The 57,671-nt window shown below is 42.7% G+C and carries 53 protein-coding genes (2 of these 53 running past the window's edge); 12 read left to right on the top strand and 41 right to left on the bottom strand.

The features are described 5' to 3' along the window. The 7 genes from AC58UU_RS02145 to AC58UU_RS02115 all read right to left on the bottom strand — a co-directional run. On the bottom strand, positions 1 to 1,108 hold the 5' portion of the coding sequence (locus AC58UU_RS02145) for an efflux RND transporter permease subunit (protein WP_497312525.1). The gene continues 1,997 nt to the left of window position 1, outside the view; the window shows 1,108 of its 3,105 coding nt (coding positions 1-1,108); its start codon is at positions 1,106 to 1,108; its stop codon lies beyond the left edge, outside the window. A 110-nt stretch (positions 1,109 to 1,218) separates the two neighbouring features. Beyond that, positions 1,219 to 2,619, bottom strand: a complete 1,401-nt coding sequence (locus AC58UU_RS02140) for a sensor histidine kinase (protein WP_497312523.1) — start codon at positions 2,617 to 2,619, stop codon at positions 1,219 to 1,221. Continuing rightward, positions 2,616 to 3,293, bottom strand: coding sequence for a response regulator transcription factor (locus tag AC58UU_RS02135; protein ID WP_497312522.1), 678 nt, complete (start codon positions 3,291 to 3,293; stop codon positions 2,616 to 2,618). Before AC58UU_RS02135 ends, AC58UU_RS02140 begins: the two co-directional genes overlap by 4 nt. A gap of 28 nt (positions 3,294 to 3,321) precedes the next feature. Next, the gene (gene queC, locus AC58UU_RS02130) at positions 3,322 to 4,038 is read right to left on the bottom strand and encodes a 7-cyano-7-deazaguanine synthase QueC (RefSeq protein WP_497312520.1); all 717 of its coding nucleotides are present in this window, start codon (positions 4,036 to 4,038) and stop codon (positions 3,322 to 3,324) included. Between the two features lie 54 nt (positions 4,039 to 4,092). After that, on the bottom strand, positions 4,093 to 4,773 hold the full coding sequence (locus AC58UU_RS02125) for a 7-carboxy-7-deazaguanine synthase QueE (RefSeq protein ID WP_497312518.1): 681 nt from the start codon (positions 4,771 to 4,773) through the stop codon (positions 4,093 to 4,095). Further along, on the bottom strand, positions 4,773 to 5,246 hold the full coding sequence (gene queD / locus AC58UU_RS02120) for a 6-carboxytetrahydropterin synthase QueD (RefSeq protein WP_497312516.1): 474 nt from the start codon (positions 5,244 to 5,246) through the stop codon (positions 4,773 to 4,775). Before queD ends, AC58UU_RS02125 begins: the two co-directional genes overlap by 1 nt. 69 nt (positions 5,247 to 5,315) lie before the next feature. Next, positions 5,316 to 5,585 carry a hypothetical protein gene (locus AC58UU_RS02115; RefSeq protein ID WP_497313136.1) on the bottom strand — a complete coding sequence of 90 codons (270 nt, stop codon included), beginning with the start codon at positions 5,583 to 5,585 and terminating at the stop codon, positions 5,316 to 5,318. A gap of 191 nt (positions 5,586 to 5,776) precedes the next feature. Between AC58UU_RS02115 and AC58UU_RS02110 the strand changes: the two genes are divergently transcribed. Then, positions 5,777 to 6,406, top strand: coding sequence for a nitroreductase family protein (locus AC58UU_RS02110; protein ID WP_497312515.1), 630 nt, complete (start codon positions 5,777 to 5,779; stop codon positions 6,404 to 6,406). Between the two features lie 74 nt (positions 6,407 to 6,480). Here AC58UU_RS02110 and AC58UU_RS02105 read toward each other — a convergent pair whose 3' ends face one another. The 6 genes from AC58UU_RS02105 to AC58UU_RS02080 all read right to left on the bottom strand — a co-directional run bounded on the left by AC58UU_RS02105 (position 6,481) and on the right by AC58UU_RS02080 (position 19,811). Next, entirely contained in the window at positions 6,481 to 7,560 is a 1,080-nt protein-coding gene (locus AC58UU_RS02105) for a hypothetical protein (RefSeq protein ID WP_497312513.1), read from the bottom strand. 116 nt (positions 7,561 to 7,676) lie between these two features. Continuing rightward, complete coding sequence (locus AC58UU_RS02100; protein WP_497312512.1) at positions 7,677 to 9,107, bottom strand: glycosyltransferase; 1,431 nt, start codon at positions 9,105 to 9,107, stop codon at positions 7,677 to 7,679. 14 nt (positions 9,108 to 9,121) lie between these two features. Further along, positions 9,122 to 10,750: a hypothetical protein gene (locus AC58UU_RS02095; protein ID WP_497312510.1), complete on the bottom strand. Its 1,629-nt coding sequence runs from the start codon at positions 10,748 to 10,750 to the stop codon at positions 9,122 to 9,124. A 118-nt stretch (positions 10,751 to 10,868) separates the two neighbouring features. Beyond that, on the bottom strand, positions 10,869 to 11,666 hold the full coding sequence (locus tag AC58UU_RS02090) for a Cof-type HAD-IIB family hydrolase (protein WP_497312508.1): 798 nt from the start codon (positions 11,664 to 11,666) through the stop codon (positions 10,869 to 10,871). A gap of 115 nt (positions 11,667 to 11,781) precedes the next feature. Continuing rightward, entirely contained in the window at positions 11,782 to 18,753 is a 6,972-nt protein-coding gene (locus AC58UU_RS02085) for a glycoside hydrolase family 78 protein (protein WP_497312507.1), read from the bottom strand. An 11-nt stretch (positions 18,754 to 18,764) separates the two neighbouring features. Next, positions 18,765 to 19,811, bottom strand: a complete 1,047-nt coding sequence (locus tag AC58UU_RS02080) for an S-layer homology domain-containing protein (protein ID WP_497312505.1) — start codon at positions 19,809 to 19,811, stop codon at positions 18,765 to 18,767. Between the two features lie 506 nt (positions 19,812 to 20,317). Between AC58UU_RS02080 and AC58UU_RS02075 the strand changes: the two genes are divergently transcribed. From AC58UU_RS02075 to AC58UU_RS02050, 6 genes are all read left to right on the top strand, one after another. Next, entirely contained in the window at positions 20,318 to 20,764 is a 447-nt protein-coding gene (locus tag AC58UU_RS02075; protein WP_497312503.1) for a flavodoxin, read from the top strand. A 21-nt stretch (positions 20,765 to 20,785) separates the two neighbouring features. Then, on the top strand, positions 20,786 to 21,151 hold the full coding sequence (locus tag AC58UU_RS02070; protein ID WP_497312501.1) for a hypothetical protein: 366 nt from the start codon (positions 20,786 to 20,788) through the stop codon (positions 21,149 to 21,151). A gap of 35 nt (positions 21,152 to 21,186) precedes the next feature. Further along, a complete protein-coding gene (locus AC58UU_RS02065; protein ID WP_497312499.1) occupies positions 21,187 to 21,402 on the top strand; it encodes a hypothetical protein in 216 nt (71 codons plus the stop codon). Positions 21,403 to 21,419: 17 nt separating this feature from the next. Then, positions 21,420 to 21,761 carry a beta propeller repeat protein gene (locus AC58UU_RS02060; protein WP_497312497.1) on the top strand — a complete coding sequence of 114 codons (342 nt, stop codon included), beginning with the start codon at positions 21,420 to 21,422 and terminating at the stop codon, positions 21,759 to 21,761. A 57-nt stretch (positions 21,762 to 21,818) separates the two neighbouring features. Beyond that, positions 21,819 to 22,253 carry a hypothetical protein gene (locus AC58UU_RS02055; protein ID WP_497312495.1) on the top strand — a complete coding sequence of 145 codons (435 nt, stop codon included), beginning with the start codon at positions 21,819 to 21,821 and terminating at the stop codon, positions 22,251 to 22,253. 125 nt (positions 22,254 to 22,378) lie between these two features. Further along, positions 22,379 to 22,975 (top strand): hypothetical protein, encoded by a 597-nt coding sequence (locus AC58UU_RS02050; RefSeq protein ID WP_497312494.1) that lies wholly within the window; start codon positions 22,379 to 22,381, stop codon positions 22,973 to 22,975. Positions 22,976 to 23,046: 71 nt separating this feature from the next. Here AC58UU_RS02050 and AC58UU_RS02045 read toward each other — a convergent pair whose 3' ends face one another. Both AC58UU_RS02045 and AC58UU_RS02040 read right to left on the bottom strand, forming a co-directional pair. After that, positions 23,047 to 23,787: a pseudouridine synthase gene (locus AC58UU_RS02045; RefSeq protein ID WP_497312492.1), complete on the bottom strand. Its 741-nt coding sequence runs from the start codon at positions 23,785 to 23,787 to the stop codon at positions 23,047 to 23,049. A 6-nt stretch (positions 23,788 to 23,793) separates the two neighbouring features. After that, entirely contained in the window at positions 23,794 to 25,296 is a 1,503-nt protein-coding gene (locus AC58UU_RS02040; protein WP_497312490.1) for an RsmB/NOP family class I SAM-dependent RNA methyltransferase, read from the bottom strand. Positions 25,297 to 25,441: 145 nt separating this feature from the next. Between AC58UU_RS02040 and AC58UU_RS02035 the strand changes: the two genes are divergently transcribed. Continuing rightward, positions 25,442 to 25,951, top strand: coding sequence for a thioredoxin family protein (locus AC58UU_RS02035; protein WP_497312488.1), 510 nt, complete (start codon positions 25,442 to 25,444; stop codon positions 25,949 to 25,951). A gap of 46 nt (positions 25,952 to 25,997) precedes the next feature. On the opposite strand, the gene AC58UU_RS02030 is transcribed toward AC58UU_RS02035, so the two are convergent. From AC58UU_RS02030 to AC58UU_RS01960, 15 genes are all read right to left on the bottom strand, one after another. Continuing rightward, entirely contained in the window at positions 25,998 to 27,092 is a 1,095-nt protein-coding gene (locus AC58UU_RS02030) for a GerAB/ArcD/ProY family transporter (RefSeq protein WP_497312486.1), read from the bottom strand. 11 nt (positions 27,093 to 27,103) lie between these two features. After that, complete coding sequence (locus tag AC58UU_RS02025; protein ID WP_497313134.1) at positions 27,104 to 27,331, bottom strand: hypothetical protein; 228 nt, start codon at positions 27,329 to 27,331, stop codon at positions 27,104 to 27,106. An 11-nt stretch (positions 27,332 to 27,342) separates the two neighbouring features. Continuing rightward, the gene (locus AC58UU_RS02020; protein ID WP_497312484.1) at positions 27,343 to 28,542 is read right to left on the bottom strand and encodes a Ger(x)C family spore germination protein; all 1,200 of its coding nucleotides are present in this window, start codon (positions 28,540 to 28,542) and stop codon (positions 27,343 to 27,345) included. 21 nt (positions 28,543 to 28,563) lie between these two features. Beyond that, positions 28,564 to 30,174, bottom strand: coding sequence for a spore germination protein (locus AC58UU_RS02015; protein ID WP_497312483.1), 1,611 nt, complete (start codon positions 30,172 to 30,174; stop codon positions 28,564 to 28,566). A 163-nt stretch (positions 30,175 to 30,337) separates the two neighbouring features. Beyond that, on the bottom strand, positions 30,338 to 31,147 hold the full coding sequence (locus AC58UU_RS02010; RefSeq protein WP_497312481.1) for an ABC transporter permease: 810 nt from the start codon (positions 31,145 to 31,147) through the stop codon (positions 30,338 to 30,340). After that, positions 31,144 to 31,959: an ABC transporter permease gene (locus tag AC58UU_RS02005; protein WP_497312479.1), complete on the bottom strand. Its 816-nt coding sequence runs from the start codon at positions 31,957 to 31,959 to the stop codon at positions 31,144 to 31,146. The genes AC58UU_RS02010 and AC58UU_RS02005 overlap by 4 nt, the downstream gene beginning before the upstream one ends. A 5-nt stretch (positions 31,960 to 31,964) precedes the next feature. After that, positions 31,965 to 32,960, bottom strand: a complete 996-nt coding sequence (locus AC58UU_RS02000) for an ABC transporter ATP-binding protein (protein WP_497312477.1) — start codon at positions 32,958 to 32,960, stop codon at positions 31,965 to 31,967. After that, positions 32,953 to 33,381 (bottom strand): DUF309 domain-containing protein, encoded by a 429-nt coding sequence (locus AC58UU_RS01995; RefSeq protein ID WP_497312475.1) that lies wholly within the window; start codon positions 33,379 to 33,381, stop codon positions 32,953 to 32,955. The genes AC58UU_RS02000 and AC58UU_RS01995 overlap by 8 nt, the downstream gene beginning before the upstream one ends. Positions 33,382 to 33,384: 3 nt before the next feature. Continuing rightward, entirely contained in the window at positions 33,385 to 34,182 is a 798-nt protein-coding gene (gene yjbM / locus AC58UU_RS01990) for a GTP diphosphokinase (protein ID WP_497312473.1), read from the bottom strand. A gap of 26 nt (positions 34,183 to 34,208) precedes the next feature. Next, entirely contained in the window at positions 34,209 to 35,306 is a 1,098-nt protein-coding gene (locus AC58UU_RS01985) for a quinone-dependent dihydroorotate dehydrogenase (RefSeq protein WP_497312471.1), read from the bottom strand. Positions 35,307 to 35,461: 155 nt separating this feature from the next. Continuing rightward, positions 35,462 to 36,295: a PRD domain-containing protein gene (locus AC58UU_RS01980; RefSeq protein WP_171640358.1), complete on the bottom strand. Its 834-nt coding sequence runs from the start codon at positions 36,293 to 36,295 to the stop codon at positions 35,462 to 35,464. A 17-nt stretch (positions 36,296 to 36,312) separates the two neighbouring features. Continuing rightward, complete coding sequence (locus tag AC58UU_RS01975; protein ID WP_497312468.1) at positions 36,313 to 37,758, bottom strand: PTS transporter subunit EIIC; 1,446 nt, start codon at positions 37,756 to 37,758, stop codon at positions 36,313 to 36,315. 142 nt (positions 37,759 to 37,900) lie between these two features. Beyond that, positions 37,901 to 38,740 carry a carbohydrate ABC transporter permease gene (locus tag AC58UU_RS01970; protein ID WP_171640356.1) on the bottom strand — a complete coding sequence of 280 codons (840 nt, stop codon included), beginning with the start codon at positions 38,738 to 38,740 and terminating at the stop codon, positions 37,901 to 37,903. 41 nt (positions 38,741 to 38,781) lie between these two features. After that, positions 38,782 to 39,669, bottom strand: coding sequence for a carbohydrate ABC transporter permease (locus AC58UU_RS01965; protein ID WP_497312466.1), 888 nt, complete (start codon positions 39,667 to 39,669; stop codon positions 38,782 to 38,784). A 104-nt stretch (positions 39,670 to 39,773) separates the two neighbouring features. Next, positions 39,774 to 41,129, bottom strand: a complete 1,356-nt coding sequence (locus tag AC58UU_RS01960) for an ABC transporter substrate-binding protein (protein ID WP_497312464.1) — start codon at positions 41,127 to 41,129, stop codon at positions 39,774 to 39,776. A gap of 370 nt (positions 41,130 to 41,499) precedes the next feature. On the opposite strand from AC58UU_RS01960, the gene AC58UU_RS01955 reads away from it, so the two are divergent. After that, complete coding sequence (locus AC58UU_RS01955; RefSeq protein ID WP_497312462.1) at positions 41,500 to 41,634, top strand: hypothetical protein; 135 nt, start codon at positions 41,500 to 41,502, stop codon at positions 41,632 to 41,634. Between the two features lie 146 nt (positions 41,635 to 41,780). On the opposite strand, the gene AC58UU_RS01950 is transcribed toward AC58UU_RS01955, so the two are convergent. From AC58UU_RS01950 to AC58UU_RS01920, 7 genes are all read right to left on the bottom strand, one after another. Next, on the bottom strand, positions 41,781 to 43,217 hold the full coding sequence (locus tag AC58UU_RS01950; RefSeq protein WP_497313132.1) for a L,D-transpeptidase: 1,437 nt from the start codon (positions 43,215 to 43,217) through the stop codon (positions 41,781 to 41,783). A 239-nt stretch (positions 43,218 to 43,456) separates the two neighbouring features. Continuing rightward, the gene (locus AC58UU_RS01945; protein WP_497312461.1) at positions 43,457 to 45,079 is read right to left on the bottom strand and encodes an NHL domain-containing protein; all 1,623 of its coding nucleotides are present in this window, start codon (positions 45,077 to 45,079) and stop codon (positions 43,457 to 43,459) included. Between the two features lie 19 nt (positions 45,080 to 45,098). Next, the gene (locus tag AC58UU_RS01940; RefSeq protein WP_497312459.1) at positions 45,099 to 46,916 is read right to left on the bottom strand and encodes a FecR domain-containing protein; all 1,818 of its coding nucleotides are present in this window, start codon (positions 46,914 to 46,916) and stop codon (positions 45,099 to 45,101) included. 27 nt (positions 46,917 to 46,943) lie between these two features. Further along, entirely contained in the window at positions 46,944 to 48,791 is a 1,848-nt protein-coding gene (locus tag AC58UU_RS01935; protein ID WP_497312457.1) for a CHASE2 domain-containing protein, read from the bottom strand. A 170-nt stretch (positions 48,792 to 48,961) separates the two neighbouring features. Beyond that, positions 48,962 to 49,195, bottom strand: a complete 234-nt coding sequence (locus AC58UU_RS01930) for a ferredoxin (protein ID WP_047686106.1) — start codon at positions 49,193 to 49,195, stop codon at positions 48,962 to 48,964. 74 nt (positions 49,196 to 49,269) lie between these two features. Then, on the bottom strand, positions 49,270 to 49,770 hold the full coding sequence (gene mobB / locus AC58UU_RS01925) for a molybdopterin-guanine dinucleotide biosynthesis protein B (RefSeq protein ID WP_497312455.1): 501 nt from the start codon (positions 49,768 to 49,770) through the stop codon (positions 49,270 to 49,272). A 6-nt stretch (positions 49,771 to 49,776) separates the two neighbouring features. After that, positions 49,777 to 51,078, bottom strand: a complete 1,302-nt coding sequence (locus tag AC58UU_RS01920) for a DNA polymerase IV (RefSeq protein ID WP_497312453.1) — start codon at positions 51,076 to 51,078, stop codon at positions 49,777 to 49,779. Positions 51,079 to 51,292: 214 nt separating this feature from the next. Between AC58UU_RS01920 and cimA the strand changes: the two genes are divergently transcribed. Then, positions 51,293 to 52,912, top strand: a complete 1,620-nt coding sequence (gene cimA, locus AC58UU_RS01915; protein ID WP_497312451.1) for a citramalate synthase — start codon at positions 51,293 to 51,295, stop codon at positions 52,910 to 52,912. 121 nt (positions 52,913 to 53,033) lie between these two features. On the opposite strand, the gene AC58UU_RS01910 is transcribed toward cimA, so the two are convergent. After that, positions 53,034 to 53,573: a TlpA disulfide reductase family protein gene (locus AC58UU_RS01910; protein ID WP_171640336.1), complete on the bottom strand. Its 540-nt coding sequence runs from the start codon at positions 53,571 to 53,573 to the stop codon at positions 53,034 to 53,036. 224 nt (positions 53,574 to 53,797) lie between these two features. On the opposite strand from AC58UU_RS01910, the gene AC58UU_RS01905 reads away from it, so the two are divergent. Both AC58UU_RS01905 and AC58UU_RS01900 read left to right on the top strand, forming a co-directional pair. Further along, the gene (locus AC58UU_RS01905; protein ID WP_497312449.1) at positions 53,798 to 55,087 is read left to right on the top strand and encodes an MFS transporter; all 1,290 of its coding nucleotides are present in this window, start codon (positions 53,798 to 53,800) and stop codon (positions 55,085 to 55,087) included. A gap of 46 nt (positions 55,088 to 55,133) precedes the next feature. Continuing rightward, on the top strand, positions 55,134 to 55,565 hold the full coding sequence (locus AC58UU_RS01900; RefSeq protein WP_497312447.1) for a M67 family metallopeptidase: 432 nt from the start codon (positions 55,134 to 55,136) through the stop codon (positions 55,563 to 55,565). Here AC58UU_RS01900 and AC58UU_RS01895 read toward each other — a convergent pair. The 3 genes in view from AC58UU_RS01895 to AC58UU_RS01885 are tightly spaced (at most 54 nt apart) and all read right to left on the bottom strand, a layout consistent with a single transcriptional unit that may run on beyond the window. Beyond that, a complete protein-coding gene (locus AC58UU_RS01895; RefSeq protein WP_497312445.1) occupies positions 55,559 to 56,293 on the bottom strand; it encodes an exonuclease domain-containing protein in 735 nt (244 codons plus the stop codon). The two genes, AC58UU_RS01900 and AC58UU_RS01895, sit on opposite strands and share 7 nt — an antisense overlap. A 54-nt stretch (positions 56,294 to 56,347) precedes the next feature. Next, entirely contained in the window at positions 56,348 to 57,430 is a 1,083-nt protein-coding gene (locus AC58UU_RS01890; protein ID WP_497312443.1) for a DUF294 nucleotidyltransferase-like domain-containing protein, read from the bottom strand. Positions 57,431 to 57,469: 39 nt separating this feature from the next. Then, positions 57,470 to 57,671, bottom strand: the end of a protein-coding gene (locus AC58UU_RS01885) for an ammonium transporter (protein WP_497312442.1). 1,184 nt of this gene lie beyond the right edge of the window; 202 of the gene's 1,386 nt are visible here — the last part of the coding sequence; its start codon lies beyond the right edge, outside the window; it ends in the stop codon at positions 57,470 to 57,472.

The following is a 57,671-nucleotide window of genomic DNA, read 5'->3' as shown; positions in this document are numbered from 1 at the left end:
ATGTGATCAAAATGGAAAGTGGAATCGAGACGAGAACAATGAGTGTCATCCGAATGTTCCTCAAGAAAATGAGAATCATTAAGGAAGCCAAAATCGCCCCTACAACTCCTTCACGTACAAGTCCTGTAATGGACTCTTTAATTTGATCTGCACTATCATAAGTATTTTTGAACGTAATGTTGGGCAGTGTTGTTTCCCATTCATGAATAAGCTTCTCGATGGATCCTGAGAAATCAACCGCATTTGCACTGCCTGCTTTGTACAAAATCATACCAATAGCTGGCTTGCCATCCAGTCTACCATTGAAATCAGATTCCGTTATCGCCTTTACCTTGGAAACTTGATCTAGTGTTACGATATCTCCTTTAGGTGTGGTGATTTCGACCTTTTCCAATTCGTATAAGCTTGATAAATTGCCAGTGACACGAGTCATCTTATTGTTGCCGCTAATTTCTACACTACCAATCGGACTCTTCGTCGCGGCGGAATTAATCGCATTGCTCACTAGAGCCGGTGACAATCCATATACATCAAGCGCAGCAGCATCTAGCTCAATATCGAGCGATGTGCTTCTGGCACCAATAACGTCCATATGGTCGATCCCTTTAATTCCTTCAAGACCTGGCTTGATTTTATCTTTAAAAGACTTGTCGAGCTCTGTTTGGCTTACCCCGTCCTTCGCATAAGCGACTAAGTAATTCGAAGGGAATGATGCCGCACCAAAAGTGGAGGCTTTCGGCGCACCTGCTGTTGCTGGAAGGGAAACTTCAGCCAGCATGTCTTGAACGGCCTGCTTTTTCTTATCAATATCTACATTTTGCTTAAACATAATGATAATCATGGAGAAATTATCACTCGAAGTTGAAGACATGGAATCTAAGTCTTCAATATTCGCTAGCTTTTCTTCAATCGGAGCCGTAATCTCATCCATGACATCCTTAGGCGCTCCTGTGTACGTAGTTGTTACAGCAACTACTGGAAAAGAAACGTTTGGCATGTTCTCTACTTTAAGCTGCGTGGATGAATAAAATCCGCCTACAAAAAGCATGATCATGATAATGAATAATGCCGAGACATTCTTCATGGAAAACTGTGTTAATCGATTCATTCCTGTACTCCCCTCATTAACTGATTACGTTTAAGATACATTCTGAATATGAACCCAATATGAACAAACAAAAAAACTTGGCATGAGGCATCCAAGCTTTTCATTAATTTTTATATTTTTTTGGGTAAATAAGTCAATATCGGTAGAGTGACCAAGAATAAAGTTCCTTTACCTTGTTCGCTTTGAACCTCAACTGAACCTTCGTGCACATCGATAATTTTCCTGGCAATAGCAAGCCCGAGCCCGCTTCCACCATCACGCTGCCTTGACTGATCTACTTTGTAGAATCGATCAAATATTCGTCCTTGATCTTCCTCTGGAATCCCAATCCCATTATCTTGGATCCATACCTGTACACGATCTCTTAGCGGAACAAGTTTCACGTAAATGTGTCCATTAGGAGGCGTAAATTTGACTGCGTTTCCAATTAAATTCATCCAAACCTGACTTAATTGATCCGCATCCGCCGATATTTTCACTCTTGGTAAAGACAAATCCATATCAAGCTGTTTCTCTGACCACTGGGGTTCATAAAAAACAACAATTCTACGCAGCTGTTCATCCAAATCGTATGTGGTTGGGTGAAAAGGATGATGCTCCGATTCCAGAGAGGCCAGCTTCAATAAATTATCACTGAGGCGAGATAATCGCTCACTCTCACGTTCAATGATTTCCAAGTAACGTCCACGCTCTGCCTCGTCAATTTCCGAACCCCTTAGCGCCTTGGAAAAGCCCCGGATCGACGTTAGAGGGGACTGTATTTCATGGGAAACGTTCGAAACAAAGTCTTGCCGCATTTGTTCCAGCTGCTTCAGCTCACCAGCCATATGATTAAAGCTTTGAGCTAGCTGGCCTAGTTCATCCTTTTGTTTCACGGAAACATGCACATTGAAATTGCCTCGAGCTAACCGTTCCGTAGCCAGCGTCAGCTTCTTTAATGGATTTACCAGATAGCGAGATGCGATGAGAATGAGTAAACTACCGACAATAAGTACGATGAGAAGTACAGTAATGACAGCTGTCTGCACTTGACGACGAGCTACCTCGGAAAAGTTTGGATGAATGAAAAGGGCAAAAGTTTTACCATCAACTTGGAGAGGCAGTCCAACCTTAATCCGATTGAATGGATCTTTGGGCATTCCATTGTCTAGGCTTTTATAAATGCTGCCACTTAGAACATAGGACACTTCCGATGCTTCAATAAGAGGATTCCCTTTTTTGTCTAAAGTGATCGCCGTCGCCGGCTCTCCGTTTTCGTAAAATAAAGTCAAGACGTAGTTATCATTTAAGCGGTTGCTTCCTGCCACAAAAGAATCAAGATTCTTCGGCTGTATGTCTTCACTCAACGTGACTAGCTGCCGGCCTATCGCGAGCATATCTGCTTGAAATTCTGTGGTAATCAAATTTCTGAAAAAGACCGTTGCCAGCGGAAAGGCGACGGACACACTAACCACAACAATGGCCAGAAATGTCAGCACAACACGCAGATATAGCGACTTTATCTTAATCATGCATTCACCTCGAGCCTGTACCCAAGTCCACGAATGGTCGTAATACGAAATTCCTCCGTCAGTGGTTCGAACCGCTCTCGCAAACGTTTAATATGCACATCAACAGTTCGGTCATCACCTTCATAATCCATACCCCAGATCTGTTCAATAAGCTGCGTACGGGTGAAGATTTGTGCCGGATAACTGGCAAGCTTATAGAGAAGCTCGAATTCTTTTAAAGGAAGCGCCAATCGTTGATCCTGTAAACGTACTTCAAATGCTGTACGATCGATAATCACATTACCGAGAGTGATCGTTTGAGAAGCGTTGATCCGATACCGTTTAAGCAAAGCTTTTACACGCATCACCAACTCCACGGGGTCAAAAGGCTTCACCAGATAGTCATCCGTGCCAAGCTGAAAACCTTTCACCTTGTGGACAGACTCGCTTTTGGCTGTCACCATAAGAAGGGGCAAATCTGCATATTGCGCCCTTAATTCGCGACAAAGTTCCCAACCGTCCATCAAAGGCATCATGACATCCAATACGACTAAATCCGCCGGTGTAGTTTCAAGCATGCTGAGCGCTTCTTGTCCATTGCTTGCCTGCATGACTGTTAAGCCTTCACCAGCCAAATAAACGCGAATCAGCTCTCTGATATCTGCGTCATCATCCACCACCATGATCCTGGTCACGAAACGCTCCGCCTTTCTTGCGGGAAACTTATGATAAATACGGAATTGGATCTTTTGAACCCGCTTCTTCAAAGCCTTTTAACCGTAGACGGCAGCTGTCACAAACGCCGCAAGCTTCCGCTTTCCCATTGTAACAAGACGTAGTTAGCTCGTAAGGAACGCCGATCTTCAATCCTTCTTGCACAATTCGTGCCTTAGTCCAGTCAATGAGTGGGGTTTCAATCGTGATCCCTTTCCCTTCAACACCGACCTTGGTCGCAAGGGCAATCACTTCTTCCACTTTATGAATAAATTCCGGACGACAATCCGGATATCCGCTGTAATCGAGGGCATTCACTCCGATATATATGGCTTCTGATCCCGTTACTTCTGCATAAGAAGTAGCAATGGAAAGGAATAGCAGATTGCGTCCAGGCACATACGTAACTGGGATTTCAGATTCCTCTGAACCTTCCGTCAATCCATCCACTACATTCGGAACATCAATGTTATCATCCGTTAATGCGCTGCCGCCGAAATCACGAAAGAAATCTAACTTGATGATCTTATGACGACCACTGACACCATAATGCTCAGCGACTTGCTTGGCATTCTCGATTTCGATCTTGTGACGCTGACCATAGTCAAAAGAAATCGGAAATAACTCGTATCCCGCTTCTTTGGCAAGTCCCATGCACGTAGTACTATCTAATCCGCCACTTAGAATGATGACGGCTCTTTTCTTATTTTCATTGCTCGCGCTCATAATAGACACCTCTTTTTCTTCTTGTGAAAAATAGATAAATAAGTGATACGCGCTTTAAACGCCGCGCATCGCTGGATCCCAAATGATCTTATGCAGCTGCATGTTCAGCTTCACCTTGGACAACCCTGCGTCAAGCATATGCTCGACGAGCTTGCGCGGCGGCATGGTCTCCCACACCGGGCTGAACATCGGCAGCGCCTTCGTTGGATGCTGCTCAAGCACTTCCACCGCGGTGCGGAAGTCGTGCTCGCTGCCGATGACGAACTTCAACTCGTCCTGCTCGCGCAGCAGGGCGAAATTGCTCATGACCATCTGCTCCATCTCGCCAGAGTCGGGCAGCTTAAAGTCCATGATGTATCGCACCTTCGGCGATGTGACACGCTCTACGAACAGTGCGAGATCGATCGCGCCGTTCGTCTCGATATGCAGGTCATCGACCTGCTCCAGCTCTGCGAGCGCGTCGATTAACGCGAGCGACTTCTCGCCGTACAGGAGCGGCTCGCCGCCGGTAAGGCAAATATGCCGGGAGCGGTACGTCTGGACCTTGCTGATAATTTCAGCAATGGTCATGACGTTCTCCGCTTCCGCGGGCGGGTAGCTGTACTTGGTGTCACACCAGGTACAGCGCAGGTTGCAACCAAAAAGACGGACGAAGACCGTCGGGAACCCGGCACGGGTCCCTTCGCCTTCAACCGTCTCGAAGATCTCGACCATCGGAATGCGGATATCTCGCATTACACATCCTCCTCCATCATCGAGCGTGTGATGGCCGCATAACTAGTCGGCGTTTCCCACAGCCGGATTTCTTCCAGCATGATCGCTGGGTAAAGTTGTTCCTCAAGCAAAGCTTGATGAATTTCCTCATACATCCAGACGACCATATTTTCAGCGGTTGTATTCATAGAAGGCAGCACATCATTCAAATATTTATGGTCCAATCGGTCAACGACACGTTCTTTTGCAATACGTTTAATATCACCAAAATCTATAGCGATCCCCCGGCTATCCACTTTTCCGCGCATAATAACTTGCAGCTTATAGGTATGTCCGTGCAGATTTTTACATTTTCCTTCATAACAATGCAAATGATGCGCACTGTCAAACGTAAATTCTTTGGAAATCAAAACGGATTTGTGATGATATTTTAATTGGTTCTCTTGGATGTCACGCCCCAACATTTGCACATCTCTGGGGATATCATAGCTCATATCTATCACCTCATAATTATGAAAAAAACAGTACTCTACATTCTATCACGAAGAGACCGTTTTTCACAATCAATCTTGCTGTTTTCGTCTTCCCTTTTGAGACCAGTCCAAATGACCACGAATCTCCTGAATCCGTTCATTCTCATTACGTAAATCTGATTCAATTAGAGCTGTAAGACTTTCAATTTGATCGACTACGGTATCGGGAAGTTCAACCTCTTCAAGTGATTTTACAATATAGAGCAAACATTGCAGCGTCTCATCCATAAGGCTCTTCTTCTTGCCGGTTAAGACAACTTCTGAGAGAAAAACAAGGTGACTCAGCTCTTTTTGCGTCATTTTCAAGAGGAACATCCCCTTTCTTGCTTCCATTATCCAACATTTTCCGACATCGCGAAAGACTCTCTTGACAACTTAAACTATAACATTTATGATTACAGTAATTGTTGAAATTTTTTTAAATGATAAAACTGAATGCTTTTAAACAATGGACACACACTAAAAAGAATTTATATCCGGAGGGAAACCTAATGAACACAGAAGTTAAATCCGAAGTTTTGAAAGTTTTAGAAGACCGTCATTCCGTAAAGCAATATCAAGTTGGTCACAAAATGCCAAAAGCTGATTTTGAACAGCTTTTGACGTCCACGTCACAAGCACCATCTTCATGGAACCTTCAACACTGGAAGCTTCTAGTTATTGAAGATCAAGCTCAAAAAGAGAAATTGCTTCCTATCGCATATGGACAAAAGCAAATCGTAGAAAGCTCCGTTGTTATCGCTATTCTAGGCGATCTCGAAGCTAACAAAAACACAGAACGCGTTTTTGGTCCAGCAGTTGAAGCTGGCCACATGCCAAAAGAATTGTATGACACTCTTGCCGCTCAAATCGAAGGCGCATATCAATACCCACAAGTTGCTCGTGACGAAGCTATTCGTAACGCTTCCTTAGCAGCTATGCAGCTTATGATTGCTGCTAAAGCACTTGGCTATGACACATGCCCTATGGGTGGTTATGATGCTGCTAAATTCGTTGATGCTTTCAACGTTCCAGCACGCTATGTACCTGTTATGCTGATTAGCGTAGGTTTGGCTGCTTCCCCTGCTAGATCCGCAGGTCGCCTTCCTTTGGATCAAATCATCGTTTCCAACACTTTTTAATTAAACTGAAAGGCATGACTTCCATCTAAGGAAGTTCATGCCTTTTTTATTTCGTATTAGCTCTTGGTGCTAGCTCAATGATACTGATCCGTTTCGAACCAAATTTCATCAATTAGCTTATTTCTATACAGCATGGATACATTAAACGTTTCATACTCTTTTTCTTTATCCAACTCTTCAAGCAATAATGTCGCAATGAGCTCTCGATCATCCGAATCCCCTGGCTCGCGGAAATCAATGAATCCTGTTAGCTGGCGAGAACTAATATCCACCGTTGCAGTACCAATAGGCAAGCCACCATAGGATTGCTGATAAATTTCATACGTGAGCGTATCGCCATCATCTCTGGCCAAATTAATCGTGTAATCCTCCGGAGAAAGAGGCATCGTATCTTCTTCTATGTCATCAACCAAATCTAATAAATCAATGTGCGTTAATTCCACGGTATCTACGGTTTCCCCATTATAAATCATGTTAAAAATAAACGTGTCCGTTTCATCCTCATTGAAATCTTCGACAATTAGCTCTGACACTCTGTCCATTTCCTCATCAAAAGGATCGAATCTCCATGTTATATCGCCAATCACATCAGTACCATACATATGAAGTGTAATTTCAGCAATGAGCTCCGATTCTTTATCATAAACATGATAATCCACACGGTTTCTACTTTCACCTACAATTACAAGCTCATAGCCCTGTTGATTCTTGCGTTCCTGGATCATCTCCATTTTATCTGGAGCATTCTCTGAGTCGATGTCATCGAATCGAGTTTCGTCCCTCACCCATTCATAATCAACCTCATCATCATGTTCGTGACGGGGGTATAAATGCGATTCCCCTTCGATCATACTAGGTTGTAAAGCATGGTCTGTCGCGATAACGAAATCATAATCACTGTAACTAACTAAAACCTCGCACTCCTCAATAGCCAGTGCATCAATGACACTCTGAATGTAGGACTGAACGAAATCATACACCTTCTGTTTGTCCACGATCGTAATGGACTGCTGCTCCAGATGAATCGAGCCTTTAAGTCGATCCGATTCCCTGTAGACTAGCGTTAACGTACCGACAAACTCCCCATTGTACACAATATCGCAGACTTCTCCGCCTGCCGTTTTCAGGTCGGGTCTAAGCATAATATCGGCCACGACTTTCCTCGCCTCCTCTACAGATCTTATGATTCTTCTGTAGATTGTCCCAACATCGTCCAAAATATGAGTATTTAGGATAAATGAAAAAAAACGAAGGCTTAAGTATGCCTCCGTTAAATGGGTCTATTCAGTAGGTTTTTCTGTTTTTCAATCATATCAATTCGTTGGGACAAACTTTCGATGTTCGGGTAGCGCTTTGCATGAACTTGATAGATATGGCGAGCTTCTGCCAATTTGCCTGCTCTTAAAGCTAGATCAGCTACTGCCAAATCTGCTTTCCATTGACCTATCTGATAATCAGCTGAGACAGATCCTCTGTACTCCTTGATGGACGTCTTCGCTTTTTTGAGATGAAAATCCGCTTCCAGATATAGCGCATCTGCTTGCTTCATTCGTATTTGGGCGAGTAGGAAATGTGCATCAGGAAATTGGTTGTTATGCTCTAATGCTTTTAGACAAGTTGTTTCTGCCTGTTTCCAATCCTTACGGCTCATATAGTAATGCGTCAGAAGCTTATAAACATCCAGCATTCTACCAAAACGCGGAGTTTGCAACCCAATCCGCTCTGCTTCAAGTAACGCTTCAAACGCTTGCTCTTCCTGCCCTGCCAGCAATGATTCCCGTCCATAATAAAGCCAGTTGCCAGGATCGTTCGACTCTTCTTCAAGCATCATCTTTAGCAAGCGTAGATTGCGTTCTATTTTATTTTTTTTCATAATCACAGATGGATCGTACCCATCATGAAGAAAGCGAATGCGAACAGCACGACGATAAGTTTCCTCCTGATAGATACCAAGGGAGCCGCTTATCTGTTCATGGATTCTTCCCCAGAACTGAAGCCCTCTCTTCGTTGGAAACATCCGTGTCTGTGAGAAGTCATGATGCACCTCACCACGAATCTGATTGAGATGCCAAATATGAAGAACTGGCGGAATCGGATGGTGATGAAAAATACCCGCTATTTCTCGAACACCACAAACATCCTCTTCGAGTAAAAGCTCGTCTGTATCCACCCAAAGCACCCAATCGCTTTGAATATGTTTCAAACCCTCATTGCGTGCAGCTGCAAAATGGTCCTTCCACTCAATGGGTACTACCTTCACTTTACTGAATTTGGACGCAATCTCTCGGGTACGGTCAGTCGATGAATCGACTAGAATAATTTCATCCACAGCTTCATAAAGCGCAGTTATGCACTTTTCAATTCGTTGCTCTTCGTTTCGAGCCAAAATTGCTGCGGCTACTGTAACCCTTGGAACATGAAGAAGCCCTTCGATATCAACCCGTTCTACACCTTCAGGTGTTTGATCTAAAGCCTCATAAACTGAATTTACCCAAGCAGCCTCTGGATCGAGGAGCCATGCACGATTGAATACACGCTTGGCCGTTAGACCATAGCCTTGGTGCATCAGGGCTTCTCCCAAGAAAACCCAAGCCTGACCTTCTAATGGATTACTCCGGATTAGATCCTTCGCCACAACCTCCGCTTCCTTGTATCTTTGCTGCTGTAAATGTTCGATGATTGGCGCGTAGGTCGATTGCATAGGTCACCTGCTTATTAAGGTATTATAGGTTTGGTATAAGGAATTGTTAAAATTTTCTTGCCATGATCAACATCAACAGTTATCGTTGTAGTTCCTGAACCGGTAACAAAGTAGTTAAATCCGCTTGGTATCATCGGCATATCTGAATTACTGGAAGATACTTGGATAACTTTGCCGGACTCAATCTCTATTGGGAATAATGAACTGATATCAAGAAAACCATAGAATACTGAGTGGTTCAAACCCAGAGTGTCAACGTAAGCTTCATCCGTAGCTGAATTAACTGCGTTAACTTTAAGCTTAGATGAGTATGGATAGTAGTATTCCCCTAATCCTGAAAGCCTTAGATAGTTCTGAGAATTATAAACTACACTTGATACCGTTACCGAGTCATCATCATATTCATCATTATAATCAAAAGTGTAATTTAAAGGAGCAGTTGTTCCAAAAGCATCTGTTAGATTAATATCTAAGGTGCTGCCAACAAAGATAGTTTGAGATTCAAATGGATTATAGGTTGAACTAGTTACAGTGAATGGTTGTGAAACCTCAAGTCCCGCCTTATCAGTTGCCTTTACACCACGTATTTCTGTGATATTCTCCATATTAGGATGTAAATACAGCTTTGAAGCATAAATTTCAGATGACCCGTTTGATCCTGAAGTCAAAATTTTGCTAAAAGTTAAATCACCAAAATAATCAGAAAAATATTGATTCAAATCAAGCTCAATACTCGAGCCAGGAGAAATATGATAACTTTTATGTAACCTATCACCAATTTCTGGTGCTTTGTTATCATCTAAAACAGTTGCATGAAACGTACCATAGCCCATATCCCCTGAATGGTTAACTGCCACTACCGTTATGTCTACGCCACCTGTTAGATCAGATGTACTCACATACCAATACCCATCATTATTTATATCAACAATATTCGGATTCGAAGAGAATATATAAAAAGTCAATCCATCCTCTACATTACGCTGTTTAAAATAATCATACAAATCAATAACGCTATTAAAAGAAAAATCTGAATTTTTATTCAGCGTAACGTCTGGAAATCGCTTTATTAAAAGATTCGTCGTGCCTTCTTCGGTGTTTTCATCAACTAAACTCGGGGAAATACCAGTTAACAATTGTTTTACTTGAGTTGCTGTTGTGAAATCCTCTGAATGACCAGTCATATAAGATACTAAATCGCCAATATTAATTTTTTCCATAGAATCCGCAGGGACAACGATTACGTTAAAGGATTCTTCGGATATGACTCCATCATTTTCGATGGTAACCGTGAAGCTAGCCTTCCCAGTCACTCCTCCATTCACTTTCAATAAGCCTAATTCTAAAAAATTAGAATCAATTGAAGCAAAAGGAGTTGTACCATTTATTACTGAAAAAGTAGAATTCCAAGATAAGTCATAAAGTTGTCTTAGATTAATAACACTGGAACTTCCATTTTGCGGTATCACTAAATCATGTACAAGGTCTACTATAGTCGGTATTGGACTAGGAGATCCCGACTCAGCAGCAGCAGCAACCCCTTCATAAGCCGGCATCCCAAAAAATGGAACAGCCGCTATGGCTGTCGACACTACCATTGCAATTACCTTTTCTTTCTTTGTAAATCGTTTCTTTTCCGTCATTCCTTTACACCACCGTAATCAATTTTCTTTCTCTCATTCTACCATACGTCATAATATGGAAGAACCCCCTAAAACGACAAAAATCCTCAAAAATCGAGGATTTTATCGAAATTTTATATTATAAACAGTATTTCAAAATAGCCTCACGGACACCCTCGTCATTATTAGATGAAGTCACCGCATCCGCTGCTTCTTTCACACCTTCTGGCGAGTTCTCCACAGCGATGCCGAGCCCGGCGAATGCCATCATTTCCAGGTCATTGTAATAATTCCCGATAGCCATGATCTCACTAGGATCAATCTCTAATGTAGCAGCCAAAGCTTTCAAAGCGTTGCCCTTATTGGCTTTTGCACTCATCACATCAATAAAGAGGTCGCCACTACGAATCATCCGTAAATGACCGTATAGCTTCTGTTCTTCCCATTCCTTTTGAACGCGATCCAACTCTTGCTGGCTAAAAAGTGTAAATTTCACTATTGGCAGCCCAAGCTCTGATACATCCGTCACGAGTTTGGGGTTGATCAGAAACTTTTGGTACATCTGTTTTTCATATTCACCGACGCGTTCAATATACATGTTAAAAGAGGTACATACATCGAAATGAATGCCTTCTCTCCGCACATAATCTAACATAGGCTCAATTTCAGGAAGTGTAAAAGCAAACTCATTGACCAACGTCTGACCCCGTTCATCCGCGTGAACTGTCGCCGCGCCATTATGCGTAATCATCGTTCCCTCAAGCCCAAGCTGTTGAAGAATTGGCAGCGTGCTAGCTGGAGCTCTCCCGGTACATAACACAATGTGACACCCTTGATCATGTACCTCTTGAATCGTTTCAATCGTGCGTTCTGTTAATTCATGCTCATCATTTAAAAGAGTTCCGTCTACATCCAGTGCTATTAATCGATATTTCAAGGTTTTCTCTCTCCCTTGTACTTCGCCTTTTTATCGATTTATTGTACCATAGGAACATTGTGTATTCATCGATTTACATAAAAAAAGCAAGCTATCCGAAGATAGCTGCCTCCAATTATTGAACCCTATGAACTCCCACTGATTTATTGACATTGCCAATGATTTGGACAGGAATGTCCTCCTTTTTCACAACACCGTTGTGGTAACGAATTTGAAAATGAATGGTTTGCAGTCCTTGAGGCAAGCCCTCCGTGAATGACTGGAATTTTGCATCAAATAGTTCTCCGCTAAAAAAGGTCGCATCCCCTCCCGCTGCAATTAAATGCTCAGTCACATAAAGCGCATGCCCATCTAGCCCTGTCGTATCGATCCAAGCTGTCACTTCGTCCACAGGCGCAGGTGAACTCTTGCTAGAAACTATGAAAATTTCCCCAGAGTAGAAATCCTTAGGTGCCGAAACTGTTTGGTGACCACTCTTTTCATGCAAAATCAGCCAGTTGTCTGTATAAGTTACATCCGAATGTATCGTCAATGGCATCGCAGCAATCATTTTGACTACGGTATTTGAAAGACGTCCGTCTGATACGGTTAATGACACCTTATACATACCAGGCTTTAGGAAGCGATGAGAAATATCCCTGTTGGAAAAAGTGGTAGTAACCCCGTCAGGTTGCTCTAATTTCCACGCATAGGTTAGAACATCACCGTCTGGGTCGAAAGAGTTATTCACGCTTGTCACTATATCCCCCTCCCAAACCGGCTTTGGAGTCCAGTCAAATTCGGCTACAGGCGCTCGATTGATATAAAACCATGTCTGCGCTGAATAATCTGACCAGGTAACCCCATCAAATACTCTAACTCTGACGCGGAGTTTTTGACCAGCTGTAAGTTCCTGGTTGACCATCCAACTCCCCACATTAGAAACCGTCCCCTGGTAGAACTGCCCAGAGTCCAGCAACAGTACATCGTTAGCCTCATTGGTAATTTGCATTTGGAAATAAGTAAAGGTTGTACCCGGATCTGGATCGGTTTGGCTCCACTCAAAGGTAGGCCGAAGCTCGGAGAAAATGGTAGGCGCAGCTTGCGTCCCATTTGGAATCGTCATGCTGGCTACTGGAGGTCTATTCGTTGTGAACCAACCAGAGTTTGACCATTCTGACCAATATCTCTCATCGTGAACTCTTACCTGAACTTGGAAAGGGCCATTTTGATCTTGGATATACGGAAGATAAAACCACTCTGTAGCATGAGTATTCCAAGTAGTAGCGATTGTATAGTAATCACAGTCGTTCCAAGAGTTATTTTCGCTATCATAACTACAGAAGCGTGCATAGTTACCGTATCTTTGAGCATCGTACACATTCCCATATTGACTGTACTGAACTTGAACACCATTAGCGTCTAAAATACGGTATTGAAATGTACGGTATTCCGTAGGAACATCTGGATCACTCTGATTCCAAGAAGGTTTCAAAACTCCTTCAGAAATAGGTGTAGGATTGGCTTGGGTTCCGTTAGGGAAAGTCAAGGTAGCCGTAGGAGGGAATCCTAATGCAAAATATCTTTCCGACCATCCAGACCATTCTCCTTGTTCATCCTGTACCCTAATTCTAACCCTGTATGTTTGATTGGAGTACACAGTCATTGGATAGTTATAGCTTAATGAAACTGTATGACCATCACTGAGTACATTAGAGACTTTTGCAATATTAGGGTTATTCATACTAAACCATTGCCATTGCGGATTATTATAATAATTATAGTAGTATTGTTGTACATCTATTTCCGAGCGTACAATTCGGCTATCAGCATCGTAATCTACCGCATTCCAAGTAAATAAAGGATTACTCCCTGCTGCTCCAGACGGATTATTCATATCCGTACTCGTATGGCTCGTGATATCAACGAAAGGCGCATGATTCGCAGGTGGTGCGTCTAGCCACAATATAGCTTCTGCCCAATCAGACCACGCACCGTATTCATCTTTAACAGCTACCCTAAACGTATAAGCCCCCATTTCTTTAACTCTAGTTAATTTTCCATTTACAGTTGTACCATCTGGCTCAATGTACTCGTATCTTCGCTCAATAATTCCTCGAGAAGCCGAATAATCAATGCCAGTTGGTTCCGTAGAATAAGTCCAGTTGTTTAACCAACGATCAGGGTCATAGCTCTGATCATCATAAGTTACGTTATAATAAATATCTTGATTTACATTCAAGACCCCTATAGGTCTACGATGGATCAATACATTTCTAGAATACGGGTCAGATTCAGATAGGTACTCTGCAAAGGCAGAATTCGGATATTTAAAGCCAACAGGCGTAGGGTCATCTGCACCAATAAAGGTTAATTTATAAACCCCTACCTTATCTAGTGTTTTTATTGGATCTCCGTTAAATGTTTGATTATTGTAAGCAGAAAGTCCACTTCTACCATCCCCTGAATCTAAAAATTTCGTAGAGTTCGTATGCTCGTACTTCCATTTATCCTTGCTAATCAAATGATCATCACTTTCAGGATCCACAAACTCCGTAGAGTACGTCAGTTCTTCCCCCGCAATGCCGGTATCGCTAATTTTGTTGTTATCTACAATCGGCACTTTGACATAGAAATTACGGAAATGAGAACCATATCCGCCTATGAAAAATCCATAAGTACCTTCTGTTAATGCAAGATCGGTTACTTCCATAATAGGAACTGTACCCATCCGTACCTTTATTTTTCCACCTCTAACACTAACCTTCATGTTGTTAAAAGATGTCGTAGACAACCAGACTGGCGTTGACTGTAACTCGGTACGCACACCACCAACGAGCTTCGATAAGCTTATTTTGTTTGTTGTAAACTCTAATCGATACATCGTATTGTTACTAGTTGCCCTGAAGATTAAACCCGAAGGAGCATTCACATTCGTATTCACACTTGATTGTAAGAAATCGAACACGTAATCTGCGTCTGCAACACTCGTATCCTTCTTCATGGTTTGACCAATTTCCGCTAAAGCGTAGCTTGAAGGAATAGTCGTTCCACCATTTATCTTATAGTAGTAGAATTTACGTTCAGATTGACTATCATCTTCATCATAGTGAGAAACATAGCTGCCTACACTACAAGAACCACAAGATGTCCATTGGAAGTTCCATCTTCTCAATTTATAATGCTCTTCTTGAAGAACGACTTGAAACTCTCCATCTGCACTTAATCCTGCCGAGGATACTGTATATCTAAACCTCTCTTGAAGCGTTTGTTCGTGAGAGAAGGTATTAGTTGGTCTAGTTCCTTTAGTCGTATATGAAGCGAGTTGGTTTGCATACTTATCGGCAACTACGATTTTGTTCATACCATCAACGATATAAACATATCCATCAGCCGACACAGAATAATTCACATCGACTAAGGTTGAACTATCGCTATCTGAACCGTCACCTCGTATTACGCTGCCATCCTCATACCTAGAACGATTATTAAAGTAGATATCTTTGTATATTTCTAATTTTTTAGTAACACCTGTTTGTTTATTATAAGAAACAAAGTATTCACTAATCGTTCCTGCTCGGTTACTACTAGAACCCCAACTCCCAGAACTATATGTATCCGTAGTTAAATTCATTGGTTGTTCTCGATATAGATTTACTTCTGAGTCCTCATAAATGCCCGTTAGAATAGGTGCAGGTATTACTGTATTCGCAGGTACTTCTAAACCAGTCTCTACATCAAGCCAAGTAGTCACTACACACCAACATCCGTAGGAGTAGGTACCTCCAAGTGACACCTTAGTTCCATCATTGTTTAGTTTCAAGTTAGCATGAGGTGATCTTACTCCACTTTCACTAGAAGAACAGTCACCAGAACAGCCATCATAGTTGTATTGACCAGAACGTTTCCAAGATACTGTACCATCAGCAGTTTTACGATAGATAGCCCATGTCTCAATATAATCATTATCATTATAATTGTAGGCATTATAGTCTACTGAATAAGCTCCACCTTTAGCATCATAAGCAAGGAACTTTCCTGGGTTATCGGGTGTAGGCTTATTAGGGATATACTTTTGTTGAACATAATCGTATGTATTTCCCAACCCTCCATCTATCCTAGTATTAGTCCCGTCAAAAAATGGAATGGAACCAATAGAACCAACTCCATATCTGTTACCCAAAAATTGTGTATTAAATAACTGAGGAACAGGGAAAGTATGCCAAGCGTTATAGGTTGTTTTTTGGTACTGTTCAGGAGTAATCGTTAATCCAGTGCCTGGGCCATTGAAAGGCTGTTTACCATAATGAGATGTTAAACCATTGGTAGCAGTGTTGTAAGTTAATCCAATATCCCTCACTTTATTCAAACTAGGATTAGTTAAAGATGAACCTTGCCATCGATCCCCATAGGCCATTAGCATTTCATTTTCCAATGTTGTATGAAACAAAGGAGGTTCTGGATTCGCACTTGTAACAGTGAATGAAACTTCGGGAGAATCATTTTTGATATCAACCACATAGCTTCTGGTATTCGTTAAACCCCAATCCTCCTTTGTTTTTACCGTTAATTTATACTTACCTACCTTAGGAGCTGAAAGAATAGCCGGCCCACCAACAGATATCGGTATATTTAAAGGCATATGATCGTTGAAAATGCCATCGTCATTGCTATCGTACACATATGTAATTGACGTTTCTACGATTACATCTCCATCGGGACTGTAAGATAAATCCCTGAACTGAACATTTCCTCTTACGGCAAAGATAGGTAAGTTGATGACAGCTACTGGAGGTTTATCCTCTACAACGTTCATGTTTTTAATTGCTATGTTTTCTGGTAAGCTGCGTACTCCGTAATTGTCCTTTACTTCTAAGGTTACAGTCTCTATACCAACATTGGGATAAACGGGGAGATTATTCGTCCAGAAATACTCCGTTATCGTTCTGTTTTTAGCTGGTTTGCTGCAAGCTCCATTAATCGCATTAGCTGCAAGAGGGCGGTTTTGTACGACACGGTTTGGTACGTTAATACAGGGTAAAGGCTCAGGACGCATGATAGTTATTGTTGCATCCTTTTGCGTACAAGCTCCCTTATCATCACACATTTTCGCTGTTATCGTATGGTCACCGGCTGTCGATGCCGTCAACCATGTAAGCTTATCCTCACCCTTTAGATAACCCATAGAAGGAAAGCTCTTGATCCAAGTACTTGAGCTGCTTGGGAACAACCACTCGAAAGTTACGATATCATCGTCAGGATCGTAGTGGTTAGGTGCAATTTCGGGCAACAACCTAACGTTTAATTTATCACCGACAATAACCTCTGAAATTGGTATGCGGCTGTAGTAATCATTGTCGGGAAACCACCCGATTTCGAACTGAGGAGGTCTATTAGGAGGTTTTGGACCAACTGTAAACTTGCCTTCATAGAAATATGAAGTGCCTCCACAACTATCCTCAAGCTTGTATTCAATTACGACTTCGCCGCTTGTAATATTGCCAGGATAACCCGTAAAACCCATCATCCCATAAGCAAAAATGGACATATCACTCACAGAAGTACTACTCAGCGAACTCCAACCGTATTGAATATATGAACCCGTAGTTTGGGATAAAATGAACCTTCCTCGAACAGGCGTACAGCCAGAAGGAATCGTCCAGTCTGCTTTAATAAGGTTGGAATCTTTCCAAGGAATTGAGGGCTTATCTGCTGAGGTAGTTCCGCTAAAGTTTCCACCGCTTGGTGTACAGCTGGGAACCGGTGTAATGAATTGACTTAGCACATTATTGCTGGCACTTGCTTCGGGGATATCATCGTTGGAATCTAGATTTATGGTGATGCTCTTCACGCTACTGAATGTATACGGCACTGATTCGGTTATCGTCTGACCTGCACCTAATCCTGAGGAATAAGTGAATGTCTTGAACACCGTGTCATCCGCAGCTAGAGTCACACTGAAGGAATCACCACTTGGAATTGCAACGCCAATATTTTTGAATTTAATTGTAATATTTACGCTTACGTTTTGTGGCACACAGGCTCCGGCATCAAGTGATACAAAGGCTAGATCTGCTTTTACAGGCGCGGTGTAAGTTACTTCAATTGACATTTGATATTTATATGTGGTGCCTTTCCAAACTCCGATTGCAAACATTGCGTAATCACGAGATAATCCACCTGATCCATCAGAATCCAATCGCTCTCGTATCTGATCTGAAGGAACATCACCATCAAGCATCATCATGGTCCTGATCATACCTTGACCAGCATTAGTCCCCTTACCAACAGAAAGGGGGACTGCTTCGTAATCATCATTGGGTTTCTCAGCACCATAAATTTCTATGGAGCCTTGTTCTAACTTGTCTGGATCAGTAATGTCTGCACCTGTACCTGATAAATTTGCAGAGGCTTCAACTAAAAACCATTTTTGTGCACGTTCAACCTCATATGCTGTTGTTACCGCTGCGCCTTCCTTTGGATAATCTTTTTCTAGGTCCCCACTGGCAACGTGACCATTAATTGCTGTTTGCCCATCCTTATAGTACAAGGGAGAGTCATAGGAGTATCTCAAATCTGGTCCATAGGAGTTAACATCACTATAATTGAAAGAAGTTGTTAAATACCTTAATCTACCATACAATGGTATCTTTCCAGGGTAAGGCGATGGGTTACCACTAGCTCCATCAAATTCAACAGGAACAGTTTTGCTTCCTTTGTGCTCCCATATTTTACCAACTGGTTGTCTGTAAATTTGATGCATTGGTTTAGTAACCGATTTACCGTATACTGTTGTGTTGCCCCCGCTCAAACTTGTTATAGTCACTGAGGTATCTGTGAATGATGCAGTACCACCAGAGCCCCCATGATTACTCAAAGTAACTCCAGTTATTGTACCGCCAACTAGAGAGCTAATATCCTTGGTAAATGTTTTAGTTTGAGATGATGAATACTGTGATGCAACAGGTGACGTTGTGTAAGAACCTTGCTCGAAATTATAGTATAACTTTATTGAAGATGCAGCAGATGCTCCATCTGGATTAAAAAATGGCAATAAAAGCTCCAGTAAAAGCAAGAACAGCATTACTCGATGTATAAATTCACGCAAGTGCTTACCCCCTATTTACCTGCTAATATAGTTTCTTTCCCTAAAATATCAAAAACTATAATATCATTAGCAATCTTATTAGGTAATGCGTAAGCTACATAACCTTCATGAGTTTGTGCCTTGTCGAACTTCATCCACCCAGTTAATTCTTGTTCAGAAAGGAGCAAGAAGTCTGAAGTGTCTAGTTGTGTCAAGACTTGCACTGGAAGAATATCAGGTGCCCCGATTCCAGCCTCGGTTGCAACTACAGTAAAGTTTGCCAAGATGACCTTATTGTCTCTTTTGACCGTCGACTTTCCCCAAGTGCGCATATCGATAAGCTTCATAAACGGATCATCTGGATCAGCAGGATCCGCTATGATAAGTTTGTTCAACTTTACGGTAACACCATCGGCGTAAGTCCAGGTAGTGCCTACTTCCTTCGGTTTTAAACCCAGCATTGTACCTACATTACTTCCTGTCGCAGCAATCTCAGCAGCACTTGCAGCATACTTATCTACCGGTAATTTCTCACCCTTCTTAGCCGACAAGATACGCTCAATAATCGAAATTGCCTGTGCCCGAGTACTAGTACCATAAGGCGCTAAATCAGTCGTACTAACACCATGAATCAACCCTAATTTAACAGAATCAAGCATTGACCCCTTCAGAGCTTTATCCACACTCCGAGAACTTAACATAGCCATTTCAAAGCGTTGAAGTGGCTCATTATATCTTTCCGGAAATTCCACTGGAATAACACTTAACTCCTTCAGCCTGTTAACATAAGGCACGTACCAATCATTTCCCTCAACCTTTTCTACTTTTTCACCTGCTGCGGAAGATAACATTTTGATAAACTCTGCACGGCTAATTGGTAAATCTGGCTTAAAGCTTCCATCGTCATAACCATCCACGTATTTCTTTTCAACGGCTGTTTGAATGGACAGTTCTGCCCAATGCTGAGATGTGTCCATGAACTTGATTGGACTTTGTGCTGAGGAGTTAATCGCATCATACCCAATGGATGCTGCGCATAGTACCGTACATAAAATAATTGAAAACAACCTTTTTCTCATATTAATAATCCCCTCTTTCTATTGGTCACTCATTACATAAAAAAACCGCCCAGCAATCGCCTAGCACACAGCGACACATGGGCGGTTCTTCCGCACACATTCCATATTCTTCTTGTTTGAAAATACCATAAACTAGTAGTTTTGTAAATCTCTAATTTTAAGATTGTTACTTTTCCGCCTCGTTATCCCCTCCTTGAACTTAAAGTTTTTTTGATAATTGTTGCAAAAGCATTGACATCACAATTGAGAATAGTTATCATTTGAAATAGTAAATGAAAATGAAAATCATTATCAATATAATTTTATTCAGATTGGAGTGAGTGAGAAAGTGGGACTTTTGTTTGAAATGGTTAAAAAAAGTGAAAGTCACCGAGATCAAGAGTGGACATATTCTCAAGAGAATACGAAATCCATGAATTTACAAGAACTATCGACATTATTTGATTTACAAACCGACGAACTTCGTAAGCCAGAATATGAAATCATAACCATTAGGGGGAATTAGGATGAGTAGAATCATTATAGTGTTTGCAAGCATGACGGGTAATACGGAAGAGATGGCTGATGCGATTGCAGAAGGATTGAAAGAGGCTGGCATTGAGCCTGTTGTGAAGAACGTTATCGATACGAATGCTGAGGAGATTACCCACTATGACGGGATCATACTTGGCAGTTACACATGGGGAGACGGAGATTTAGCAGACGACTTCCTGGACTTTTACGATGAGATGGATGACATTCAGTTAGATGGGAAAAAGGCGGCAGTGTTCGGATCATGTGATTCTTCCTATTCCGAATATGGGGCTGCTGTTGATACATTAGTGACGAAGCTGAAGGAACTTGGAGCGGAAGTAACTCTGGAAGGATTAAAGATTGAACTGTCTCCTTCAAAGGATGACAAAGCACTATGCCGACAATTCGGCAAACAGTTCTTGCAATCGTTGGGCGTATAGTCCATCGTATGTAAATTTACAATGAACATACACAATGAGTATAAGTTTGCATTACCGCCGCTACTTGCCGATTACCAACTCGAGAGTTGGATACGTGCTTACTTTTCCGAACATAGCCGCACATCTCCCCCAGACTCGGATTGGAAACAATTAACCCAATATGCGGCCTATCACGCTATTAACGAGTGGTATTCCCTGCATCCTAAATCCAGAACTCAGCGAACGCTGACGGAATGGTTTGATCGACGATGGACCAATAAAGTACATAAGTTCGGTTCGTCAGAGTTTTATGGAGATGTCAAACACATTGTGACCGCTCATCTGTATGGTTTCCTATCTGACACCGGTAGTTCGAAACGCCCCCTTATGCTGTTAGAAATAAGATAAATCCGAGTCAAGCGGAGATGGAACTATTCATCCATATGACAGTCGTATTCTGCTATGAGGCGTTCGGTCAGCTTCCAGAACATCTGAATATATTTCAGTTGATGAGTGGCGAACGACAACGCATATCTACACTGGACTGCGATCTGAGCAAATCGATAGATTATCTTCGACTTGTGAAAGAGGTTTATACGGAAAGCCGCACTTGGTCGTGCTGCGCCACCACATCCAATACTGGACGAATTATCATGTAACAAGTAGGAGGAGCTTCATGGATTCAAATCAGTTATGGCACTCAACCTATGATATGCTTCCGCTCGGCTTTTCAACGTTAGCGACTTCGGATGATGGGATATTATTTGCCGGTACACTCAATTCAGGCGTGTATCAATTCTCCGCCCTTCGCTCGTGGGAACGCGTTTCGCAAGGTTTCCCTGAAGAAATTCAGATCAATCGACTTGATTGGGTAGATGCACAATTATTCGCGTCTACAAACCGTGGGCTGTATCGATTGGATGATGATGTTTGGCAAGCAACGTCATTACGCGCCCCCTGCTATCGCATACTAAGTTGGGGAGATCAGTTAGTATTAGCGGGTAATGGATTGATGTGAGGAAGTAATGGGAATTGGCTGCCGTTCGCTTACCCTGGGAAGAAAGCATTCGATCTAATGGTCACACCGCATTTTCTTTTTCTTGGCTACGAAGAAGGCATCGCCTACTATGATGTGTTTATGAGCGAATGGTGGAGTGTCCCCATGGATCAGCCGATTAAGAGCTTGGCGGTATACAACCAGATGGTTCTGGGAACAACAACCGATGGCGGTCTGGTACTTGGGAATAAAAATGGCGGTTTTCAACAAATACGGTTTGAAGGCATGTTCATCTATCGCTTGGTACCCAATAACGGAGATGTCTACGCGTGCGCGAACACAGGTATTTATAAAATATCTGATTTACAGGGGCGCATCATTCTTCGCTCTATGAATATACAAGCGTCCGTGACGGACCTTTTGATATGCAACAATATGATGTTTATTTCCACGTTGAACTCAGGTATTCGGTATAGTACGTTGAGTAGATCAGGTTTTCAAAGCAATTTGTAATTCCAATTATATAGGGCCTGTGAGCCTGCCTGTTTCTTATTTGAAACGGCAGATCACAGGCTCTTGTCATATGTGTGCTAGATTTAGAATAAGTAGTAATAGAGAAGAAAAGGAGGACCGCTTGTATGCTAACTTTAAAATCATGGACAAGTTTTTTTAATAGGGAATCGCCCGATATTTATACAACCGTTAAAGTCCGTGCACCTCGCGATTTTTTTAATCGGGCAGAAGTTTTTATTGAAGATATCCAATACACAACAAATGAAGAACTGACTGGTATGAACATAACGTTCCTCGTAAAACTATTATTTGATAATTTTCTTGATCACGTACGCCAAGATAAAGATTTGTACGATTACTTGTTGGACTTGAGAGAAACCTACAGTCATTTTTTAAGTACGAATACTCGCGTTCTAAGTAACAATCTGCGAGATATAAATAGAGTTGCGAAGTTTCAATGGAGTTTGTCTAACGTGTCTAGTATGACCGGTGCAAGAGATTATTTGACCCTTAACATAGACATCCATCCAAGAGAAGTCAACCGAATAGCCGTATTTTTCGATGATTGGGATTGTAAGTACGAGATTCCATTGGATATGGACCTGAATGAGCTTTTGTCGTTGCTCTTTATTGAATTCATCACAGAACTAAGGAACGGACTTGCTGAGGAGACCAAAAAGGAGATTATTGCATCCATCTTAAAGAAATGGGAAGGGCGTTAGCAAGATTCAAAATAAAACACGCACAACCCTTTCGTACAATCCGGGACTGTGCGTGCTATTCGTTATCAACTTTATGTGGCATTCTGCAAAGCAAGAAGTTCATCTTTACTCAACTCTCTCACTTGACCCAATTCTAAACTTGGATCTAACGCAAGTGGCCCCATCGAAATTCGTTTCAAGTATACGACTTTTTTGCCTACGGCTTGAAACATCCGTTTCACTTGATGGAATTTGCCCTCCATGATCGTTAGCTCGATTTCTGAGGGCTCATCTTCAGTCTCTTTACCGGTCTTCAAAATTCTCAAAATACCCGGAAGCGTTTCATAGCCATCGTCCAATGTAACCCCTTGGGAGAATGCTTCGCGGTCTGATTCGTTTACCTCCCACTCCACTTTCGCGAAGTAGGTTTTGGGTACATGTTTACGTGGAGAAAGAAGATTATGGGCCAATTTCCCATCGTTCGTTAGCAAAAGGAAGCCTTCTGTATCCTTGTCCAGGCGTCCAACAGGGAAAACCTCGAATGGCGCATATGCCTTATCCAAAAGATCCACAACCGTGCGGTCGCGATTGTCTTCTGTGGCAGAGACGACCCCCTGCGGTTTATTCATCATGAGGTAAACGAATTCACGGTACAACACCGATTCGCCGTTTACAGTGATGATATCGGTATCGGGGTTCACCTGCATACCGCTGTCTTTGACTTTCATACCGTTGACGTAAATCGCGCCTTCTTTGGCGAGGCGTTTGAGTTCAGAGCGTGTGCCGATGCCCACATGGGCGAGTATTTTATCGAGCCTTTGTGTTTGTTTCATGACCGATTAGGTCCACCTCCAGCCGGGCGGGTATTCGTTCTTCAGCATCCCGTCGTGCCATTTGCCCCAACCGACGGGATGGTCTTCAATGCAGACCAGGCAGTAGCCTTTGGCTGCCTTGGTCACTTCCAGGTCGCGGATGATCTCGCTCTCCGCGACTTCGAGCGTCTCGCCCTTCAAGTATCGAAGGGCTCGCTCGTCGCTCGAAGTCAAGCTCAGCGCTCGCTTGGCTTCGCGCATGCGCAGTCCCATGGCTAGCGCATGGGACGGTTCGAATCGGCCGCGGTGCAGCGAGCCGATGTACCAGCCCGGCCGCACGACTTTCAGTCCGTGCAGCTCGGGCAAACCTGCCGGCGACGCATACGCGTGCTCGCCGTAACACACGAGCCGCTCGGCGGCGAAGGGCTCGCTGCGCAGCAGCTCGCTCGAGAACGCCTCCAGCGGCTCCAAGCTCACAGCCGCGCGAGTCGACGTCTCCGCGCGCCCCTTCCGCAGCGCCTCACGGCCGCTGCGCTTCCCCTTTGCCGACACAACGTCGGATTCAAAAGATTCTACGACGGCTTCCACATCCGAATCCCGCCGCAACACAGCAACAAAGTGCCCCTCGCCCCGCAAACGATGCGGCCAAAGCCGAGCAGTCCCAGCTACAGCCTCCCGAGCGCGGTCAGAAAACTCCTCCTCACACCAAGGCGCCCGCAGCCAATCTGGCCTTCCAGCACCAAAACCCTCTACCGGAACCACATCAAACGCCGAATGCTTGTCCAAAAACTCTGCGATCTGCGCTTCATTCTCCTCCGGAGAAAACGTGCAGGTCGAATATACAATCATTCCACCGGGCGCAAGCATTTGGGCAGCCTGACCCAGCAGCTCTCTCTGCATGCTAGCAAATTCCTGAACAGAATGACGCTCCCACTGCTGCATCATCTCTTCTTCTTTGCGGAACATCCCTTCACCCGAACAAGGCGCATCTATTAATATTTTATCAAAATAACCATGGAAGACCTTTAACATCCGCTCCGGCTTTTCATTCAAAACGATAGCGTTTCTAACACCCAAAAGCTCAAGGTTTTTCACTAGTGCCTTCACACGATCTGAATGAATGTCATTAACAACAAGAACCCCTTCGCCTTGAAGCTTAGCGGCTATTTGCGTTGATTTCCCGCCAGGTGCAGCACATAAATCGAGTACACGCTCCCCTGGGCGTACTTGCAGCAATTCAACAGGCGCCATTGCGCTTGGCTCTTGAATATAGTAAAGCCCAGCATGATAATATGGATGCTTCCCCGGACGCTCACCTTCTTCATAATAAAATCCCTCAGAAGCCCAAGGGACTGTACTCAGCGCAAATGGACTTTTCGCCAGAAATTCCGCCTTTTCCACCTTTACCGTGTTCACCCTTAATCCAAACGTTCTCGGTTGGTCATACGATTCCAGAAATTGCTCAAATTCATTTTCACCCAATAAATCAATCATCTTTTTTCTAAAAAGGGCAGGCAGCTGCTTCGTCATCCGGACATCTTCTCTTTCATCTTTTAATATCGGTATTATATCTAACTTGTCACCAAACAGCCAATTATTTTCAAAATACCGACAGGATATGCTATACTTTTTATAGAAGATAGTAGAAAGTAAACATTATAAAGAGGTGCATACATTGAAGAAGCTGCTTATTTATCTAGGCATTGTTCTTGTTTTATTTGGAGGCTTATATTTCGTTAATCAGCAGTCTACCAAATCTTCAGACAAAGCTAATGCAGGCAATCCATATGGCGTTGCCGCATCCAAATTAAATCCGGAAACAGTGAAACAATTAACGGATCCGAACTACCAGAATCTCATTCTACCGAAGGATTTGGATCAAAGACTGAAGAACAAAGAAACATTTTTCCAATATTATTACGCTTCGACCTGTCCACATTGTAAAGTAACGACCCCAGTTCTTGTTCCGATACAAAAAGAGCTAGGTATTGATGTTAAACAGTTCAACTTGGAGGAATTCAAGGATGGCTGGCAGAAATATAAAATCGAATCCACACCTACACTCGTCTACTACAAAAATGGTGTAGAAGTCGAGCGCATTGTTGGCGGTGTTCCTGAAGCAGGCTCAACCGCGGGCAACACTCCTGAAACTTTCAAAGCCTTTTTCCAAAAGTATAAAGGTTAATCCTACGATAAAAAGCAGCGGAGATTCCGCTGCTTTTTCTATTCACCTAACGTTTTCGTGTTTTTCGAAAAATAGCCAAAACGAGTAATAACAGAGGGATGACAAACCCAAATGTCCCTGAATAGAAGACCCATATTTTAGACGCAAATTCAATGAAATAAGCCGCGTTAGGGTAAGCAATGACCGAAAGAACGACTAATATCATGCCCAAAGGTAGATAAAGCTGCCGAACATCCTTAAGATTAAATACTTCACCAAAAGTCATCGTAGCTGCATAGAAGCATAACGAAAGCTTAAAGTAGATGGTAATAAACCAGATTCCTGCCATGAACACCTCTAGACGTTCAAGGATGGAACCAATACTAATTTTTTTGGCTAGACTATAGCTCGGATACATTTGAACGGCTGTCAAATCATCTCCTAATACGAGAATGGATAAGAGCGATATAAGAATTAACATAACTCCACCAATGGAAACCCCAACAAGGAATGCCTTCCCCAGTTTTTTCGTTTGATTTACGATAGGAATAATCATTAAGAAGAGAACCAGTTCCATATAAGGAGTTCCAATAAGTGGAACCGCTGCACGTACGATAGGTTTCATTCCGTAGCCGAGAACGGGCTTCAAATAGTCCACTTGCATTTCGGAGGGTAGAAGAATGCACATAAGGAAGTAAAAAATTAATACCCATGGCAGGAAAATTTCCGAAGTCCGAGTGAATGTCTCAAGCCCATTTCGAATACCAAGAATGATGACGCCTAAGAAGAAGATATGAGTGAATTGCAGTGGCGTATCCACCAATACCTGTGTTGAGATAAAATCCCCAAGATTGCGAAGAACGAGTGCCGCAAGAATGAAAAAAAAGCAAAAGTAAAGTAAGGACACCGCTTTTCCCAACCACTTCCCCAGGAGTTCCTCGCTATAAGCAACCAATGTTTGTTGGGGGAAGCGTTTTCCAAGTGCTTGATACAAGATAACTAGCAATAAACCGACAAGTAGACCCAGAACTGCGGCAATCCATGCATCCTGCTTAGCCTCATAAGCAAGTCCCGAGGGAGCTATGAGAATGGAGCTGCCAACTGTAAACAGGATGGTAAGTATGGTAAATTGATGGACGCCAATTTTACCTTTCTCGATCATTGGATACACCTCTACTTTAGGATACCAAAAACAAATTCGCTGACAGGTTTATAGAAGTAGGTAATCAGGTCAAGTGGGTTAGGAAGTTTAACTCTAAGACTTAACAGGATACTGAGAATGGTTCCTGCAAACAGGAGAGAAAAGAAAATCCAGCTTTCTAAGACTAGCTTTTTACGTATTAGAGCAGGTGCTTCAATTAGAGCGATGATGGAAGCAATGATCATGTTCAAGAGAATCATCAACACTCGAACTATTCCTCCCCTGACCGCTCGATGATCGAATTATTCGTTGTTCCCAAACCACGAATGTGAACATCGGTGTCGATATTTACTTTTAACTTGGAGAATTCGTCCTCCCAATCCGATTTTACTTTCAACCAGGTCTTAGGAGAGGCATCTTCTATGGCATCCCCAAAGCCGAAAATATCAGCTTTGTTCTGTTTAGCTTTTTTAATTGCAGAAGTCATAGTCTGTTTTAGCTTTGTTTCGGTGATTTCTTCTAATTCATGGATGGAGTTAGGATCCAACAAATCGATCTGGCAATGAACTTCACTTATATTTTCCTCCATGAATAAGCGTATGTTAATTTCAGGCTTGCCGTTTACAACATGACCTTTAACTTTTGTATTTGTTCGGATGATTTCAATCGATAATGTTTCACCTTGGGGACAGGTGAGATGCCCCATTGTACTTTTTACGTTTCCCATGATGTAATTAAATCCTTTACTTTCTTCTTCGTTTAGCCAGTCGACCAGCTTATCCTTCTTAAATAGAGCAATTCCTGAATACTCCAAATAAGAGGTAGGCGTCGTTTTTGATAAATTAGTTTTCGACTTTCCTTTCTGCACTTCTCCTTGAATCCGAATTCCAGTCAGTACCGGATTTCTTGTAGGTTCAGCAAGGCTGGATATAAACCTATCCAGTTCAACGCTAACGGTTGGTGCCCACGCTTTTTCAGACGACTCTAATGTCTTAAACATTTTATTAGCTGGAATTCTTTCTATTGGGGTCAAAATTTGAAGAACACTGGCAGCCGTCGTGTCTCTAGCAACAATAATATAGAAATCAGATCGGATTTCATGGTCTCTAGCGAGGCCATCCAAAACCTTGGAAACACCTTCACGTGCAAGCTCTTCACCAATCACGAGAATACGTAAATGAGAACCGAATATTTTCCGGGGTATCAATGTCGTCAACTTTCTTGCTGCTTCTAGTGTTGAAACACCCGTCGCTGAAAAGGTTGTAATTGAAGTACTATAGCCACTCCCTTTTTTAGCTGCGACTTCGCTCGGATTCACAATTTGTGCTGTAACTAGATAATCTTTCCCACTTTTATCTATTCCTACACCAACCGTGATGGCCAGATCATTTAATTCATGTCGATCCCAACATCCGGAGAGCACGACGCCAAGTAAGATAAGTGTACAAAGAATACGACCTAATCTATTCATCAGGCAGAGCCCTCCTCCCTTTTACTTCTGTGTTGGTTTCGTTGTTGGGGGATTATTTTCCCGAATGTTATTTTTTTGACTGATGAAACGTGGTCTAGAAAATAGTCCCCATTGAGGGAGTCTAAGAATGGTATCTTTCTGGTCATCAAGGACAAAAGGCGCCATAGGAGCCATATACGGCACCCCAAATGAGCGCAAGCTGCATAAATGTTGGACCATCGCGATTAAGCCAACGGTGATCCCGAATAAACCAAACGTTGCGGCAAAAATCATCAGAATAAACCGAATGATGCGGATTGGAATGCCCATGCTAAAAGCCGGGATTACAAAGTTGGAAATAGCCGTAATGGCAACAACAATTACCATTGCCGGTGAGACTAGCCCAGCATCCACAGCACCCTGCCCAATAACCAAGGCACCTACGATAGATACAGCTTGGCCTACTGTTTTGGGGAGACGGACACCAGCTTCGCGCAAGATTTCAAAGGTAACTTCCATAAGAAGTGCCTCAACAAAAGCCGGAAATGGTATGCCTTCTCGCTGCGCGGCTAAGTTGAACAGGAGTGAGCTGGGCAATAGCTCTTGATGAAATGTTGTAATGGCGATATAGAACGAAGGAGCCATCAAAGAGATAAAGAAGCATATATATCGCAATATGCGGATAAGTGTGGCAAATTCAGACCGTTGGTAATAATCTTCAGCGGATTGGAAAAACTGGATGAACAGTGCTGGTGCCTCAAGCACGAAGGGGGTTCCATCTACCAGGATGGCCACGCGACCCTCAAGCAATCCTGACGCGATTACATCGGGGCGTTCTGTATTGTACAGTGTTGGAAATGGCGTGAAGGTTTCATCCTGTATAAGTTCCTCGATATTGCCGCTTTCCAGGATCCCATCTATATCAATCCGTGTAAGTCTGCTACGTATCTCTTCGACAATTTTGTCGTTTACGATTCCATTTATGTACATAATGGACACTGTGGTTTGAGTGACTCTGCCAATCACCATGGTTTCTAACCATAAATTGGGACTCTTAATTCGTTTGCGAATGAGGGATATATTCGTGCCGATCGATTCCGTGAATCCATCACGAGGACCTCTTACTACGGATTGCGTTGAAGGCTCTTCCACAGAACGCATATCTCCGCCAGCTGTATTCACAGAAAGTGCAAGTGCATAGCCATCGATTAGAATAACCGTCTCACCAGATAACATATTCTGGCACAATACTTGAAAATCTTCGATCGTTTTGACTTCCCCACAGGCATGAATGCTGTTCCTAATCAAATCTGGTGAATCATAGAAACCGGTATTTATGGCTTCGATGAGCTGGGCTGAACCTGTAAGTAGAGCATTCGTCACTTCTTGAAAAAATGATTTATTAACCAATTGATCTAAGTATACATAGCCAATCTTATTGGTATTTTCGGCATCCAGGCATAACTCCCCAGTTACTATATCAGAGCTATGTCCAAAAATCGTTTTGATCTGAGCGATGTTCAGTCTAATATCAATATAGAGGCTTTGCGGCAAAATGGCCTGTTCCAACTTTGGCTCCCGCTCCTGTGAAAGGGGGAGAGTGCTTTTCTTTCTGTTAAATAGTTGATGTAGCGTTTTCGTCCAAGATTTCATGAGCTCGCCACCACCAAATTCATAGGAATAACTATGTCTTATGGAAAAGTTTTCCCACTTCCCGTAAATTTATGTATGAAAGCCCGGGTAACTCACTCCAAGCAAAAAAGGACTTCTTACACCTCAAGGTGGGAAGTCCTTTCTCTAATATCGCCTCAAAAACTCAACTACTCGCACTGGTATAATGGCGTAAAGCGATCTTCCATAAAGCCCTCGTCAATCCGAAACAAACCATCGCAATCCCAACACTCCAAACGACTTCCCATCCACTGATTCGACCAATGAGCGCTGAAGCTGGGAATGTCGTTATGAAAGCAATCGGAAATATATAGGTTAATGTGAATCGTAATAATCCTTTATAGACCGAAACTGGAAACCGTGCCGTTTCAAAAAATGAACTAAATAAATAGGACAAGTTATCTACTTTAACAGCCCAGAAAGAGAACATCATCATGCCCATCCAAAACGAATAGACCACAACCAACGATGCAAGGAAAACAATGACAAAGCGAATAAGCTCCACAACACTAGGAACAGCGTTCAGCTCCCAGAGTGCGTAAGCCGTTAAGCCAAAGCCAAGAATAATATCGGCTAATCGCCAGAAAACTAGATGTCTAAAACTAATGTAAAATTGGCTGTCAACTGGCTTCGTCAGGATGAAATCCAAAGTCCCTTTACGGATATGACTGACGAGACGAGACATATTCGGCTGAAGGATAAACTCAATAAATCCATGTACAGCATTGAAAATACCTAGAAGCACCAACACCTCATAGAAACCCCAACCGCCAATCTCCTGTGTTCGATAAAAGTATAATTGAACTGTCAAGATCGCCATGAAGAGCCAAAATACCGTGGATAGGAGATTAGCGGCAAAATTAGCTCTATACTCGAACTCTTCGACTAAACATGCCCTCATAAACTCTCTAAATAGTCGTATGTACTTGATCACTGTCGCACCGCCCTTCCTCATCCGCCCACAGCGCCGTACTTCTTCATGCCTTGTCTCCACATCAACCGAAACGTTACAAGAAGGATAATTAACCAAGTAAGCTGTATCGCAAAGTTCTGAATGATCGATGATGAGCCAAGCTCAAGCTTGCCTGTTAGCAGCTCAACTGGAAACCCAACAGTTCCATAGAAAGGAAGCCATGCTGCCATTTTTTCAACCCAAGAAGGAAACATACTCAGTGGAGCTAATCGTCCAGCAAGAAACAAATGAACACCCTCATATAAACTATAAATCGCAGTCGCCCTATTCGTCCAAAAAGCCATCAGACCAAACTCGAAACCGATTAGAAAGCGGATTGCTGAGGAAAGTACGATAGCGAAGAAAGAGAGTACAATTATTTCCAAGGAAATAGTCAACCTGAGCATAGGGACAAATGCAGCAGCTATCGCCCATGCGGGTATTAGCAAAACAGCAAAAAACAGCTTATACACGAGGTTTTGAGAGATACTCCAGTGAACCGGATGGAAGGGGCGTACGATCTTAGTTGAGAGCGACCCGTCCTGAATGCTGGCATCCAGCTCCCACACATCCCATGAACTCGTTAATCGATCTACAATCAGTACTCCCAAGAAATACACCATATAATCATGAGCTGTATAGCCACCAATGGAATTGTTATCACTTATCGAGAGCCAAACAGCCATACTGACCAGAGGTTGAATGAATGCTCCTATCATCCAAATAAGCGATTCACTCCGATAGGCAAACATAACAGCCCATTCAACTCGAATCAGCATGCGATATTTTTGCCAAAATAAAGCTAACGCCTTCATGATCCTTAACTTCCCCCTTCGGTCCCCGCTTCAAAGGCTTGTGCGATCACCGATTCCATGGAAGGATCTTCAATGGTCAAATCCAATACCGTCAAATGGGTTAATAATCGGGCTGAAAGCTCAGAAACTTGCTCTCTCGGTACGTCTATTTCCACATTTGGAAACGCATAATGAAATAACGTCCCTAACCCTTGGGTTACATCGATTAGCTCTGATTCCTTTACTCGCTCAGCCAATTGAAGACGAATACGCTTATTAGGCGCATACTTGTCAACCAGTTGCGAAATAGCACCATCGTATAGGAGTCGACCTTTTCCAATTACCAGCACTCGCTCACATAACGCCGTAACATCCGCCATATAATGACTTGTCAGTAAAATGGTCGCCTTATATTTACGGCTGTAATCCTGAATGAATCGGCGCATCACTTCCTGCATATTCACATCGAGGCCAATCGTCGGCTCATCTAGAAATACAATACGCGGGCGATGAAGCAGCGCCGCTGCCAGCTCACACTTCATCCTCTCCCCCAGCGAAAGCTGTCTAACCGGTTTGCGGATAACTTCTTCCAACTGGAGCAGCTGCACCAAGTCTCCTAAGGTTTCTTCATATTCCCGATCAGGTATCTCATAGATGACTTTATTAACGAGAAACGTTTCCGCTGCGGGTATGTCCCAGATAAGCTGACTTTTCTGTCCCATGACTAGTGAAATTTGTTTCTTAAACTCTTTTTTTTGTTGAAAAGGAACAAAACCGCCCACATTCACTTCACCACCTGAAGGATGCAGCAGTCCAGTTAATACTTTCATTGTAGTCGTCTTACCAGCCCCATTCGGACCAAGAAAAGCCACAATTTCACCTTCAGGTATGGAAAAGGAAACATCGTCCACAGCTTTAACTGTGCGGAACTTGCGGTGAAACAAGCTTTTCAAAGATGCCATGAATCCAGGCTCACGCTCATGTACTTGATAATATTTACTCAGCTGACGAACCTCAATCATGGCCTTCCTCCTCTTCATGCCCAGGGGGGTTCAGCTTCAATTTCGCAAGAAGTTCAACCAGCTCATCATCTAGGATGTGAATGTCCAAATCATAGGGGGTAAACGGCTCATTCTCGATTTGCTGCAGCTTAGTTAAATACGTCCCACTGTCTCGGATCAATTTTTCCAAATCAATGCCGAGCGTATGTGCAGGGTATGGCGCTAGCTTATCCAGTCCTGCGCTAAAGAGTTTGATGGAACCGCTTACGTTTCCATTCGCATGATGATAAAGGCCCACTGCAACTTGCAGTAGACCTTGGTATAAGGGGCTTCGGCCTTCCTCCAGCCAAAGCTCCTCCATCACTTCATGACATTCGAAATAGTCTCTCTGATCATTGAAATAGTATAAGTAAGCCACATATAAACGATCATAGGTACTCATAGATCAGTTATTGTCTCCTTTTTTAGCTCTGGCGATTGCAGCCTCAATATCGGACGACAGATCACTCAAACCTTCTTCCGTCTCCCATATCTCGTTAAATCTCAGCTGAAATTGAGCGGCTTCCCGAACTCTATGATAGAAATAAAGCTCCTGAATGTTATTGAGTACGATATTTACCAAATTCGAGTTATCCTCAAACATCTTCTGAGACGCAACAATCTCACCACGAATGCTGGACATTTCCTGATCCAACAGATAAGCAGCCTCGGCTGCTTTACTAAGGCGTGCTCTAACCTCAGATGGCAATTGTTCTTTATATTTATAATTCAAAGAATGCTCGATCGTCGCCCAGAAATTCATAGCGAGCGTCCGAATTTGCACCTCAGCTAATATTCGTTTCATACCCAAAGCGGTTTGAACGGGATATTCAATAATAATATGAAAGCTGCGATAGCCACTCGGTTTCTTATTGGCAATATAATCTTTTTCGTAGACTACATTCATATCCTGTCTGCTGCGAATCAGCTCGGCCAAACGATCAATGTCTTCTACAAACTGACACATAATCCGAATCCCCGCGATATCCTCGATACCGGACTCTAATTGATCCATCGGGACACTCAAACGTTTCGCTTTCTCCAGTACACTTGATATCTTTTTGACACGTCCCGTTACGAATTCAATAGGTGCATACTCTTCTCTGCTCTTGAGTTCGCCACGCAGTGTCTTGAATTTTACTTTTAGCTCCTCCACCGCTTGTTCATAAGGCAGGAGAAATTTCTTCCAATCTCGTCCATCCATCCTTTTATCCTCCATTCTGAATGAAGTCAGTGCTGATCTGCGCCGATTGCCTGGGAAATATGGGTATACCCGTCTCTCCTCAGCAAATCTTGAAGACCTTTATTCAAGCTTGTAAGCATCCCGGGTCCTTCATAAATAAAGCCCGTATACACTTCAACTAAACTTGCTCCTGCCCGTATTTTGTCATAGGCATCTTGCGCTGTAAATATCCCTCCGGAACCAATGATCGGCAGTTTACCTTCCGTCAGTTGATAGACACGTCTAATGACTTCCGTTGTTCGCTGTGTAAGAGGCTTTCCGCTAAGTCCACCTGCTTGCTCGCGATTTGGGTGTACTAGCCCTTGTCTGCTGAGCGTTGTGTTCGTGGCGATTATCCCAGAAATACCGCTATCTTTAATCGTATGCACAGTTAATTCAAGCTCTTCATCCGTGAGATCTGGCGCAATTTTAACCAAAACAGGTTTACCCGAATGACCATTCTTCTTCTCTTGAAGCTGCATTTCCGTTGTAACTGCATCAAGCAATCGCTTCAAATCGTTCCCATGCTGTAAATTACGCAAATCCGGTGTATTTGGTGAGCTAATATTCACAACAAAGAAATCACCATATGTATATAACTCCCGAATGCAAGCTCGATAATCCTCTTCGGCCTGTTCATTCGGTGTCGTCTTATTTTTACCTATGTTAATAGCTACGGGGATGTCACGTTTACCTGTCTTCATCAGGTTTTTTGCCATCTCGTCTGTACCTACATTATTAAAGCCCATTCGGTTGATAAGCGCCTTGTCTTCCGGAAGACGAAATAGCCGCGGCAGCTCATTGCCCGGTTGTGGCTTTGGTGTAATTGTGCCTACTTCCATGAAACCAAAGCCTAGTTGTGAGAATCCCTTAACAGCCTTGGCATTTTTATCTAAACCAGCTGCCAGACCTATTGGATTTGCGAATTGTAGTCCCCATAATTGTTGGGCCAAGAGGGGTGAAGAGGGCACTCCATACATGGATTTAAGTAATTGCTTCCCACCTGGTAAGCTCCCTAAAGCACTTAGCCCGTCAATCGTAAGATGATGCGCCTTCTCCGGATCCATTCGGAACAAGATTGGTTTTCCTAACTTCTTATACAGCATGTCCTATGCACTCCGTTCTCTAATGACTCTAACAGTCAGTTTAGCTGACAACGTACAAATATGCAATCCACTGAAAGGCATTTCGCCTCTATTTCAAACAAAAAATCCCTGCTCCATGAAGGTTGCAAGGGAATCCAGATTAGCTATTTAACAACCTATGCTTCGGTACGTTGTAGCAGTCGTTCCAGATGCATCGTCAAGTAACCCGTTTCATCATCAGGCACTTCTAATTGAAGAGAATCACTCAGCATGAGAGATAACACCTTCGCCTTCACATAGGTGTCTCCATACTCCTCTTTAATCTTTTCAAGCAGCGAGTTCTGGAGTGTCTTTTTTTGTTTGACCCGTTCAATGACACCTTTTAAATGACTAATAAACCGCAGCGTTGAGAATGAATCATCGAAATTAAAGCCCAATTCTTTGGCAGACTCGATCGTTTGCGATACGACTCTAACTACCGCTAAGGAATCAGAAGCTTGCTCTTTTTTACGTGCGCCATTGAAATGCATGGCCAAGAAGGCAACCTCATCTTCCGGCAATTTCACATCCAAATGATCATTGAGAAAATCTACGGATTTCTTGGCTACTTTGTATTCCTCAGGATACATATACCCAATTTCATAAGCGAATGGATTCGTGATGAAAATGCCTCGTTTTTGTCGTTCGACAGCAAAGTTAATATGATCGACCAGCGAGGCGTGAATCGTTTCGGAGAAGTCGCCCTCGAGCATGCTTTGCGCATAAGCGATGACTTCCTCCGTAATCCCGATAATTTTCAAATCAACCGCATTCAGAATTTGTTCGTAGTTTTTAAGAACTTCGGATGTATGCAGGAGAAATTCTTGTGTGATTTCTCCTTCGCTAATGAGCATTCCTGGCGTTTTTTTGAATCCAATTCCTTTACCGAAAGCAATTGAATTTTTCCCTGATGTCAAATGTGCCATCACCACATTATGGGACAGTACATGAATGATCGTCCGTTCAATCATAAGACACCTCCGCGTTCTTAGGCTTGTCCTGATTTGTCTTTTTGCTGGTGAAGCAAGGGTTTAATACTTTCTCTAATTTGTTCCGATTCCGTACCAAAAACAACGTGTACGTTTCCTTTACCAAGTCTGATAACCCCTATAGCACCAAGGTCTTTAAGCTCGCTGTCCATAACTAAATTTTCTTCACTCACCAAGAGGCGTAGTCGTGTAATGCAAGCATCGATCGAGATAATGTTAGAAGGTCCGCCAATATGCCTTAGAATGCTGGTTGGACGGTCTTCTTTCGTTTCGATGACCTCCGTGGGATCTTCTGTTTCAAGCTGAACAGCTTCGTCCTGACCGGCCACTTTGAATGGGAAGAAATGAAGATAGGTCCGAAATACAACATAATAAAGGAAGAAGTACCCTATCCCAACAAGGATAATCCAATATGGATTCGTAGATTGATGCCAGCTAAGAACGAAATCAATAAATCCGGCTGAGAAACCGAATCCCATTTTCACCTGAAGCATATTCATTATCACCATGGAAAAGCCAGTTAAGACGGCATGTATCAGATATAAGCCTGGTGCTAAGAACATAAAAGCAAACTCAATTGGCTCTGTTATGCCTGTTAGGAAGCTGGTTAATGCTGCACTAAGCATCACAGGAACAACAAACTGACGGTTAGAAGATGAGCTTTTAATTAAAGCTAAGGCTGCAGCAGGAAGCCCAAACATAATCACGGGATAATAACCTGTCATGAATAGTCCCGCTTCTGGATCTCCAGCAAAAAATCGTGAGATATCGCCATGCAGCATTTTACCCGTTGGCGTGATATAATCTCCGATTTGAAACCAAGCTATATTATTAATAATATGATGCAAACCCGTTGGGATCAGAAGCCGGTTCATCATTCCGTAGATGAATACGCCAATGTTCCCATTATCAACGATCCATAACCCGATAACACTTATACCCCTTTGAATTGGAGGCCATATGAAACCCATCAACACCCCTAGAAAAACCATGACCAAAGATGTAATTAACGGAACGAATCGTTTGCCACCGAAAAATCCGAGCGCCTTGGGCAGCCGGGTATGTTGGAACCTGTTAAAGAACGTGGCAGATAGCATGCCAACGAGCATACCGCCTAGAACACCCATATCCAGCCGTTCCGCAGAGTCAGTCCCCACTTGAAAATGCTTTAAGACATTGTCGAACACTAGATAGCCAACCGCAGCAGCAAGTGCCGCTATCCCGTCTCCGGACGTTAGTCCAATGGCTATACCAATTGCAAATATGAATGGTAAATTATCAAAAATCGCACTTCCACCTAGCTCAAAAATCTGAGCTACCTGCATAAGAAATGGATCACTAAACGTCATTTTTCCAATACGTAAAAGAATGGATGCCGCCGGCAGCACCGCAATCGGAATCATCAATGAACGTCCTATTTTCTGCAATATATACATTGCTCTCATGTCATGTTCCCCTATAAAAGCCTACAAGTTTGGCCGTTTCTTGTTTGCTCTTGCCTATCCCAATTATAGTAGAAAGAACACCCTCCCGAAAGGATAAAATCCTCTAGGATAAGGTGTTTTTTCTATGCAACCGAGTATACAGTTATTTCACAGCACCTGCAGTAATTCCACTTGCAATTTGACGTTGAAAGATCATATACACAATCAACGTTGGAAGTGTCGTTATTAGCAGGCCTGCGAATAACGGTCCCCACTCAACTCGATACTGCATCTCTGCCTGCATAACAGCAAGACCGATTGGAAGCGTGTACTTGGTTGGTTCATTGGTCAAGACAACCCCTAGGAAGTACTCGTTCCAGTTATTCAGCATGTTTGTAATCATCACCGTGATTAAACCCGGTTGAGACAAAGGCAGCATAACACGGAAGAACGTACCGTAATGGGAGGTCCCGTCAATAATCGCCGCTTCTTCAATTTCTTTTGGTAGGGATTTGTAGAAACCTACAAGCAAGAAAATTCCAAAAGGAAGATTGAGTGCCGCATAGACCAGAATTAATCCTAACCACGTATTGATTAAGTGCAAATCATTCAATAAGAAGAACAATGGAATCAATGCAAGCGCGAACGGTATCATCATGGACGAGATGTAGATCGTAAGGAGGATTTTGTTCCCTTTAAAATCATACCTAGCTAGGATATAGGCTGTCATTGCAGCAAGAATCATGCCCAGAAGGGTACTTCCAACCGTCACAACAATGGAGTTCATGAAATAGGTGCTAAAATTATATTTGCTCCAAACATAGGAGAAATTTGACCAAAGCAGCGGGAATTTAGGCAATGCCCATGGGGCATTTAAGAAAAATTGCTCATTATTTTTGAGCGCATCGAGCAGTGTCCAAATCAATGGATACAGGACGGCGACGCTCCAAATAAGAAGAATGATCCAGACAAACATTTTGGCTAACGGGTTTTTGATGATCATACGATGGTTCCCCTCCTTCAGTATCCTTTTCTTGGATTAACTTAATGCATTTCGATTGTTTCTTGGCGCATAATACGCTGCAGAACAAGGGTAGTAATCAGTGAAACGATTAGGATCATGACACCGATGGCTGCTCCATAACCGAAATGATATTGTTGAAAAGCCATCCGATACAGATAAGATCCCATAACTTGGGTCGTATTATCAGGCTGTCCGCCGTTTGTCATTAATTGAACAATTACGAATGATCCATTGAGTGTTGTAATGACAATATTAACAATGGAAACCTTAATTTGCTCCCAGATGAGCGGCATGGTAATGTTGCGGAATTGCGACCATTGACCCGCTCCGTCTATATTAGCTGCTTCATAGTAGGAAGCAGGAATATTCACGATTGCAGCAATCATCAAGATCATATAGAAGCCGATACCAGCCCAAATCGTTGGGGGTAATAGCATCCAGATCGTATGCTGTGGAAATCCTAACCAAGTAATATCAACTTTATTTCCTGTGAATAGTGATAAGAACGCATTCAGGAATCCAATTTGCGGATTGTAGATGAAGTTCCAGAGCACACCAATAACAACAACGGAGATCACATTCGGGATAAAAAATATGGCGCGGAAGAAGCCTGAGCCTCTCAGCTTGAAACGAGTTAATGCAACAGCGAAGAACGTCGCCAGAATCATAATGCCAATGACTTTACCTACAACTAAAAAATAATCATTCCCGATGGCTCTAAGTACAATTGGATCCTTAAATAATTCGACGAAATTATCAAAACCAATAAACGTGCTATTCTCAGACATTCCTGACCAATCATAGAATGACTTCTGCAAAGCCTGTATAACAGGGTAGATCGTAAACACACAGAAGAAAAGAAAAGTCGGAATGATGAATGAAGCGATGAACAAATTCCGTTTCCGCATTTTCGAGTTGGTCTTCATTCTATCCTCACCGTCCTATCATTAAAATGGCGGAGAACTCCTAAGGCTAATGCCTTCCTAGTTCTCCGCACTGCTTCATTCAGTTCCTATTTCTTTTGTTTCGCTACGACATCAGATACACGTTTTACCCACTCTTCAGGAGTAATTGTACCAATCGTCAATGCCACTGTTGCATCTTGCATCGCTTTGTCAACATCAGCCGCGAAGGAGACTGTTGGCACAACAACTGTTTCAGGAGATGACAAGAATTTCGCCGCATCTTTAACAAAGTTAGGTGCTTTGGATGATGAGATGTCACCTTTTACGTTAGAAGGAGCACCGCTCAACTCAGCCCACTGGGAAGCTTGTGTTTTAGAGAATACAAATTGCATAAACGCTTTTGCTGCATCTTTGTTTTTCGCTTTTTTCGCGATTGCAAAAGTAGAAGTGGATGTATTTGCTACAACTTTTCCACCTTTATCTTGTGTGATGGAAGGAATGAATCCGAAATCAAAAGATGCTGGAACGTCTTTGGCCATTTCGTTTGGCAGCCATAGACCGTTCGGGATAAAAGCATCTTTGTGCTGCAGGAACAAGGATTGGGAATCCGTGTGGTTGATTTGTACGGAAGCTTTGTCGATGTAACCTTTGTCACGAAGCTGAACGATTTTATTCAGACCTTTAATGATAGCTGGGTTTTTCCAAGCTTCTAGATTATTAGTAGACATGTCTTGCAGCAATTTGTAGTCATTATTATTAGCAGATACGATAGCTGGAAGCAAAACGCCACCGTTGATGTAGTATGGATATTTACCCGTGTGGATGAAAGGATTAATTCCAGCACCTTTAATTTTCTCACTTACCGCTAAGAATTCTTCGAAATCTTTTGGCTCTGCCCAACCTTTATCTTTGAACAGGGCTTTATCGTAGAAAATACCCCATGAGCTCATTACGAAAGGAACGTTGTAGATTTTGCCATCAAACTCTTGTGGTTTTTGAGCAAGCAAATCAATGATTTTATCACCGTCAACGTTTTTAGCATCTTTGATCCACTCAGTCAAATCTTCAAGCTGTCCGTCTGTAACCATTTGGCGATCGAACAATTCAGGTCCGTCGATATATACGAAATCAGGTGGGGTACCAGCGATCCAACGGGGTTTCATTTGTTCGTTGATTTTTGGTCCCGCACTTTCTTTAATTTTCAAATCAGGGTTTGCTGCTTGGAATTCAGCAATAACTTTTTTCCACCATTTGTCGCCATAACCGCCAACAAAGTACTGAATTTCAAAATCACCGGTTAATTTTTTGGGACCAGCAGCGGTTGGAGCCGCTGAAGCAGCTGTAGTCGGCGCTGCCGATGCAGCTGGTTTCGTTGTTTCAACTGGTGTAGATTTACCACAGCCTGCTGCTACAAGTACCATGGATGCAGCCAAGCCCATTGTTGACCATTTTTTCATATTCATGTGTTCATCTTCTCCCTTTTTTAATAAGTCTGATGGTTATTTATGAAGTAGCGTAGTCCTAAATTTAACTTTCCTTGTAGTTTGCGCTACCAACCCCCTTCAGGATTCATCATTTTTGGCAAAAATAAAAAGGGCATAGTTATAGAAGAAGACTTACATTCTTCAATAACTAATGCCCTTACGGTAACATGTTATTAAAACTGACATATTTAATTAATTTTAATGTTTCGTGTGACTAAATCTTACAATAAAATGACATGGTCGTCAATACTTGATTTTAAAATCATTTTTACATTCATATTCTATGATCGACCCTACTTATGCTATGATAGAACCATATTCTTTAATCCCTAAGGAAAAGGTGATTCCTATGTCCAAACGTAAACCGATCATGTCCACTCGTAGAGCCAAAGAAGAAGTTAATAAGAAAGCGATCATTTGGACAGGATCCATTTTGCTTGTTGTCATCATTACAATGACGTTATTGATCATTTTGGACAAATGATTAGGAAAGAAGTGATTGAAATCATCACATTTTGAATTGTAATCGCTTTCCCCATCGTTGTCAAGAGTAAAACTTTGGAATGCATAATACAACATAACAAAACCGTCCGAAGTATATTCAGACGGTTTTGTTATGTTTCCACTGAGTTAATCAAGCCATTTATATTTCTTATTAGGATTATTGTCATTGGTCTGCAATGGAAGACCAAAGGATTGATCTGGCTTCCCTCCCCCAGCTCCGAGTCCCGGGCTTCCGCCGCCATTACCATCCGAATTTGAAGAAGGTGGTAATACCCCTTTACCAATCGTCACCTTCGTTTCATGAGTCACCATGTTATAGAGCTCTTCAACGTCCGCTTGCTGCATGCGAACGCAGCCATGTGACTCATCTTTCCCGATGCTGGAAGGCTTATTCGTACCATGAATCGCATAAAGTGTATCCGATAAAGTCATTCCTCGACTGCCAAACTCTCCATTCGATTTGCCATTCGGATTGCGCACCTTTTCACTAATGAAGAACTCACCTTGCGGCGTTTTCTCGCCTCCTAAGCCAACTGGATAGCTTCGGATGATGAAATCACCACTAACGAGAGCCAAACGATGTGTATCGGTATCAATCACAATCCTAAGCGGTTCCAACAGTGGGTCTGCGGAAGCTTTCGGTTGCAAACTAGATGTCGCGGCCTGTTCTTTGAGCTCTTGTTTCGGCTGCTCGGTTTTATCCGCCGTTTGTATCGGATTCTGCGCTTTCCCCGTTTTTCCGCTTTCGTTAACCTTACTTACAACTTGAGGGAACGCCTCCTGCATCTCAGGAGAGAGTCCTGGTAAGAGATTATTGGGGTAAGGTTTCGTAAGCTGTTCAGGTTTTTCTGGCAGCGTTCCCGTCTTTTTTTGGTAGGCCTGGATTGCGCTTTGTAAGACAATTGCTTGCTCACGCTCATGCATCCAATTGGCTATGACGGGAACAAGCGCGGAGCTATCTGCGACCTCACAGGAACAAGTCTGAGACTGGTAATACTTTAATGCTGCTGAACCCCCGCCTCCCCCTTTACTCTCAACGCTGATCAAAGGCTTCACCGACCTGTTCCACTCGTTCCATTTACCATCTGCACTTCGGGGAGCTTCCATGATGACAGATTCCCCAGCTTCTGATCCCGAAGATTTCAGTACTTGCTGCAGCTTCTTACCCCAATCCCCGTTAGAGAAATAGAGCTTTAATCCAGAGGGCCCCTCCTGTTTAGGAGGTGTCGGCGCAATCACTGCCGCTTGAGCTGCAGCAACAGTCTCATTCGGGATGTCCCCCATATCATTCTTCGCTAAATCCATTGCAGCGGGAACAGCTAGCAGGAGTAGAATGACCATTAACGGCATCCATTTCCCTTTACCACTGGACTTACTTTTAACAGATGTCACGGTAGTGCCTTTATGTAAGGCTGAAGAAGGTGAAGTAGGTAAAGGACCTTCTATCGTTATTTTCTGACGTTCGAAAGCCTCATAGATCTCCCCAGACTGCGCGAAACAATACGCCGCCTTGCCTTCCTTTCCTTGTGCTGCGTATTCTCTGCCTAATAAGTACCAAGCCATTTTATGATCAGGATGTTCTTTGACATATTTTTTGAGATAAAGAGGATCTTCGATCGGATTATGTTGGAAAAATCGTTCCAACTGATCAATTCGATTCTTGTCCTTCAATCTAGAAAACCTCCTATCGACTACTTTGTAACTCTCTATCATTTATCGGCAAAAATTACCTAGAGATGAAGTCATGAAAAAAAAGAGCCTGGACAAGGGTTCCCCCCTGCCAAACTCGTCTTGCGGATTACTTATTTCACATATGATTTCGTGCGTAAAATGGCTGTTTGGTGAGCGGCATCCCACTGGACATCCAAGCCAATTTGCTCAGCGAAGAAACGCACAGGCACATACGTACGGTCTTGCTTCACATAAGGAGAAACATCCGTCACTTGTTTGATGTCTGTTTGACCTACTTGTTTACGTACAACACCTGTTTCACCAATCGTTAGCTCAACCGTAACATCACCTTTGATAAGCTGAACGACTGATTTCCCAGCTTGCTCAACATATTTGACTTCATAGCCAAATGTTTCACTTATAGCACGAACTGGAACCATAGTACGTCCACCCTGAATCTCAGGCTCTGCATCGAATGAAATCACTTTATCACCATTTACCACTTTTACTTCGTTATTGTTTGCTAGATTTCCCGGCAATTGATAAGGAGCTATTCTACGAATTTTGTTATTAGAGGAATCTGCTACCACAATATTACCTTGAGCGGTTACTAGAACGTCGCTCGGATTGTAAAACTCAGCTGCTTGTTCCACGCCGTCCGCTTCACCAGTTTGGACCGTCCCAGCAATCGTTGAAACCTTTCCATTCAGCAAATAACGAACCACATGATTTAGACTATCTGAGATTAAAACTCCGCCTTCGGAAGTTACTGCAAGCCCTTTAGGGCAGTCAAACTTCGCTTTAAGCGCATCTCCATCTGCAAAGTCTCCACCTGCATATAACTCATTTTTATCATAGATTGTTTGATTGCTTAAAACGGGTGTCGATCCAGCCACCGTAGTCACAGTCCCTGCTTGGAGGTCGATATAACGTATACGTTGGTTGCCTGTATCACTTACAAACAAGTTGCCTTTGCTATCTAAAACCAATCCAGCAGGTTCATTGAACTTCGCTGTGGCTAAGCTGCCATCTTGAAATTCACCAGCAAAAGAAGCTTCCCCTGGACGGATTTGAATAGCTCGAGTCGCAGCCGCATTCAAAGTAGAAACACTGCCGTCAACTGCTATTTTACGGATAACATGATTGAGTGAATCCGCGACATACACGGTTCCATCTGCAGCTACCGCAACATCACTTGGGTGATTAAATTTTGCCTCAGCACCTTTTCCATCCTTACTGCCAGGAACCCCATTTCCTGCCAACGTGGAAACTTGACCATTCGTATCCACTTTCCGAATTGCGTTATTTGCTGAATCAGCTACATACACATTCCCTTTGGCATCCACAGCTAACCCTGTAGGCTCATTGAAAAAGGCTTCTGACGATTTCCCATCAACAAGACCTCCTGTTGGAAAGCCTTGGTTGTTCTTAGTAACGACAAACTCAGGACCAGCGAAAGTTGTTACTTTCCCACCTGAAATTTTACGAATGAGATGATTCCTTGTATCAGCTACAAGAATACTGCCATCTGATAGTTGAACAACACTGCCAGGAGCACGGAATGCCGCACTTAGCGCATCCCCGTTCTTATCTTCAAAATCGCCGATCCCCGCGAAGGTCGACACGTCTGAAAGAATTTGCCCGTTGCTGGATAAAAGCGCATCCGCAGACAATCCTGCCGCCCATGCGGATGAACCTCCCAAAAAGGTTGCGGCCACTAGGGATGAAACGAATATATGTTTTAAGGGTTTCATTGGTTTCTCCTTATACTATTTATAAATTGATAGGTTCACTATTTGTTGTCTCAGGTTTCACAGGAATTTCTATTTCTTGAACTTCTAAACCATTCTTATGAACAATGACGATTTTTTCGACTTTAATAGTATATGGTCCTGCAGTTGTCTCCAATGAATGACCATAAAACGGAATTGTAACTAACCTTTTAGTTCCATTTATCGCTTCAATATTATTTGAATTTGCGCCAAAATTCGTCACTGCATACACAAGCTCTTTCTGTAAACCGTTAGAATATTCTTTAATATGATCCGCACTATTGGTTTGGCTAAAAATATCCGAATTACTTACCCAAGGGTGCCCTTCATTAACATCAAGAGAAATATTGGAACCATAAGATAAATGCACTTCTACACCATAGATTGTGTTGTTGCCGATAAAGTCACTCAGATTTACATTTAAATTGAATTTACCAAAATTGCTAACAGAGCCAGGCGCAAGGCTTATACTCGGTGTTATTACTGGTGCCCCTGAATCCGAATCCCCTGGACTCCCCGGATTCCCTCCCGGTGCTGAAGTATTCGTCCCATTCTTCTTATCATCAAAATCCTTCTTCTCTTTATCTGTATAGCTTTCTTTCAATTTCGCTTCAGCTTCGGCTTTAGCCTTCTCCTCCGCTACTTTCTTCTCTTCGAATATCTTTTTCTTTTGGTCTTCCAAAGCTTTAAGCGCAGCAGCCAGCTTATTTTTGAGCTCTTCTTGCTTCTTCGCTTCTTCCAGTTGCTTTTTGAGCTTCTCTGCTTCAAGCTTTTGAAGCATCTCTTTCTTTATTTTTTCTTTTTCTGCGTCGACACCTGCAGTTTTATCTAATTCTTTTACATTGTTTAAATCTAATTTTTTTTCTTGTTTATCGATTTTTGCATTTGCTTGTTCAATGAGTTTATTCAAAGACTCTTTATCAACCTTATTTTCCGCGAGAGCCTTCTTGGCAATATTACCAATTAAATTATCTAAGTTTTGTTTCACTTTATCTAATTCAGCCTGGTCCTTCACAGATAATGAAGTCTTATCATCCACGAGTTTGCCATCTTCGATTTCTTTCTTTTTCTTAGCAATAAACTCTTCATTCTCTTTATCCATTTCGGCTTTGTTCAGGATAATCTCTTTGATGATTTCCGGCGATGCATCCTTTATAAAATCATCTAAATCAAGGAAATCTACTTTCAGAGACAAATCATCCGTCTCATCCCTTGAATCCAAAGAAATTTGTTGCGTCGGATATAAGTATGTAATTGAAGACTTTTGAGTGGAGTCAGCTCCATTTATTACAGTCGATGCGGAGACTTTCCCTGCTCCAACCGCCATCTTAATTGCGCCTGTTTTCGGATCAACGGTAACAAAGAACTGCGTTCCACGAACACCCATAACGGCTGTTGGCGTCTCAATTTCAAATTCATCATTTGATCCAGCTAATGATTTCACCTTGACCCACATGGAACCGGCCCACACTTTAAGCTTGGATTTCTTATTTCCATCTGAGGTATTTAGGTCTGACACGTTAATCTCAGCATTTTCGCCTAAGGTTACGTCCGCATCCCCATTACTCAAATTAAGCGTGACGGATGAGCTAGCCCCTGTGTAAACCGTGTCGCCTTGATTTAAACTCATACTTTCATAGGCATCGTACGATTTGGAGCCTCCGCCTTTCTTGATTGTTACATCACCGGATAATGCCGCAATGACTGCTACTCGAACGGTTTTTGCTTCCACAGGTTTTACAAGCAGCGCTGAGACCAAACTAAACGCTAAACAAAAACTTAAGAATAATGACGTAAATGATTTCTTAGTTATTCCCACACCGAATTCCTCCCCAGCATTCATTTATTAAAGATTCCCGATAACTTCATATACCGCCACGGGCTTTTCTTTTCCTTTTACCTTAATTTCACCGATGGATTCTATCTCAAAAAGGTCTTTGACCCTCGCATAGGTCTGTTCACTGATTAGAATTTGACCTGGTTTCGCGTTCGCTTCTAATCTAGCTGACAAGTTAACCGTATCTCCGATAGCCGTATAATCGAGCCTTAGATCTTCTGAACCAATGTTTCCAACAACCGCAGGTCCGCTGTTAATACCCAGACCGAACTTCACTCCGATGCCATACTTTTCAATCAGTCTCTGCTCAAGAACACTAGCCTGCGACTTCATCTCAATAGCCGCTCGCACAGCCATCTCCGGGTGATTGTCATATTCAATTGGAGCACCGAACATCGCCATGACGCCATCACCAATAAATTTATCAAGCGTCCCATTAAATTTGAAAATAGCTTTTGTACATACATCCAAATACTCATTCAATACTTGAATAACTTGCTCTGGCTCTAGTCGTTCCGACATGGGGGTAAACCCGCGAATATCTACGAAAATAAGTGAGATATCTTTACGACTGCCGCCAAGCTTAACATCTTCACCCGACTGGAGTAGCTCGTCTACAACCGTTTTGGAAACGAACCTTCCGAAGATACCGGTTACGCGGTTGCGTTCCTTCCGCTCTTCCAGGTAATGACTCACCAACGACCAAATATAGATCGTAACCAGAGCAAATTGCGGGTATACAAGAGGGGCGAAGGTTGATCCAGCAATGTAAAAGGTTAACCATACGCCACCATAAATCACGAACATTCCTAGAAAAATAAATAGGGCTGTTTTGCCTTTAAATCTATGAAATAAGTAAATAGCTAGCAAAGAAATAAGTAAGATAATACCTACGCCAAAAGGCTTACTTGTATCTTGATAAAACTTGCTTTCTAATAAAGTTTGAATCATATTCGCATGTATTTCGATCCCAAACATCTTAACAGAGCTGATCGGTGTTGGATATTCATCCTGCATGGCCGTTACGAACGGTCCTACCAGAACAATGCTACCTTGCAAAGGTAAGGAATTTTTACTATTAATAACATCAATGAAAGAGAGTGATTCATAGCCTGTTGTTGCATCCACTTTCTGCCTCGGCAGTGTGAAGAATTCTGTCGTAACTTGATTTCTTTCGTTCGTTGGCATTACTTTATTGCCGCGCTTCCATTGTCCAGTTGCTTCATCTCGCTTCACTTTGTCCTTATCATCCAGAACTAGATTGGCAAGCGCAACGCTGAACGCAGGTATGTATGCTCCATTCTCATCCGGCAGCCCAACTGGCAGCTTCCGAGCCTTACCATCCTTATCTACAAACACATTAATATGTGCCATTTGCTGCCTACTGGTTGTTAGTGTTGGAGTGGGGTAGTCGATTTTCTCAGGCACAAGGTCGCCTGCTTGTTCTTGCTTGGAGGGATAGTTAATTTGGACGGGCATGATGACATTTTGATACTTTGCCAAAACATCAGCCAATGCTTTATCGTCAGCGGGGTTTTTCGAAGGTTCAGCTAAAACCACGTCTATACCAATTGCTGCTGCGCCTGACTGCTCTAGCTTCTCTATCAATTGCGCATAGGTAGTTCGATCCCACGGAAATTTCCCGATTGCTTTAAGTGATTTCTCATCAATCTTAACAATTTTGATGCGATCCTCTGGTTGACGTTCATCCACAGATTTAGCTTTCCGCAAAACATCTTGGAGGGGACCCTCAACAAAATAAAACAAGCCACTAGAGTTAACCGTGTAGAAATATGTCGAAAATAACATCAACAAAAGTCCTACCGCTAAAGTTTGAATCCATTTCTTCTTACCCATAAGATCCTCCCAATGTTTACTAGTTTCATTGTAAGATGGCAAGTAGAAAATGGCAATAAATAGTTACATGTATATATAATTTGTATCAAAAAAAGAGCTCAATTCCTTTGCAGGAACTGAGCTCTTTCGACATTTTGCGAATCACTTCACAAAATTATGTTTTATACTGATTAGCTAAAAGGTGTATCCGCAACTTTAATGGAATCCGTTGGGCAGCCATCTTGTGCATCCTGTAGATCATCAAAAAGATCTTCTGGGATTTCAGTTACCCCTTTGTTGCCGTCTCCATCAAAAATCACTTCAGCCAAACCTTCATCATCGTAATCATAGATGTCTGGAGCTGTAGCTCCGCAAGCGCCACAAGCGATGCAAGTATCTTTATCAACAAATGTATACTTTGCCATGATTTCTAACTCCTCCTCAAATTATCCTCAATGTAAAATATAATATAAATACGGACAAAGTTCAAACCTTAAAATTAATAACTCTCAAAATATTGTTCAATAAAGTCAGCTATTCCAGGGATATTGTTCAAATCGAAGGAAGGAAAAGCTGCTAAATGAAAGTTGAAATCGCCTATATCTGTTGCAATAGCAATGGGCTCAGGCTCAAGAACTTGAATAATTTCATTTTGCTCTATTGTACGAAAAACTGCAATCTTTGGATGCTTTTCCTTCTTGAAGCCTTCGATAAAAACATAGTCTAGATGTGCATAAGCTCTTAACTGTTCTTCTAGACTTGGATTTCGCTTCTTTTCGAACACATGAACCCCATCTGGAGATAGGGTTACAACCGCTTCTGCACCGGATTCTACAAAAGTCGTTGAGTCCGTCCCTGCTGCTTCTTTATAATGTCCATGCGCATCATGTTTCATTACAGCTATCCGATAGCCGCGCTGCTTCATTTCTACGATTAGCTTGGCCACTAACGTTGTTTTCCCACTGTCCGAATAGCCGGCAAAGCCAATACAATGTGCCATATCTCTTCACTTCTCCTCTTCTTTGTGAAGGGGATTGTTCCTCAAATGGTCCATTTGCAGGGATGTCCCTCTCGCTTTATGATTTCTAATCAACGTTGCAGGATTGTCGCCCATCATCCCCGCGGTTAGAATCGCATTTTCCCCGAATTTATCACGCAGTCCGTCCATAATGCGGTTTAAATTCTCCCGTTTAGGCTGCTTTTCATAATCGAATAGATCCAACTGAACGAACGTTTCTTCCTTCATCGTTAGATTTTGCAGCGTAATCCCAAGCAGCCGAACAGGGTTGCCTTCCTCCCATTGATGATCATATAACTGGCACGAGGTTCGATAAATATCGTCCATATGCTCGGTTGGCGTAGGCAGGGTGACAGATCGTGTAATCGTCCTCATCTCCGGATCACGAATCGTAATTTGGATCGTGGATGCCATTAGCTCCTGCTTGCGAAGTCTTCTTGCAACTTGATCCGCCAAATTTAAAAATACTCGGTGAATTTCTTTGGTATCGGTAAAATCCTGCGGCAGCGTCGTAGTATGTCCAATTGACTTGCTTTGTTCTTGTTCGGGGTTTACAAGTGTTGGGTCAATCCCATTAGCCGAACGCTTCAGATGTGAACCTAAGATGCCAAAGTGTTTACTAAGCAGCAACTCGTCACCTACTGCTAGCTGACCTAACGTATGAATGCCAAGTCTAGTCAGCTTATCCGCCGTCTTTTTACCAATTCCATATAAATAATTACACGGTTTATCCCACAATACTGTGGGAACATCTCGTAGACGCAGGACAGATATCCCGTTCGGCTTCTTCATATCAGAGCCCATCTTGGCAAGCAGCTTATTGGGGGCAACGCCGATCGAACAGGGCAGCTTCAGTTCCTTCATGATCTTTTGCTGGATGTTATTCGCAATCTCAAGTGGGGTTCCAAATTGCTTGGACCCTGTAATATCGACGAAACACTCATCAATTGACATGGATTCCACCATAGGTGAATAGCTATAAGCAATCTGCATAAACCGTCTTGAGAAGCTGCGATACAGCTCGAAATCAGGTCTTATCAGGATCAAATCCGGACATAACTTCAACGCCTGCCTAACCTGCATGCCTGTCTTGATCCCTACAGCGCGCGCAGCATAAGATGAAGTAACAATAATCCCTTTTCGAAGCTCAACACTACCGGCAACAGCAAGAGGCTTCCCTTTATATAAATCAGGCTCAACAGCCTCATGAACAGAGCAATAGAATGCATTCATGTCTATATGCAAAATGACTCTACCTTGCTTGGGATAATGATGCTGAGTTGTCACCATTTAAATTCCCTCCCATTGATAAACGACCAACTATTAGAGCCATTTTCAGCATACAAAAAATTATTCTTTCAAGCAAACGTATTTTTGCGTTATGATGTCTTTACCCATACTATTATGGTATAATCCTAAATTATACATTAGCGCTTTAAAGCAAGCACAAGCACCTACACATCAAGCACCGAAGTCACTTTGCTAGCTTTTGAAGGAGGAACCCATGCCAACATCAGTCAAAATCTTCGACACAACTTTACGAGACGGTACGCAAGGAGAAGGCATCAGCTTATCCGTCGAGGACAAAATTAAAATTGCCCGCAAGCTCGATGAGCTTGGGGTTCATTATATTGAAGGCGGATGGCCGGGCAGCAACAGCAAAGATATTGAATTCTTTGAACGCGCTCGTGACATGAAGTTCACAAATGCGAAGATTACTGCATTCGGAAGCACACGGCGTAAGGATTCCATAGCTGCGGATGATATTAATCTGAACAGACTCGTAGAGTCAGGCGCTCAGGTAGCAACCATCTTCGGTAAATCATGGGACTTCCATGTCACAACAGCCATTCAAACCACACTTGAAGAAAATCTTGCCATGATCTATGATTCCGTTCTTTATTTAAAAAGTTGCGGTCTTGAAGTCATCTATGATGCCGAGCATTTCTTCGACGGTTACAAGAATAATCCCGAGTACGCCTTGCAAACAATCAAAAAAGCACAGGACGCTGGAGCTGATTGGATAGTGCTTTGTGACACCAACGGCGGCTCATTACCTGGAGAAGTAACATCTATTGTCACTACCGTTAAACAAAATGTCACTACCCCCGTTGGCATTCATGCTCATAATGATTGCGAATTAGGTGTGGCAAACAGCCTTGCTGCTGTACAAGCAGGAGCAGGACAAGTTCAAGGAACCATCAATGGTTATGGAGAACGCTGCGGTAATGCTAATCTTAGCTCCATTATCCCTAACCTTCAGTTGAAGCTTGGCTATTCGGTTATTTCAGAGGAGCAACTGCAATCATTAACGCCTGTTTCGAGATACATTAGCGAAATCGCCAACATGCATATGCCTGTTAATCAGCCTTATGTCGGGAATGCGGCATTTGCGCACAAAGGCGGTATTCACGTTTCAGCCATTCTCAAGGATGCTAGCACGTATGAGCATACGAAGCCTGAACTCGTCGGCAATAAACAACGTGTACTTGTTTCAGAGCTTGCAGGGCAAAGCAATGTGCTTGTGAAAGCTCAAGAACTGAATCTAGACTTCAATAAAGAACATCAGAAAACCAAAGAAGTCATTGAGAAAATTAAAGATCTCGAACATCAAGGCTACCAATTCGAAGGAGCCGATGCCACACTTGAGCTTTTGCTGCGCGAAGCATTCGAAGGCCTAGAAGAGATTTTCACATTAGAATCGTTCAAAATGCTTGTTGAGAAATCCGCTAATCAATCGGTCGTTTCCGAAGCCATCGTCAAAGTGAAGGTTCATGGGGAAACGATCTATACCGCGGCTGAAGGCAACGGTCCTGTAAATGCTCTTGACAATGCCTTACGTAAAGCGCTGATCCAATATTACCCTGATATTAAGAACGTCCATCTCTCCGACTATAAGGTACGTGTCCTTGATATCAAAGGTGCTACTGCCGGTAAGGTTCGCGTTCTTATGGAATCAACTGACTTCAAGACAACATGGAATACACTTGGTGTGTCCAGTAACATCATTGAAGCTAGCTGGTATGCACTCGTAGATAGTTTGCGGTATGCACTAATCGGAAGAAAACGTGTAGAGCCTGCGAACAAAGATCAACAAGAGCGCTTAGGCTTAGTAAACCATTAAGGAATAAACCTCTATCGAGCTCACTCAGTGTAGAGCGACCGCATTTAGAGGTTTTATAAGAAGACATTCAAGAAAAGCTGCAAAGAGTACGCCAACCATTGGCGCTCTCTTGCAGCTTTTTTTATTCTTTAATGAGACCCGCAATTTTCTTATCCAAATCTCTAGGTGAGAGTACATGAACGACCTCGCGAATGACCCCATTTTTATCGATTAAAAAACTGGTTGGAATTGCAACCACTCGATAGGTATCCGCATTCGTTCCTTGCTTATCTAATAACACCGGGAATGGGTATTTGTAGGTTTCCACAAACTTCGTAATGTTCTCCATTTTATCACCAGGTGTCACATTGACTGCATAGAGATCAAACTGTCCTTGATATTTGTTGTACACATTCACCAAATCTGGCGCCTCTTCCTCACATGGACCACACCATGAAGCCCAGAAATTAACGAACAAAGGCTTCTCACGAGGTCCACCAATCGTGTAGTCTTTCCCATCAAGCCCTTTTAACGTAAACGAGGGGGCCAAGAAATTCACTTTTGGCGCTTGCTCAGTAGGCATAAGCGTCTCTTTATTCTGACGCTGGGCGTTTTGATAAATCGCAAAACCAGCTAAGATAACCACCAGGGCTATCACAAACACATTTTTTTTCAAAAGCATATCCACCTCCACTCTGTCTATATTATCTCCAATTCCTCGTAAATTCCAACATCCATGGACAAACAACTCCGTCGTCCCACAGGGACGAGCTGGTTTGTCAAGGTTGACGCGAAGCAAAAGTATAAGACTATACTATTCTTTTCAACAATGAAAATCCAAAGTATGCTTTCAACTTATTTGGGAAAAGTAAACATACATCATGTTCTGAAAGGACTCTCATTATAATGACTACAAAAGCAGCCGAGGGCAAAAAAATTTCTGAAAATATATTTAAAGATAAATCTGAAAACAAATCCGAAAAGTCCAAAAACAAAAAAGGTCATATCTGGGAATACGTCGCCATTGCAACGATCCCTTTAGTTCTCGTTCTAGGTAATTCCATGCTAGTCCCTATCTTGCCTGATATGCAGGAAAAAATGGGCATATCCCGTTTCCAGAGTTCACTCGTCATCACTCTATTTTCCATCACAGCCGGACTCATCATCCCTGTATCTGGTTATTTATCAGACCGTTTCACACGTAAAGCCGTCATCATCCCTTCCTTAATCATTTACGGTTCTGCAGGCGTTCTAGCAGGCTTTGCAGCCGTTTGGAATTCCTATCCTATCCTGATAACAGCACGAGCTATACAAGGCTTAGGAGCAGCAGGGACAGCCCCTATCGCGATGGCGCTTGTAGGAGATTTATATAAGGGCGGGACCGCGAGTAAAGCGCTTGGGCTCATAGAGGCTTCTAATGGAGCTGGTAAAGTCGTAAGTCCGATATTAGGATCTTTATTAGCTTTAATCGTTTGGTTTGCGCCATTTTTTGCATTCCCAATATTCTGTGTGTTAGCACTGCTCGCAGTTATCTTTATGATTAAGGAACCGCCTAAAGAAAAGGAAGCGGAACCTCTTAAGGATTACTTGAAGCAAATTCGAAGCATTTTTCGAGAAAAAGGTCGCTGGCTCATCCCTGCGTTTTTCGCTGGCTCCATTTCGTTATTTATTCTGTTCGGCGTTCTCTTTTATTTATCCCAAATATTGGAGGAAGAGCCTTATAGGATCGAAGGTGTTCGCAAGGGACTTATTCTCGCCATCCCTTTGCTTGGTATGGTCATTACCTCCTATACTACCGGTGCTAAAATCAAAGAGAACGTCATATTGATGCGCTGGTTAATGAACATTGGACTCATCATGATGACCGTTTCGCTAGCATTAGCCATCTTCCTAAATACCAATCTCTACATATTTATTGGTTTACTTACACTAAGTGGTATAGGCACTGGTCTGCTGCTTCCTTGCTTAAATACACTGATTACCGGTTCTGTAGAACGTGAACAGCGTGGAATGATAACCTCGTTGTACAATAGTCTCCGTTTCATTGGTGTAGCGTGCGGTCCACCACTTTTCGGATGGCTCATGAACATTTCGGACAAAGCCATATTCATCACCGTATCTTCCTTAGCACTTCTTATGCTTGCACTCGTGTTCTTCTTTATTAAACCTAAAGGGGAAATGAATAAAAAAGCATGATATACTAACCTCATTCTAACATGCGCATTGATTAGGAGGGGGATAGATGGTGAATGTATGTATAACTGAAGAGCTCTACAAAGGCCTAATCTCCCACAGCTTACAACGACTTCCTGAAGAAGCATGCGGCTTCATTCTCGGTGGACAAGCCCATGGAAAGAAACAAGAACTGCAAGCGAATACCTTCATTCCTTTACGTAATATCGCAAGTAACCCACGAAATCGGTTTGAAATAAGTCCCGTAGAGATGCTCCCTTATATTATGAACAGCAATAACCCCGTGATCGGTCTTTTCCATTCGCACCCAACGGCTCCTCCTGTTCCTTCAGAGCAGGATCTACAAACACTCTGGCATTCGATTCCTACCTATTGGATCTTATCCTTTCAGCAATTGCAACACCCCGAACTACAGCTTTACCAAATAAAAAAAGCCCCCCAGACCTCATATCACAAACTTGCGTTTGTCATCGGTCAGTGATGGCTTAATAAGGCGTACAAATCACCTAAGGTATCTACATTTCTTGATTTTATTTCCTCCATGAATCTAGACCACAGCTGCGCAGTCATAAGGGAATCCTCAAGTGCATGGTGACGATTCGTTACCGGAATATCATAGGCATGAAGCAGAGAGTCCAAGCTCAAATTTTTCCTCTTCGGCATTAGCCATTTGGCAATCATCATAGTATCGAGAACACGATGTGATAAGCTCACTTTAGACGTGCGCCATAGGGCCGAATTCAAGAAGTTTTTATCATGCCCGGTTGCATGAGCAACCAGTATTCTTTGCCCAACATACTCCAAGAAGTCACTTAACACTCCTATTAATTCAGGCGCGTCAGCGGCCATTTCGTTCGTAATACCCGTTAGGTCCACAATCTCTTCCGGAATCTTACGTTTTGGATTTACCATGCTGTAGAACGTATGATTACTTTGCACTTCACCGCCAATGACAGAGACGCCTCCGAATGAAATAATTTCATCACCGTTATAAGGAGAGAAGCCCGTCGTTTCCAAATCAAAAACAACGATTTCCATTGAGTGAAGCGGTATTTCAAAGAGGGAATCTTTCCTTTGCTCCTTCAACATGGAACGAATAAAAGCCATCTGTTGAGCACTTTGCACATCAAACATGGACGTAAGCGCTGGTGTAAGACCACCCATTTTGTACAAATGCCACATTCGCCCAGCCGGACGCATATCTTTCATCTCGAATCACCTCTCCTCTATCCAATGAAAAATGAAACTTAGCTTCCATTATTTCTAACCTTTTTCTGTCTCTATGTGTGACTCGATTGATTTTCTAACATACTTTTGTAACTCCATCCCAGTACGCAGGCATTGTTTTAATTCTTGCTTTATCTCTTTGGTCAACTGTTCAGCGTTTAGCTTGCCTCTTGTCGCGTACATCTCACCATCAAGCTGATAAGGTGTCAAATCTCTAAGCTTAAGCGCAACTCCAAAAGCAGCCTGCCATTCCACTGCTAATTGCTTAGGGATGAAGGAAGTTTCCTGCAGCAATCTAATTCTCTCCAACGTAGATGAGTGCATAATCCCTGCTTGGATAGCAAGAAGTCGAATCCCATTTACAATAGGAATATAGGCGCCATATTTAATGTCAAACCCACCTGCATCTTCTCCATACCTCTCTCTAATCAGATGTCCGAATACGCCCAATGTTATTCTGTGATGGAGAGTATTAGATAACAAATACTTCAAGATACTCGGATGTTCCTGAACATAAGCAAGAAACTCGCCTTTGAGCCGATCTACCATAGCTTTAGAACCGAAGATACAGCGCATGTCAGCAAGGATGAGTAAATAACGAACATTCTCCCAATCCGGCTCCATAAACCATGCTGTCATCATCTCGATATACATGGACAACGGCTTTCGCCATTGCTTGTTACTTGAAATCACATTGCCTTCACAAGGCGGATAGCCTAAAATATCCAACCCGCGAAGGATACACTGTACAAGTTTAATAAAATAGATATCTAATTCTTCCTCTGTATGATCTTCACTTTCTTCATAAATAAGTCCGTTATCTTGATCACTCCAAAGTGTTTGTTCACGTCTCCCTCCACTGCCAAACAATATAAATGCATAAGGAACAGGCGGTTTCCCGAACCCTTCATCCTCCAACATATGTTCAGCCAGTTCTATCGTTCTGTGAATGAAGGCATCGTGTATTTGATTCACTTTTCGCCCAATTTCAGGTGAATGAGAGAAAAGGAGATGCTCCCGAATCATCTCATGCACCTGATCTCTGGTTATTCGCATCTCATCGAACTGTTCCGATTGATAAATGCGTTCCAGGATCTGTTCCATTGAGAGATGATTCATGTTGCATCCCCTTTGCTCTAGTAGAAAGTGTATGTGGTATTAAACGGACACGCCGTTTTGAGCTGCTTTTTTCATTTGTTCTGGATATCCATAAGAACCGTGTTCAGACAAATCCAGACCGATAATTTCTTCTTCTTCTGTAACACGAAGACCAATTGTAGCTTTCAGTATACCTAAGATAATGAAGGAAAGAACAAGTACGAATACAAATGCTCCAGCTAAACCTAGTGCTTGAATGCCC

This window comes from Paenibacillus sp. JT22N1, from assembly GCF_059692155.1.
Note: the sequence above shows the minus strand (reverse complement) of the source record. Positions and strands in the feature narration are given on the sequence as shown.

What these genes read in the sequence shown, in the direction of transcription:
- AC58UU_RS02140 (WP_497312523.1), bottom strand. Translation starts at nt 2,619, where the DNA reads ATGATTAAGATAAAGTCGCTATATCTGCGTGTTGTGCTGACATTTCTG.
- queC (WP_497312520.1), bottom strand. Translation starts at nt 4,038, where the DNA reads ATGAGCGCGAGCAATGAAAATAAGAAAAGAGCCGTCATCATTCTAAGT.
- AC58UU_RS02125 (WP_497312518.1), bottom strand. Translation starts at nt 4,773, where the DNA reads ATGCGAGATATCCGCATTCCGATGGTCGAGATCTTCGAGACGGTTGAA.
- queD (WP_497312516.1), bottom strand. Translation starts at nt 5,246, where the DNA reads ATGAGCTATGATATCCCCAGAGATGTGCAAATGTTGGGGCGTGACATC.
- AC58UU_RS02115 (WP_497313136.1), bottom strand. Translation starts at nt 5,585, where the DNA reads ATGACGCAAAAAGAGCTGAGTCACCTTGTTTTTCTCTCAGAAGTTGTC.
- AC58UU_RS02110 (WP_497312515.1), top strand. Translation starts at nt 5,777, where the DNA reads ATGAACACAGAAGTTAAATCCGAAGTTTTGAAAGTTTTAGAAGACCGT.
- AC58UU_RS02100 (WP_497312512.1), bottom strand. Translation starts at nt 9,107, where the DNA reads ATGCAATCGACCTACGCGCCAATCATCGAACATTTACAGCAGCAAAGA.
- AC58UU_RS02095 (WP_497312510.1), bottom strand. Translation starts at nt 10,750, where the DNA reads ATGACGGAAAAGAAACGATTTACAAAGAAAGAAAAGGTAATTGCAATG.
- AC58UU_RS02080 (WP_497312505.1), bottom strand. Translation starts at nt 19,811, where the DNA reads ATGAGAAAAAGGTTGTTTTCAATTATTTTATGTACGGTACTATGCGCA.
- AC58UU_RS02075 (WP_497312503.1), top strand. Translation starts at nt 20,318, where the DNA reads ATGAGTAGAATCATTATAGTGTTTGCAAGCATGACGGGTAATACGGAA.
- AC58UU_RS02070 (WP_497312501.1), top strand. Translation starts at nt 20,786, where the DNA reads ATGAACATACACAATGAGTATAAGTTTGCATTACCGCCGCTACTTGCC.
- AC58UU_RS02065 (WP_497312499.1), top strand. Translation starts at nt 21,187, where the DNA reads ATGACAGTCGTATTCTGCTATGAGGCGTTCGGTCAGCTTCCAGAACAT.
- AC58UU_RS02060 (WP_497312497.1), top strand. Translation starts at nt 21,420, where the DNA reads ATGGATTCAAATCAGTTATGGCACTCAACCTATGATATGCTTCCGCTC.
- AC58UU_RS02055 (WP_497312495.1), top strand. Translation starts at nt 21,819, where the DNA reads ATGGTCACACCGCATTTTCTTTTTCTTGGCTACGAAGAAGGCATCGCC.
- AC58UU_RS02050 (WP_497312494.1), top strand. Translation starts at nt 22,379, where the DNA reads ATGCTAACTTTAAAATCATGGACAAGTTTTTTTAATAGGGAATCGCCC.
- AC58UU_RS02045 (WP_497312492.1), bottom strand. Translation starts at nt 23,787, where the DNA reads ATGAAACAAACACAAAGGCTCGATAAAATACTCGCCCATGTGGGCATC.
- AC58UU_RS02040 (WP_497312490.1), bottom strand. Translation starts at nt 25,296, where the DNA reads ATGACGAAGCAGCTGCCTGCCCTTTTTAGAAAAAAGATGATTGATTTA.
- AC58UU_RS02030 (WP_497312486.1), bottom strand. Translation starts at nt 27,092, where the DNA reads ATGATCGAGAAAGGTAAAATTGGCGTCCATCAATTTACCATACTTACC.
- AC58UU_RS02025 (WP_497313134.1), bottom strand. Translation starts at nt 27,331, where the DNA reads ATGATTCTCTTGAACATGATCATTGCTTCCATCATCGCTCTAATTGAA.
- AC58UU_RS02020 (WP_497312484.1), bottom strand. Translation starts at nt 28,542, where the DNA reads ATGAATAGATTAGGTCGTATTCTTTGTACACTTATCTTACTTGGCGTC.
- AC58UU_RS02015 (WP_497312483.1), bottom strand. Translation starts at nt 30,174, where the DNA reads ATGAAATCTTGGACGAAAACGCTACATCAACTATTTAACAGAAAGAAA.
- AC58UU_RS02010 (WP_497312481.1), bottom strand. Translation starts at nt 31,147, where the DNA reads ATGAGGAAGGGCGGTGCGACAGTGATCAAGTACATACGACTATTTAGA.
- AC58UU_RS02005 (WP_497312479.1), bottom strand. Translation starts at nt 31,959, where the DNA reads ATGAAGGCGTTAGCTTTATTTTGGCAAAAATATCGCATGCTGATTCGA.
- AC58UU_RS02000 (WP_497312477.1), bottom strand. Translation starts at nt 32,960, where the DNA reads ATGATTGAGGTTCGTCAGCTGAGTAAATATTATCAAGTACATGAGCGT.
- AC58UU_RS01995 (WP_497312475.1), bottom strand. Translation starts at nt 33,381, where the DNA reads ATGAGTACCTATGATCGTTTATATGTGGCTTACTTATACTATTTCAAT.
- yjbM (WP_497312473.1), bottom strand. Translation starts at nt 34,182, where the DNA reads ATGGATGGACGAGATTGGAAGAAATTTCTCCTGCCTTATGAACAAGCG.
- AC58UU_RS01985 (WP_497312471.1), bottom strand. Translation starts at nt 35,306, where the DNA reads ATGCTGTATAAGAAGTTAGGAAAACCAATCTTGTTCCGAATGGATCCG.
- AC58UU_RS01980 (WP_171640358.1), bottom strand. Translation starts at nt 36,295, where the DNA reads ATGATTGAACGGACGATCATTCATGTACTGTCCCATAATGTGGTGATG.
- AC58UU_RS01975 (WP_497312468.1), bottom strand. Translation starts at nt 37,758, where the DNA reads ATGAGAGCAATGTATATATTGCAGAAAATAGGACGTTCATTGATGATT.
- AC58UU_RS01970 (WP_171640356.1), bottom strand. Translation starts at nt 38,740, where the DNA reads ATGATCATCAAAAACCCGTTAGCCAAAATGTTTGTCTGGATCATTCTT.
- AC58UU_RS01965 (WP_497312466.1), bottom strand. Translation starts at nt 39,669, where the DNA reads ATGCGGAAACGGAATTTGTTCATCGCTTCATTCATCATTCCGACTTTT.
- AC58UU_RS01960 (WP_497312464.1), bottom strand. Translation starts at nt 41,129, where the DNA reads ATGAATATGAAAAAATGGTCAACAATGGGCTTGGCTGCATCCATGGTA.
- AC58UU_RS01955 (WP_497312462.1), top strand. Translation starts at nt 41,500, where the DNA reads ATGTCCAAACGTAAACCGATCATGTCCACTCGTAGAGCCAAAGAAGAA.
- AC58UU_RS01950 (WP_497313132.1), bottom strand. Translation starts at nt 43,217, where the DNA reads ATGGCTTGGTACTTATTAGGCAGAGAATACGCAGCACAAGGAAAGGAA.
- AC58UU_RS01945 (WP_497312461.1), bottom strand. Translation starts at nt 45,079, where the DNA reads ATGAAACCCTTAAAACATATATTCGTTTCATCCCTAGTGGCCGCAACC.
- AC58UU_RS01935 (WP_497312457.1), bottom strand. Translation starts at nt 48,791, where the DNA reads ATGGGTAAGAAGAAATGGATTCAAACTTTAGCGGTAGGACTTTTGTTG.
- AC58UU_RS01930 (WP_047686106.1), bottom strand. Translation starts at nt 49,195, where the DNA reads ATGGCAAAGTATACATTTGTTGATAAAGATACTTGCATCGCTTGTGGC.
- mobB (WP_497312455.1), bottom strand. Translation starts at nt 49,770, where the DNA reads ATGGCACATTGTATTGGCTTTGCCGGCTATTCGGACAGTGGGAAAACA.
- AC58UU_RS01920 (WP_497312453.1), bottom strand. Translation starts at nt 51,078, where the DNA reads ATGGTGACAACTCAGCATCATTATCCCAAGCAAGGTAGAGTCATTTTG.
- cimA (WP_497312451.1), top strand. Translation starts at nt 51,293, where the DNA reads ATGCCAACATCAGTCAAAATCTTCGACACAACTTTACGAGACGGTACG.
- AC58UU_RS01910 (WP_171640336.1), bottom strand. Translation starts at nt 53,573, where the DNA reads ATGCTTTTGAAAAAAAATGTGTTTGTGATAGCCCTGGTGGTTATCTTA.
- AC58UU_RS01905 (WP_497312449.1), top strand. Translation starts at nt 53,798, where the DNA reads ATGACTACAAAAGCAGCCGAGGGCAAAAAAATTTCTGAAAATATATTT.
- AC58UU_RS01900 (WP_497312447.1), top strand. Translation starts at nt 55,134, where the DNA reads ATGGTGAATGTATGTATAACTGAAGAGCTCTACAAAGGCCTAATCTCC.
- AC58UU_RS01895 (WP_497312445.1), bottom strand. Translation starts at nt 56,293, where the DNA reads ATGAAAGATATGCGTCCGGCTGGGCGAATGTGGCATTTGTACAAAATG.
- AC58UU_RS01890 (WP_497312443.1), bottom strand. Translation starts at nt 57,430, where the DNA reads ATGAATCATCTCTCAATGGAACAGATCCTGGAACGCATTTATCAATCG.